The sequence below is a fragment of the Cupriavidus basilensis OR16 genome (assembly GCF_000243095.1).
In the GTDB taxonomy this organism is placed as follows: domain Bacteria; phylum Pseudomonadota; class Gammaproteobacteria; order Burkholderiales; family Burkholderiaceae; genus Cupriavidus; species Cupriavidus basilensis_D.
The window spans coordinates 1-57671 of sequence record NZ_AHJE01000035.1 but is presented as its reverse complement, the minus strand read 5'-3'; the positions used below and the strand labels follow the sequence as shown (position 1 = coordinate 57671).

Sequence of the window (57671 nt, the reverse complement as noted above, 5' to 3'; positions counted from 1 at the left end):
CTTCGGCCGTGGCCGTGCCAAAGCCAAAGAATTCGAGATAGGCGGGAATCATCTCGAACAACATGTCCGTGCCCACCTGGACCTGGCAGCCGCGCTCCAACGCCGCGCGCAGCAGGGGCGTGTACTCCGTCTTCATCACGACCTCGCCCACCCAGGCTTGCGGGTCGATGCGGCTGACATCGAAGGGCAGGGGGTCGGCCTCGTTCATGCCCAGCGGCGTGGCGTTGACCACCAACTGGTAGCCGGCGGGATCGTTCGAGCCTGTGCTTACCTGCAATTGCGGGTAGTGCGCCTGCAGCCGCGCGGCCAATGCCTGCGCCGACGCGTCGCGCGCATCGAACAGGCCTAGCCGCGTCACGCCGGCGCCGGCCAGCGACGCGGCGATGGCCGAACCCACGCGCCCTCCAACTGGCAGCCTTTGCGCTGGATGCCGCGCACGAAGCCCGCGCCATCGAACTGATCGCCGAGCAAGGTGCCGTCATCGCGCAGCAGTACCGCGTTGCAGGCGCCGGCGATGCGGGCTGTCGGGGTGAGCGCGTCCACCAGTGCCATGGTGGAGACCTTGTGCGGCATGGTGATGAGCGCGCCGCGCAGGTTGGTCAGCCGGAACAGCGCGCGAAAGCCGTCGGCGAAGTGCTCGGCTTTCAGTCCCATGGGCACCACCACGGCATTGATGCCGCGCTGTGCAAACCAGGGGTTGTAGATCATTGGCGCCTTGAAGGACTCGGTGGGGTAGCCGATGTGCGCGATGAGGGTGGTCTTGCCGTCGATCATGGTGGGGTCTGGGGTCCGTGTTGCCGTCTATCCCGCGAGGCGGAAGCGCTGTGGTTAGCGCAAGCTTAGGGGGTGACGTGATGCGAACCAAGAGATTCAAGCCGCATCATGCGCGATAATCGCACGTATATGCGCGCTTATGGTGTGAAATTCGGGTTTGCCCGTGGATGAGGCTCCTCAAGCGGGGCGCCACCGAAAATCAGGGTTTACCCTTGATTTGTGCGTTCATCGTGCGCTCGCGCACGAATAGCGTGGCAGGCCTGGGCGCTGCCATTGTTGGCACGCGGGACGCCGGCTAGGCTTCGGCTGCCGCCGTGCCCACCCCGGCACGGCGGTGCGGGGGGGGCACGGCGCCCGGGCTAGAGCGAAGCCAAGGCCCTTGCTATGATGGCTAACACCCGCAGCCACCACGGACCACATAAAAAGGAGCAGACATGAGCCGACCGGCAGACGTTTTTTCGTCGCGCACCGACGATTTCCAGCCTTGGGAGAATCCGCTGGGCATCATGGGTTATGAGTTCGTCGAATTTGCGTCCCCCGATCCCGCAGCGCTTGGGCGTACCTTCGAGCGTTTCGGCTTTCATGCCATTGCCCAGCACCGGCACAAGGACGTGAAGCTGTTCCGCCAGGGCGAGATGAATTTCATCGTCGACGCGGAGCCGGATTCCTTCGCCACCCGCTATGCCTCCGAATATGGCCTCTCGATCTGCGCGGTCGGCATCCGCGTGAACGATGCCGCAACGGCGTTCGCGCGCGCGGTCGAGGCCGGTGCGTGGCCGTTCGAGGCCGGCACGGTTGGCCCCATGGAGTTGAACATTCCGGCTATCCAGGGCATCGGCCGCTCCATCATCTACTTTATCGACCGCTGGCGCGGCAAGGAGGGGCGCCCTGGCGACGTGGGCGACATCTCCATCTACGACGTCGATTTCCGCTCGCTGGCGCATGCCGGCACGGATACTGCCGCGCCACCTTCGGGCGCCGGCCTGGCCCGCGTGGATCACGTGACGCAGGCGGTCGATCCCGGGCATCTGGAAGAATGGCTCGATTTTTATCGCAAGGTGCTGGGCTTTCGGGAAATCCATGAGGTCAATGCCGGCTGGCATGTTGCGAGCGATTCCCGCGTGCTGCTCTCGCCCTGCGGCCTGATTCGCATCCCGATCTACGAGAAAGGCACGCAACGCCACGACCAGATGGAGCACTACCTGTCAGGGCATCACGGCGAGGGCATCCAGCACATTGCGCTGGCGACCGACGACCTGGTGGCCAGCGCAGCCGCGCTGGCGCGCAACGGCGTGCGCTTCGTCGAGCCGCCCGCGGCCTACTACGACACCGTGGACGCGCGCGTGCCGGGACACGGGCTGGATCTAGCAGCCTTGCGGCGCTATGGCATCCTGGTGGACGGGGCGCTGCGCGACGACGGCACGCGCGAAGCCTTCCTGCAAGCCTTTGCCCGCCGCGAGGCCGGCGAGTTCTTCTTCGAAATCGTCCAACGCGACAACTACCATGGCTTCGGCGAGGGCAACCTGCCCGCGCTCGAGGCGGCCATGGCTTCTGCCTCTGCGCCCCAAGCCCCGGCTTGAAGACCCGGATTGCAGCCCGCCCACCTTGACGGCGTGGACCGGCTCGCGGATAGTGCGGTGCGCGGCATCCGCGTGGCCATTCCCCGCGGTTCCCGTTTCTCGCTTTGCCTCCCCATTCCTGGCCGTGCAGCCGCGGCCATTGCGCCCGCCGTCAACATGACTCTTTGCTTGCTTCGTGCCACCTGTGCGGATTCCCGACGTATTGCCAGGCGGATGCTGGCGCCGGCCCTGGCGCTTTGCCTCGGCTTGTCCGCCTGCTCGCGGCATGACGCCTCGCCCGCGCCGGCTGGCGCTTCGTCCGCGCAGGCCGCACCGGCTTCGGCAGCGGTTGCGCAGGCCGACACCCTCAAGCGCGAGGCGTTGATCCTGCTGGCCTTTCCCGCCTGGCGCGACGACGACAAAGGCCGCGTGGTGCGCGCCGCGTTGCCGGACCCGGACTACAAGGGCACGGGCGAGGCGCCGCTGGTGGAGGGCACCATCGATGTCAAGCCGATCCAGGTGATCCGGCTGGACGACACCCATGCGGTGATGCTGACCGAGGGCATGGTGGTGGATGAAGGTGGCACGCGCAACAATAGCCACGTGGCGGGTGCCTGGCTGGGCGCGTACTTCTTTACGCGCGATGCCATGGCCAGTGGCGAAAGCCCTGGCGGCTGGCAGCTCAGCCGGCGTGTCGACGGCTACGACTTCTCAGGTGGGGAAGGCTCGCTCGGCGAGTCGTCGATCGCAAAGATATCGGCCACGGACTCGACGAGGCGCTGTCAGGCAAGGCCGATGCGTTCCCTCGGCGCGGCACGGATAGCCAGGATGCCGGCGAGCAGGTCTGCTACGCGGTAGAAGGCAAGCCGGCATTCGCCCTTGGCGCGGACACGCCGGGCGACCTGACCGTGACGTTCCAGGGCCAGGAGGTCAAAGTCCCGGGCGGCGCGGGCAAGCCGCGGCGCAAATCGCTGGATGCGGTGGTGCGCTATCGCTTCCAGGACGGCAAGTACCTGGTCAGCCAGGGCGAGAACCCGGTGCCTTCGTTCTAGTTCCACTTCCCCCACGCCCGGCGCCGCTGCGGCGATGGGCTGGCTCCGGAGCGCCTGTCCAACGCACAACAGAGAGACGCAACCATGACCGACATCCACCACGCCGCTGCCCAGGGCTTCTCCAGCCAGGCCGATACCTACGCCCGCGGGCGTCCCGACTATCCGAGCGCGCTTGGCGCCTGGCTGACAACCGAGCTCGGCCTGCAGCGCGGCAATACGGTGCTGGACCTGGGCGCCGGCACCGGCAAGTTCAGCCGCCTGCTGCTGGCCACCGGCGCCAGCGTGATCGCGGTGGAACCGGTGGCGGCGATGCGGGCCCAGCTCAGCGCCGCGCTGCCCGCCGTGCAGGCGCTGGAAGGCACGGCCGAGGCCATCCCGCTGCCCGACGCCAGCGTCGACGCGGTGGTCTGCGCGCAGGCGTTCCACTGGTTTGCCAATGCCGCCGCCATGGCCGAGATCGGCCGTGTGCTGCGCCCGGGCGGCAAGCTTGGCCTGGTGTGGAACGTGCGCGACGAATCGGTCGACTGGGTGGCGCAGCTGACCGCCATCATGACCCCGTTCGAGGGCGATGCGCCGCGCTTCTACAAGGGCGACTGGAAGGCGGTCTTTCCGGGCAGCGGGTTCGGCGAGCTGGCGCTGGCCAGCCTGCCTTACGAGCACATTGGCCCCGCGCAGCAGGTGATCGTGGACCGGGTGATGTCGGTCAGCTTCATTGCCTCGCTGCCGGCCGCGGAGCAGGACGCGGTGCGCGCCCGGCTGCTTGCCGTGATCGATGGCAGCCCGGCGCTGGCCGGCAAGGCCAGCGTGGCGTTCCCTTACCGGACCGAGGCGTATAGCTGCCAGCGGCTGGCATAGCGGACAGGCTACGGCGCGGCCGCCGGGCCCGGCGCGTTCGCGCTGTAGTCGACCGGCGCGTCCGCTGGGCGGGGCGTGTCGCCCGCGCGCTCGATCCATCCGCCGCCGAGGAACTGGTAGAGATCGACCAGGTTGATCAACCGTTGCAGCCGGGCGTTGATCAGCAGCAACTGCGCACTATAGAGGTCGTTCTGCGCGGTCAGCACGCTCAGGTAGCTGTCCACCCCGTTGCGAAAGCGCAGGTCCGACAGCACCAGCCGCCGCTCCTGCGAGCCGGTGAAGCGCTCGAGCGCCTTGATCTGGTTGTCATAGGTGCCGCGCGCCGCCAGGCCATCCGACACTTCGCGAAAGGCGGTCTGGATGGCTTTCTCGTAGACGGCGATCTCGATGCGCTTTTGCACCTGGGCCAGGTCCAGCGCGGCGACATTGGCGCCGCCCTGGAAGATCGGCAGGGTGATCTGCGGCGCGAACGACCAGGCGCCGGAGCCCGGCTTGAACAAGCCGCCCAGCGTGGGCGACAGCGTGCCCGCGCTGCCGGTGAGCGTCACCCGCGGGAAAAACGCCGCGCGCGCCGCGCCGATGTTGGCGTTCGCAGCCCGCAGCGATTGCTCCGCGGCGGCGATGTCCGGGCGCCGGATCAGCAGGTCGGAGGGCAGGCCCGCTGGGATGTCGGCCAGCAAGGCCTGGCCGTTGAGCGGCAGGCCAGGCGGCAGGTCGTCCGGCAGCGGCTCGCCCACCAGCAGCACCAGCGCATTCTCGGACTGCGCACGCAACCGGCTTTCCGTTTCCAGGTTGGCGCGCGCCTGCTCGACCACACCCTCGGCCTGGCGCAAGGCCAGCTCCGAGCCCGTGCCGACGTCAAACTGCAGGCTGGTGATACGCAACGACTCCTCGGCCGTCACCAGCGTGCCGCGCGTGACGGCCAGCGCGTCGTCGTAGCTGAGCATGGTGAGGTACTGGTCCGCCACCGACGACAGCAAGGCCAGCTCCGCCGCCCTGCGGCTTTCCGCCAGCGACAGGAACTGCGCGAGGGCCTGGTCGCTCAAGCTGCGGATGCGGCCGAAGAAGTCGATTTCCCACGACACGTTGAGGCCGACCGAGTACTCGCCTGAGATGGTCTTGCCAAGGAAAGACAGGTTCTCCGGCGTGCGCGAGCGGGTCTGCGAGGCCACCCCGTTGACGACCGGGAACAGGCCGGCGCGGCTGATCTGGTACTGCGCGCGCGCCGCTTCCATGTTCAGCACCGACACGCGCAGGTCGCGGTTGTTCTTGAGCGCGAGTTCCAGCAGGCGCTGCAGGCGCGCGTCGGCAAAGAAGTCCCGCCAGCCGATCTCGGGCGCGGGCGCGCTGGCCGCGCCGCTGGCGGGCTCCGGCTGCTTGTCGTAGACGCCACCGGCCGGGAAGGCGGGGGCAACGGGCGCGGCGGGGCGCTCGTAGCGCGGCTGGAGCGTGCAGCCGGCGGCCAGCATGGCCGCGGCGGTGGCGATCAATGCGAGTCTGGGCATCTCAATGTCCTTGACCAGGCGTGCCGGTGCTACCTTCATCGCCGCCGTCCGTGGGGCCTGCCGGCGCGGGTGCGGTCTGGGGCGGACTTCCGGGCTTCTTCTTGGTCTTGCTGAACTTGCCGATCACGACGAAGAACATCGGGATCATGAAGATCGCCAGGAAGGTGGCGGTCAGCATCCCGCCGATCACCCCGGTGCCGATCGCATGCTGGCTGCCGGCGCCAGCGCCATTGCTGAGCGCCAGCGGCATCACGCCAAGGATGAAGGCCAGCGATGTCATCAGGATCGGGCGCAAGCGCAGGCGTGCCGCCTCCACCGCCGCGTCGATGGTGCTCATGCCCTGGTCGCGCAGGTCGCGCGCGAACTCCACGATCAGGATGGCGTTCTTCGCCGACAGCCCCACCGTGGTCAGCAGGCCGACCTGGAAGAAGACGTCGTTCTCCAGCCCGCGCAGGGTGGCGGCCAGCAGCGCGCCCAGAATGCCCAGCGGCACCACCATGATCACCGAGAACGGGATCGACCAGCTCTCATACAGCGCGGCCAGGCAAAGGAACACGACGAGGATCGAGATGCCGTAGAGCAGCGGCGCCTGTGAGCCGGACTGGCGCTCCTGGTATGACAAGCCGGTCCATTCGTAGCCGATGCCCTCGGGCAGCTTCGCCGCGATGGCCTCCATGGCGTTCATCGCCTGGCCGGTCGATTTGCCGGCTGCCGCCGAGCCCTGGATCTCGACCGCCGGGATGCCGTTGAAGCGCTCGAGCTTGGGGGAGCCGTAGATCCACGCCCCCGAGCCGAAGGCACCGAACGGCACCATCGTGCCAGCCGCATTGCGCACGTACCAGGTGTTCAGGTCTTCCGGGTTCATGCGGAACTTCGGTTCGCCCTGCACGTAGACCTTCTTGATCCGGTTGTCGGTATCGAGGAAGTTGTTGATGTATAGCGATGCCCAGGCGGTCGAGAAAGTCTGGTCGATGTCGGCGGCGCTAACGCCCAGCGCGTCGGCTTTTTCGCGGTCGATGTTGACCTTGAACTGCGGCGTGTCGTTCAGGCCGTTAGGGCGCACCTGCGCCAGCAGCGGGTCTTTTGCCGCCATGCCCAGCAGCATGTTGCGCGCCTGCATCAGCTTCTCATGGCTCACGCCGGCGCGGTCCTGCAGCTCGAAGTCAAAGCCCGCGGCCGTGCCGAGCTCGGGGATCGAGGGTGGGTTCAACGGGAAGATGTTGGCGTCCTTGTACCCGGCGAAGTGCCCGAAGATCCGGCCGACCAGGGCGGGCGCTTTCAGGTTCGAGGATTCCCGCTTGGTGAAGTCCTTCAGCCGCACGAACACCAGCCCCGAGTTCTGGCCGCGCCCGGCAAAGCTGAAGCCGTTGACCGTGAGCACCGCCTCCACCGAGTCTTTCTCGCTGTCCAGCAAGTAGTTCTGCACGTCCAGCAGCACCTTGGCGGTGCGCTCCTGCGTGGAGCCCACGGGCGCCTGCACCAGCACGAACATCGTGCCCTGGTCTTCTTCGGGCAGGAAGGATTTCGGCAGCCGCACGAACAGGAAGCCGACCACCAGGATCACCATCAAGTAGAGGACCAGCCAGCGCCCCGAGCGCCGGATCACGTGCACCACCCCGCCGTGGTACTTCTGCTGGCTCCTGGCGAAGGTGCGGTTGAACCAGCCAAAGAAGCCGGTCTTTTCGTCGTGATGGCCTTTCGGGATCGGCTCGAGCAGGCTGGCGCACAACGCAGGCGTCAGGATCAGGGCGACCAGCACGGACAACACCATGGCGGCCACGATGGTCAGCGAGAACTGCCGGTAGATCGCGCCCACGGAGCCGCCCGAGAACGCCACCGGCACGAACACCGCCGAGAGCACCAGCGCTACGCCCACCAGCGCGCCGGTGATCTGCTCCATGGCCTTGCGCGTGGCGTCGCGCGGCGACAAGCCTTCCTCGGCCATCACCCGCTCGACGTTTTCCACCACCACGATCGCATCGTCCACCAGCAGGCCGATGGCCAGCACCATGCCGAACATCGACAACGTGTTGATCGAGAATCCAACCACCGACATCACCGCGAACGTGCCCAGCAGCACCACCGGCACCGCGATGGTCGGAATCAGCGTGGCGCGCAGGTTTTGCAGGAACAGGTACATCACCAGGAACACCAGCACGATGCCCTCGATCAGCGTCTTGACCACCTCCTCGATCGACAGCGTGATGAACGGCGTGATGTCGTACGGATACTCCACCACCACGCCTTGCGGCGCGTAACGCTGCAGCTCGGCCATCTTGGCGCGCACGGCCTTGGCCGTGGCCAGCGCGTTGGCGCCGGTGGCCAGCTGGATGCCGAAGGCCGCGGTCGGCTGGCCGTTGTACTTGGTGTCGAAGTTGTAGTTCTCGCCGCCAAGCTCGATGCGCGCCACATCCTTCAGGCGCACCTGCGAGCCGTCGGTATTCACCTTGAGCAGGATATTGCCGAACTGCACGGGGGTTTGCAGCAGCGTGGCCTCGGTGATGGTGGCTTGCAGCATCTGGCCCGGCACCGACGGCGTGCCGCCCAGGCTGCCGCCGGCGACCTGCACGTTCTGGGCGGCGACCGCGCTCCTGATGTCGATCGGGGTCAGGCCGTAATTGTTGAGCTTGGTGGCGTCGAGCCAGATCCGCATGGCGTACTGCGAGCCGAACAGCGTCACCGTGCCGACACCGTGGAAGCTGCTGCTCGACTTGGTGACCTTGGTGCCCAGTTGCTGCACGGCCTGCGGCAGCAGCGGGTGGCCAGTTGCAGCTTGTTTTGCACCTGGACCTGCGCGATGTCCGGGTTGGTGCCGGCGGCGAAGGTCAGCGTGATGGTGGCGGTGCCGGAGTCGTCGCTGGTGGACGACAGGTACAGCAGGTGGTCCAGGCCGCTCATCTGCTGCTCGATCACCTGCGTCACGGTGTCTTCGACGGTCTTGGCGGAAGCGCCGGGATAGGTCGCGCTGATCTGCACGGCCGGCGGGGCAATCGTGGGGTACTGGGCAATGGGCAGCGTGGTGGTCGCGGCGAGGCCGGCAAGCATCAGGATGATCGCGATCACCCACGCAAAAATCGGCCGGTCGATAAAGAACTTTGCCATGAAGCTGGCTCCCGGTTATTGCGCGGCCGATGCTGCCGATACTGCGGACGGCGCCGATGCCGCTGGCGCGCCGGCGCCAGGCATGGCCTGCGCGCCGGAGGCCGGCTGCGCCGGTTGCGGGGCTTCGACCGGCTTGACCGTCATACCCGGTTTGGCTTTTTCCACGCCGTTGACGATCACGCGATCGCCCGGCTGCAGGCCGCTGTCCACCACCCAGCCGCTGCCGTAGGTGCCCGTGGCGACGATCTGTCGTTGCGCCACCTTGTTGTCCTGGCCGACGACCAGCGCCACGGCCTGTCCCTTGGCGTCATGCGTGACGCCGATCTGCGGCACGACGATGGCCTTGTCGTTGACGCCTTCGTCGATGCGCGCGCGCACGAACATCCCGGGCAGCAGCACGCGATCCTTGTTCGGGAAGATCGCGCGCACCGTCACGGATCCCGTGCTCTGGTCCACGCTCACGTCGGTGAACTGGAGCTTGCCGGGCAGCGGATAGGCCCGCCCGTCCTCCAGCAGCAGCGTGACCTTGGCGGCGTTGGCGCCCGTGGTCTGCAGGCGGCCCTCCTGGATCTGGCGGCGCAGCAGCAGTCCCTCGACACTCGATTGCGTCAAGTTGACGTAGACCGGGTCCAGTTGCTGCACCGTGGTCAGCAGCGTGGCTTGGCTGGCCTGCACATAGGCGCCCGGCGTGACCTGCGACAAGCCGCTGCGCCCGGTGATGGGGGACACGACATCGGTGTAGCCCAGGTTGATCTGCGCGGTTTCCACCCCTGCCTTGCCCGATGCTACGTCGGCCACGGCCTGGCCCAGCGCGGCCACGGCGTTGTCGTAGTCCTGCTTGCTCACGGCGTTGGCCGCCACCAGGATCTTGTAGCGCTGGACCAGCGCGCTCTGCGTGCCCACGTTGGCTTGTGCCTTCGCCAGCGTGGCCTTGGCATTGTTGAGCGCCGCAATGTAGGGCGCCGGGTCGATCTTGTAGAGGCGCTGGCCCAGCTTGACCTCATCGCCCTCGGTGAACTCGCGGCGCAGCACGATGCCGTCGACCCGCGCGCGCACCTGCGCTACCAGGAAGGCGCTGGTGCGGCCCGGCAGTTCCGAGGTCACGGGCACGGTGGCCGGCTTGACGGTGACGACGCCGACCTCCAGCGTTTTCGGCGGCGGCGCGGCGGGCTTCTGTCCGCATGCAGCAAGTATTACGGCAACCGTCGCGGCACTGATATGGCGAAAGGGAACCCGCTCGATGCGCATGAAGGGACCTCGGAATCGGTGGAAGTGGACGGGAAGCACAAACACGCGCACGCGCTGGCTACCCGGCCTGGACCGGCGCAGCCGCTACACGGCACGGCGATCCAGGCGGCGCGCAGGCAACAGTTGTGCCGGCTGGTGCCTGGCAGGCGAACAATGGCCGGCCCGGCCTTGCATGCCGGTGGGCGGTCGTCGTGGATAGGTTGATGAACAGACGCCGCGCGCAGGACGCCGGCGATGGCCGGAAGCCTCTCGCGGCGTGCGGGAGAGGCCGCGAAAGCCTGGATGCCCGACCTTGCCATGCCGGGTGGCAGGACGAAGGCGAAGAGGGTAGAGAGAGGTGATTTCCGCAAACTGAATGCGAGCCCGTATCAGTGCACTCATACCAACCATTGCGCGATCACTCCATCGTGTCATCGCACGCTGTGGCTTCTCCAGCACTGCCACAGCCGGGCGAAATGGCGCATCACATCACTCTAGATCACTTGAATGACAAAGCAAGGAGCGTCTCGACGTATCGCGCGCAGCACGGGCCAGGCCAAGATGTGGGCCATGCGGCAAGCTGCGCGGCAGCGGGGGCAAAACGCCTGCTTTGCGGAATAAAACCGGGGCGCCACGCGTTTACTCGGATGGGCAGGACCGGACGGCGGCATCGCCCGATGCCGCCGGCATGCGGCCCGCCCGCCAAGGAGACCAACATGAAGGCGCTCCGCCTGGTTTGTGCCCTGCTGCTAGCCTTGATGGCGGTGGCAGCCTGTTCCTCCGATGGCGGTGGCGACGGGGCCGGCCGCACCTCGGCCTCGCGCGATGGTGGCCGCGGCACAAATGGCACGACCGGCACGACTGGCATCGGTGGCATGGGGGGAGACGGATATTGATCCCGGCCCGGATGCGCTCGAATGCGCGCCACCTGTCCTGTCAGCAGTGAGCTTTGGCGACGACATCGCGGTCTGGCTTCCGCAGTTGCGGCGCTATGCGCGCGCGCTCACCGGCGACGCGGCGTGGGCAGATGACCTGGTGCAGGACACCGCGGAGCGCGCGATTGTCCAGGGCAAGCGGCTGCCCGCGGGCAGCCAGGCGCGGGCCTGGATGCTCACGGTGCTGCGCCATCTCTACATCGATCAGTTGCGCCGGCGCCGCGAAGTGGCGGTGGACGCGGCCGATCCACTGTGGCAGCGGCAGGCGGTCCGAGCCAGCGAGATCGACGGGCTGTTGCTGCGCGACGTGCAGCGTGCGCTGTACCGCCTGCCGGTTGAGCAGCGCGAGGTGCTGCTGCTGGTTGTGCTGGAAGGCCTGCGCTATCAGGAAGCCGCCGTGGTCTTGCAAGTGCCGCTAGGCACGGTGATGTCGCGCCTGTCCCGCGCGCGCGAGCATCTGCGCGCACTGCTGGCCGATGGTGCCGGCGGCTCCGGCGGCTCCGGCGGAACTGGTGGGGCCGGCGGCACGGGCGGCACGGATGGCACTGGCGAGCGGCACGTACCGCTAAGGGTGGTGAGAAACACGCCATGAACGACGACCGGGGTCCCGGCCCCACCTCCGATCCGAACGCAGGCGAGCCCGCCTCCGACCTGGCGCGGCTGTGCGCGCTGGTGGACGGCGAGTTGCCCGAGGCGGAAGGGGCGGCCTTGCGCGCGGCGCTTGCGCATGACGCGCGGGCGGCGGAACTGGCGGAGCACTATGTCCAGCAGAACGCTGCGCTCAAGGCCTTGTTCCCGCTGCCGGCGGACCTGCGCTACGTGCTGCTCCGGGCGCGCGTGCCGTGGTGGCGCAGTGCGCTTGCCGCCACGGCCTGGGTGATGGCTGGCCTGGCGCTTGCGTTCGGCGTGGCGTGGCTGCCCGGCGCCAGCGCGGACCCCAATGCATTCGCGCGTCGTGCCGATGCCGCCTATGTGGTGTTCGCGCCTGAAGAGCGCCATCCGGTCGAGGTGGCGGCAGCCGACCAGGCGCACCTGCGCGCGTGGTTGTCGCGCCGGCTCGCGCGTACGCTCACCATTCCATCGCTGGGCGAATACGGCTTCACATTGCTGGGCGGGCGCCTGCTGGTGGGCGAGGCCGGCCCGGCCGCCCAGTTGATGTATCAGGACGCGGCCGGCGAGCGGCTCACGCTCTACATCACGCCTGCCGCGCCTGCCCTGGCTACGCTTGGCGTGCTGCGCCAGGCGGATCGCCGCACCTTCTACTGGGTCAGCGGCGGGGCCGGCTATGCGCTCTCCGGCCAGTTGGGCGAAGCGCGGCTGCGCGCCATTGCCGGCGATGTTTGCGCCAGCCTGGGCGGCGATCCGCAGGCCTGGCAATAGGGTAAAGAGGCAATAGGGCAATGCATGGGAGCGTGGAACGGCGATGGAATAAATGGGGAGGCTGATCCGTTTACCGGATGCAGGAACGCGCGCCGCGCAAGCGCGCCAGCGGGTCCGGCAGGCAAACCGATGTGCCGCGGGACGCGGCCCGGGCACTGGCCCGGCACGTCGCAACGTCGGGCATTCGATCCCGGGATGACATCATGAGCAAGGCTCTGGGTGCCGTGGCGGCATTACTTGCCGGCCTTGGCCTGAGCGCGTCCGCGGCGGCACAGGGGGTGGCCGCTGACGCATGGAATGGCTATTCGTCGCCTTGCCAGCAGATGGCGGGGCAGGTGGAGATCGACGGCTACCTGCAGCAGGTGGTGGGGCTGGCCTGCCTGCAGCCGGACGGCTCCTGGCAGATGGTGGATGGTTCGGGCGGCGCGGTGGCGTACTCGCAGCCGGATTACTACTATGACCCTTGGTACTGGGCGCCGGTTGGCGTCGGGTTTGGCGCGAGCTTTATCTTTGTCGACCGCTTTCATCACGTGCACAACATGCGCCGCGTGTTCCTGCCGCGCCCGGGCGGGGGCTTTCATGGCGGCTTCCGTGGCGGCTCGCGCGGGTCGTTTGTTGGCGCGCCCCACGGTGGCATGCACGGCGGGTTCCAGGGTGGCGGCCATCATCATTGACGAAGAAGTGCGCCCAATGTGAATGCGCGGCAGGCGCAGCTACCGGATTGCCCGGCTGCGCGCTTCGCGCAGGCCCTGTGTAGCTTCGACGCGGTGCGCACCTGGACGTGCCGCCATTCTCGACCAGGCCGACCGGCACCGCGCAGCCAGGCGCGCTGGCTGCGCATTGCCTATGGCCTGTATCGCACTCATCCGGACCTGATTGACAAGGCTGGTACCGTTCTATACCGTGGAACTCTGTGCGGCCATGCCGCCGGCTTTCCCTGCCGAGCGGGAACCCGGCCCTGTTCCGCGCCGTGCCCGCCGTTCCTCTTTTTCGTTTCCCCCCTTTCCTGACTTTCCTGATCTTGCCTGCCCTGTTCCTTCATGCCACGTAAAGCCGCCCAAGTCTCCGAAGCCGACAAGCATGCCGCCGAAGGCGGCGCCGTAGCCGTAGACCGGGCGTTGTTCGTGCTTTCTGCGTTCCACCTGGGCGACACCACGCTGAGCCTGGTGGCGCTGGCCCAGCGCACCGGGCTCTACAAAAGCACGCTGTTGCGCCTGCTGGCATCGCTGGAGCATGCCCGGCTGATCCTGCGCCATACCGACGGCCGCTACGGGCTGGGGCCCGAAGTGGCGCGGCTGAACTCGGTCTATGCCGCCTCGTTCTCGCTGGAGCTGATCGTGATGCCGGTGCTGCGCCAACTGGTGCAGGCCACGCGCGAAAGCGCTGCCTACCACGTCGAGCAGGGCGAGCATCGCCTGTGCCTGTATCGCGTCGACTCGCCCCAGCCGGTGCGCGACCATGCCAAGGCGGGCGAGCTGCTGCCGCGCAACCGCGGCGCCGGTGGCCGCGTGTTGCGCGCATTCAGCGGGGCGCGGGGGGAGATCTACCAGAAGATCCGGGAAGAGGGCGTCGCGGCGATGGTTGGCGATCGTCTCCCGGAAATTGCCGGCGTATCGTCGCCGGTGTTCGGCCCGGACGGCGAGCTCAAGGGCGCGCTGACCCTGACCTGCCCGACGCCCCGCTTCGACGAGGCTTTTCGCCCACATGTCTTGCGGGCGGCCCGCGACCTGACCCTGGCGCTGGGGGGTACCTTCCCGTTTGCGGTCTGAGCTGCCCCAGGGTGGTGCAAGAATACCGCTCCAGGCACGGCGCTTTTTCCTTGAACCGAGGCCGGCGGGCTGTCTGCCGCTAGCGACAGCAAGGCCGATGCCCGGCTTGTCGGGGGTGGCCCTGTCGGCGTCGATGACGATATCATGCGCCTTTGCGAAGTTGACCATGCAACCGGGCCTGCACCCGAAGCCTCCCGTCAACGTCACCGGCAACACGGTATCTTCAAAGGAATTCCGTGCAGTTAGACCAGCAAACCATTGTTGTCGTCATGGTGGTGGTGTACGCCAGCACGCTGGCCATTTCGGTGGGCCTGCTCGGTGCCTTGCGGCCTAGCGCGGCCGGGCGCCTGTGGGCGCTCGGGCATCTGCTGGTGTCGGTGGCCGGGCTGGTGCTGGCGGCCAACGCGTCGGCCAGGCTGGTCTACGTCAGCGCGGGCGGGGCGGCGGCCTTGATCGCCGGCAGGCTGCTGATCTACCGCGGCGTGCGGGTGTACTACGGCATGGTGCCGTGGGATCGCACGCTCGCTGTGGGCGTAACGGCGGCCGGGCTGGCGCTGGCTGGCGCCGCCGGCATGGCTGGCGGCCAGGCGCGCATGCATGTGATCGGCTACGGCAGCCTGGCCCTGGCGGCCCTGCTGACGGTCGGCACCGTGCTGCATGCCCACGATGGCCGGCGCAGCGTGGGCACGCCGCTGGTGGTGATTGCCAGCCTCATTCACCTGGTGACTCAGCTGGCCGGCTTTGCCGCCGGGCTGTCCGGCACGGTGTCTTCGGGGCCCTTTTATGCCAGCAGTGCCAACGGGATCCTGCTGCTGGCGCCGCTGGTGGGCACCTTGCTGGGCTTGTTCGGGTTTGCCGTCATGGCGATGGAACAGGTCATCGCCACCAATGAAATCGGCGCGCGGCTCGATGCGTTGACGCGCCTGCTCAACCGGGGCGCGCTTGACAAGGCGGCCACCAGCCTGGTGGCTGCCTGGGAGCGCCACGGCCAGCCCTTGTCGTGCCTGGTGATCGATATCGACCACTTCAAGCAGGTCAACGACCGGCATGGCCACCATGCCGGCGACACGGTGCTCAAGCTGATCGCCGAAGCCATCGACAACTCGCGGCGTGCCTCGGATGTGGCCGGCCGCTACGGCGGCGAGGAATTCTGCATCCTCTGCCCGCATACCGACGAGGGCCAGGCCACTGCCCTGGCCAACCGGATCCTGAAGAAAGTGCGCGGCATTGCGCTGCCCGGCGACTCGGCGGCGTTTGCCAGCGTCAGCATCGGCGTGGCCGAACTGCGGGGCGGGGCGGCTGGGGTCGAAGGCCTATGGCGCGCGCTGTTCGCGGCGGCCGACCGGGCGCTCTATGCGGCCAAGGAGTTTGGCCGGGACCGCTATGCGCTGGCGTCCTGGATGGCGCCATCCACGCGCCCGGTGCCTGGCGACGTGGGCGATTCCGCGCACGTGCCGAGCCGCTAGGGTTTTTCCGGGGTCAGTCCTGCGCTGGCGGCACGTCCCGGGGCGGGTGGCCGTCGTAAGTCCAGATGTACTGGCGCGGGATCGGGCCTTTGTTGCGGCCGCCTTGCTGCGTTTGCTCCCAGGCATGCGCCAGGATCCCTACCGAGCGCGACAGGCAGAACAGCCCGCGCGCCAGCGGCGCCGGGAAGCCCAGCTCCGCATAGATCACGGCCGTGGCGCCGTCGATATTCATGGGAATCGGCTTGCTGCGGCCAGCGCCCAGTTCGGCTTCCACCGCGCGTGCAATGGCGGCAAAGCGGCCCGAGACCACGCCATCGGCGGCGGCCTGGTCCACCAGCGCCAGCAGGCGCGGGGCGCGCGGGTCCAGCGGATGGAAGCGGTGGCCGAATCCGGACACGAACTTGCCGTGATTGTCGCGGTAATCCGCCAGGGCGCCCTTGACCGCGGCTTCCTGGGTTTCGCCGCCGTCGATGCGGCGTGCCACATCCTGGTACAGGTCCACCGCCTGCTCGCCGGCGCCGCCGTGCACGTCGCCCAGCACGTTGACGGCGGACGCCATCGCATTGTTCAGGCCCACGCCGCAGGTGGCGGCCATGCGGGCGATGGCAATGCTGGGCGCTTGCGGGCCGTGGTCCACCGCCGACATCAGCGCGGCATCCAGCAGCTCGCCTTGCCCGCGCGCCGGCAGCTCGCCACGCAGCATCAGCCAGATCATCTGGGCGAACGACACCTGGCCGATCAGCTGCTCGATGGGATAGCCGCGGTAGCGGATCTCGCCGGGCTGCATGTCGATGATCTCGGTGCGCCACCAGTCCTGGGACAGGCGCTGGCCTTCGTTGACGTCAAGGGTGCCGGTGTTTGGCTTGGTGGGTTCGCTCATACCGCACGCTCCTTTTGCAGGGTTTCGATATCCGCCTCGCCGTAGCCAAGCTGGGCGAGGATCTCACGGGTGTGCTGGCCGAGTTCCGGCGGCGGCGCGTCGACCGAAGGGGCCTCGCCATTGAGCTTGAAGCCCGTGCGCACCAGCCGGATGTCGCGGCCCACGCCGGGCACGTCGGCAAACTCGCCGATCATGCCGCGCCCGCTCACCTGCGGGTGGTCCAGCGTTTGCGGCACGCTGTAGACCGGGCCGGCCGGCACGCCCGCCTCGTTGAACAGTTTCCACCACGCGTCGGCAGACTTCTTTGCCAGCTCCGCTTCCAGCTCGCGCGTCAGCTCGGCGCGGTTGGCCAAGCGTGCCTGGCGCTGCGCGAAGCGTGCATCGGTGGCAAGCTCCGGGCGGCCGACCACGCGGCAGACCGCTTCGAACTGCTCCTGCTTGTTGGCGGCGATATTGATCAGGCCCTCGCCGGTGTGGAACGCGCCGGACGGGCTGGCCGTCATGTTCTCGTTGCCCATCGGCGCCGGCGTCTTGCCCGCGATCAGGTAGTTGGACACCACCCAGCCCATGGTGGCCAGGGTGGCTTCCAGCATCGATACGTCGATAAAGTAACCCTCGGTGCGCTGGTGATCCGCCAGCGCGGCGGCCACGGCGAAGGCCGCGGTGATGCCGCCGATGGTGTCGGAGACCGGGTAGCCCACGCGGTAAGGCGCGGTCTGCGGGTCGCCGGTGATGCTCATCACCCCGGACATTCCCTGGATGATCTGGTCGTACGCCGGCAGGTCCGACAGCGGGCCGTCCTGCCCGAAGCCGGAAATGGCGCAATAGATCAGCTTGGGATGGATCTGCTTGAGCGCCTCGAAGCCCAGCCCCAGGCGGTCCATCACGCCGGGGCGGAAGTTTTCCACCAGTACGTCGGCGCTTTGCACCAGCTTGCGGAAGACTTCCTTGCCGCTCGCGTGCTTGAGGTTGATGGTGATGGAGCGTTTCCCGGGGTTCTGCGCCAGGAAGGACACGCCCATGAGCCGGCTGTTGAGCTCGGCGTCGGCGCCCAACTGGCGGGCCAGGTCGCCGGTGCCGGGGGTTTCCACCTTGATGACCTCGGCGCCCATATGGGCGAGCTGGTGGCAGCAGAAGGGCCCGGCCAGCACGTTGGTGAGGTCGAGGACGCGGATATGGCGTAGCGGTTTTTGCATGGCGGAGCTTTGAGGTGTCGGTGCTGCGGCGGGCGGCGAAAGCGTTACTCTACCTTGGCGCCAGACTGGCGCACGAGGGTGCCCCAGCGGGTGTTTTCAGCCTTGATGAACGCGGCCAGGTCTTGCGGGGAGCCGCCACGCGGCTCGCTGCCTTCCTCGCGCATCTTGGCGACGGTATCGGGCTGGGCGATGGCCTTGTTGATTTCCTCGTTGACGCGCTTGACGACCTCCGCCGGCGTGCCGGCCGGCGCCACCAGCGCCTTCCAGTCCTCCGCCTGGAAGCCGGCATAGCCACCTTCGATCACGGTGGGCACGTCAGCCAGCAGCGGCAGGCGCTTGGCCGAGGTCACGCCGAGTGCGCGCAGCTTGCCGGCCTTGATCATCGGCAGCGCGATCGGCGGCGTGGCGAAGTAGAAGTCGGTCTGGCCGCCCAGCAGGTCGGTCAGCGCCGGCGAGGCGCCCTTGTACGGCACGTGGAGCATCTTGATGCCCGTGCGGCGCGCGAACATCTCGCCCGTCAGGTGGCCCACGGTGCCCGTGCCGGCCGACGCCATCGAGAGCTGCCTGGCCTTGCCGGCGGCGACCAGGTCGGCCAGGTTCTTGAACGGCGCATCCTTGCGCACGATCAGCACCAGCGGCTGCGCGGAAACCAGCGCTACCGGGGTGAAGTCCTTGACCGCGTCGTAGGGCATCCTGGGGTACAGCGTGGGATTGATCGCCAGGTTGGCGGTCTGGCCCATGCCCAGGGTGTAGCCATCCGGGCGGGCCTTGGCCACCGCGTCCATGCCGATATTGCCGCCCGCGCCGGCGCGGTTTTCCACCACCACGTTCCAGTGGGTGGTCATGCCCACCTTGTTGAACACCAGGCGCGCCATGACGTCGGTGCCGCCGGCCGGGGGAAAGGGCACCACCAGGCGCACCGGCTGGCTCGGGTAGGTATCCGCGGCAGCGGGGATGGCGCCTGCGGCGAGCAGGGCGGGGACTGCGAGTAGCAGCAGGGTGCGGATGGGGGAAGGGAAGCGTTTCATCGTGTCTCCGGATTTGGGTGGTGCATGGCACCGACGGATGGTTCTTTTGTTCTGTAGAATAGAACGTTGATCTTACTTAGGGAATTTAGGTGGGAGGATAGGAGGGGGGAGGGGGGATGTCAAGGGGTGGGGGGGGGGGAGGGCTTTTTGGGGGGCGGCGTTGGCTTTTGCATCCAAGAGCCATACGACATCCCCCTCGTATGGCCCTTGGGTGCAAAAACCAACACCGCTCAAAGAAACTGCAACCAACCCCGCAGGGGGATGTCGTATGGCCCTTGGGTGCAAAGGCCAACGCCGCTCAAAGAAACAGCAGCCAACCCCGCACGGCAACGTCGTATGGCCCTTGGCTACAAAAACCAACGCCGCAGCAAAAACGACCATAAACGCCAGCCAGCCAGCCAGCCAGCCGGCCGGCCAGCCAGCCAGCCGGCCAGCCGGCCAACCAACCCATCCCAAAATCAATCCGTCGTACTAGGACTCCAAAACGCCTGATGAATATGCTCCGACTCCGCCAACTCCCCCATCAACCGATCCAAAACATCCCCATCAACGGAGGTCGACGTAAGCACAGCTTCAATCTCCACATCACTATCCCCAAATGCATGCACCTCAAGATCCCGCGTCGGATAATTCCCCCCTTCCAGCGTCTTCTCAAGCAACCGCAAAGCGTGCTTCTGCGCGGACCGCGGTGCAATGACATAAACCGTATTGGTCACCTCCACCGCAGTCGTATCCATCGGCTGCTGGTTGATACGATTCACCACCGGCCGCAGCAACGTATTGGCCGCGAGCACAAACAGGCAACCCAACGTAGCCTCAAGAATCAGGTCCGCCCCCGCGCTGGCGCCGATCGCCGCCGATCCCCATAACGTGGCAGCGGTATTCAACCCCCGCACATTGCCTTCCTCCCGCATGATCACGCCGGCGCCGAGAAAGCCGATGCCCGAGACCACGTAGGCGACCACGCGCACCGCGCCGTCATGCCCGGCCATGCGGTTGGCCATGTCGACGAAGATGGCGGCGCCTACCGCCACCAGCACATTGGTGCGCAGGCCGGCCGTGCGCTGGCGGATCTGCCGCTCGTAGCCGATCACCGCGCCGAGCACGAAGGCGGTGGTCAGGCTGACGGTGGTGTCGAGCAGCGAGTCAAGATTGATGTTCTGAAAGGCTTGGAGGGACATGATGGATTCCCGGACTTGAAGATTATTGTTATGGAACTGCTTGCGTCTTTCTACGCCGGCCAGGTGTCACGCCGATGTCATCGGCGGCGCCCCGCGCGCGCATCGCGCAAGGCGCCGCCCAGGGCTTATTGCCAGCCAAAGCGCCGGATATAGAACCGCTTGACCGCCGTCACCAGCAGGGCGTAGCCCAGCACGATGCCGATCATCCAGGGGAAATAGCCCGGCGGTAATGCTTCCAGCTTGAAATACGCCGCCAGCGGGCCCATCGGCAGCCAGATGCCGACGGCCATGATGGCCACGGTGGCGAACGTCAGCGGCCACGCCGCGCGGCTCTGGATGAACGGCAGCTTGGGCGTGCGGATCATGTGCACGATCAGGGTTTGCGTGAGCAGCCCGACCACGAACCAGCCGGACTGGAACAGCGCCTGCCCCTGCACGCTGTTGGCGGCGAACACGTACCACATCACCACATAGGTCGTGATGTCGAAGATCGAGCTGATCGGGCCGAACACCACCATGAAGCGGCCAATGTCGCCCGGGTTCCAGCGCAGCGGCCGCGCCACCAGTTCCTTGTCCACGCGATCGAACGGAATCGCGATCTGCGAGACGTCGTACAGCAGGTTCTGCACCAGCAGCTGCAGCGGCAGCATCGGCAGGAAGGGCAGGAAGGCGCTGGCCACCAGCACCGAGAACACGTTACCGAAATTGGAGCTGGCCGTCATGCGGATGTACTTCAGCATATTGCAGAAGGTGCGCCGGCCTTCGATCACGCCTTCCTCCAGCACCATCAGGCTCTTTTCCAGCAGGATGATGTCGGCGGCCTCCTTGGCGATATCCACCGCGCTGTCCACCGAGATGCCGATATCGGCCGCGCGCAGCGCGGGCGCATCGTTGATGCCGTCGCCCATGAAGCCGACCACATGGTCGTTGGCGCGCAGCGCCAGCACCAGTTGCTCCTTGTGCAGCGGGGAGAGCCGCGCGAACACGTTGTGCGCCTCCACCGCGCGGGCCAGCGCGGGCGCGTCCATCTTCTCGATGTCCGGCCCCAGCAGCACGCGCGTGACGGGCAGGCCGACCTCGCGGCAGATCTTGGCGGTGACCAGTTCGTTGTCGCCGGTCAGCACTTTCACCGTGACGCCGTGTTCGGCCAGCGCCTTCAGCGCGGGCAGCGTCGAGTCCTTGGGGGGATCGAGAAACGCGATGTACCCGACCAGCGTCAGCTCGCATTCATCGGCCACGCCGTACTGCGCTTGCGTGGTGGGCGTTTCCTTCATCGCCACCGCCACCACGCGCAAGCCTTCCTCGTTGAGGTCGTGCGTCACCTGGCGCACGCGCGCCAGCATCTCGGTGTCCAGGGCTTGCGCTACGCCATCTATCTGCACGCGCGTGCAGATGCCCAGCATTTCCTCCACCGCGCCCTTGCAGATCAGCTCGTTGTGATCTTCGCGCTCGGCCACCACGACTGACATGCGGCGCCGCTCGAAATCGAACGGGATCTCATCGACCTTGCGGTAATGCTGCGTCACATTCAGCTCGCTTTGCAGTTCCACGTGATCGAGCACCGCGCGGTCGAGCAGGTTCTTCAGCCCGGTCTGGTAGTAGCTGTTCAGGTAAGCGTGCTTGAGCACGTCGGTGCTGACGCGGCCAAGCACATCGGTGTGGCGCTCCAGCACGATCTTGTCCTGCGTCAGCGTGCCCGTCTTGTCCGTGCACAGCACATCCATGGCGCCGAAATTCTGGATGGCGTCGAGCCGTTTCACGATGACCTTGCGGCGCGACAGCATCACCGCCCCCTTGGCCAGCGTGGAGGTCACGATCATCGGCAGCATCTCGGGCGTGAGCCCTACCGCGACGGACAAGGCAAAGAGGAACGCCTGCGTCCAGTCGCCTTTGGTAAATCCGTTGACCAGCAGCACCAGCGGCGCCATCACCAGCGCGAAGCGGATCAGCAGCCAGCTCACCTGGTTCACGCCGGACTGGAAGGCCGTGGCCGAGCGGTCGGTGCTGGTGACGCGCGCGGCCAGCGTGCCGAAGTAGGTCTGGTTGCCGGTGGCGAGCACCACGGCGGTGGCGGCGCCCGAGACTACATTGGTGCCCATGAAGGCGATGTTGGAGAGTTCCAGCGGGCTGTCGTGGCGATCGCGCAGCTCGGCGAATTTCTCCACGGGCAGCGATTCTCCCGTCATGGCCGCCTGGCTGATGAACAGGTCCTTGGCGGCGATGATGCGGCAGTCTGCCGGAATCATGTCGCCGGCCGAGAGCGCGACCAGGTCGCCCGGCACCAGTCTGCGGATAGGCACTTCGATCTTGTGCGGCGGGCGCGAATGCACGTGCACGTTGAAGTACGCCGCGCTGACGGCGGCAACCCCGGCCGCAAGATCCCGCCGGATCACCGTGGCGGTGGTGCTGACCATGGCCTTGAGGCTTTCCGCGGCCTGGTTGGAGCGCCGCTCCTGCACGAAGCGCAGGAGCGTGGACAACGTCACCATGGTGCCGATGACGATCGTTGCCTTCATGTCCTCGGTGAAGTAGGAAATCGCCGCCAGAAGTGTCAGCAGCAGATTGAATGGGTTGCTGTACGAATGCCACAGGTGCAGCCACGCCGGCAGCGGCTTCTCATGGTCGACTTCGTTCGGGCCGAACTGCCTGAGCTTTTCGTCCATCTCGGCGCTGGTCAGCCCGTCCTCGTGGGAGTGCATGCGTACCAGCACGGCCGGCACGTCTTCTCGCGCGGCGCGCTTCAGCGATTGTGCCAACTGCTCTGGCACGGTACGCGATGGCCCCGGCTTGCCCAGCGACTCGAACAGCGCCAGCCGGCGAAAGTGGTGGGTCACCCGGCGCGTGCGCAGGAAGGCGACGAAGAGCGTTTTCATCAGGTTCATCGGTGCTGTTTCCCAAGTGTCCCGGCGTGCCGGGCGGCGATGCTGGAGTGAGGCGACGAGCGGCAAAAGGCAGGCGCGTTGCGCCGCCTTCGCCGGATGCGGTGAGCGTGGAAAGGGGCGTGCGTCAGCCCGGCCGGGGCCGGTGCGCATGGCCATGACGCGCTGCGCCATGGCGGGCGGGCGGCACGGCCAGCATGAGCAGGAGGACGGCGGCGCGGCATGGCCGGCCGGCGTGCCAGCGCAGGATCTGCAGCGCCAGCAAGGCGTGTTGTGCGATGAAGAGGGACGGCATGAGGCCTCCATGCGCTAACGCTCGACGGCGCGCGCAGGCAGGGGCGGATAACGCATCGCGAAAACGCGGGCGAGCGCATTCGCGCGGCGGGATAGCCGCAGGCATTGGCAACGAACTGGGCCGTAAGGCCAACTAGAACAACTGTCCATGGAGGTGACTCCGAAGCGATAACGGGGCGAAGGGTAACAAAGGCAGCGCGCGCTTGGCAACCCCTTTTTTCCCGGTGTTCTCCGCGCAATAGGAATGGTCCTAAACTTTGCGCTTTTCGTGCCGTAAGGCAATGGGTACTGCGCCGCTCCGGCGAGACGATCCGCGCGCCATCGATGCGTCGTCCAGGCGCAGGTGTAGTAGCGCCTCGCACCAACCTTTGTCAAAATAGGGGGCTGACATTTTCCCGGCGTTGGGCAAAGCACCGCCAGACGTTCAGACGTTCAGTTCAGACGTTCGCGCATGGTTCCGGCACCTCAGGAAACCACCACGTCAGGCCGCGGCATGCTGCTGTGGCCTGCCAGCATCGGGCCCCTTCCGTTCCCTGTGTTCCCAACCTGCCAGAAGCCTATGACCACTGTGCTCCCGAGTGAAACGCAGGACGCGATGCGCAAGCTGATCCTGCTGATTTCCCTGCACGACCAGGATGCCGCGGACAAGTACTGGACATCGTTCCAGCATGCGCTTGCGCGCACCGAAACCGGCTGCGACGGCCATATGCTGCTATGGCCGCTGACCGAAGCGATCGGCGATGCCGCAGGCTTCTACGTGGAATGGAAAGACGCGGCCGCCTTGGTGCGCGGCGTGCAAGCCCTGTGCGACCGGGCCGGCCTGCGCGTGGACTGGGGCGTGCCCGAGCCGCTCGCGGCGGGTTTTCTCGCGCGCCACGATGTGCCCCGCCTGATGGCGATCGCGCAGGTTTCGTTGCAAGCGGCCGGCTATACGCTGTGGTGCTGGGATACGCAGGCGGACGCCTATGCGGGATGGATGGTCCGCAGCGCAGACGAGCCGGTGCTGGCCGAGCTTGCCAGGCATCTCCACCTGATGATCGATCCCGCCGACGAAACCTACTGAGCCGGCCCGGCCACGCGTTCACATTTGTTGACAATTGCGCCGGGTGACTGCAATAGCCTGGCCGCGTCCAATGCTGGCCCGGCAGCATGCCTGTGCGCCTCGCGCTTGCTTTTCTCATCCGCCAATCTTCTCGCTGCATGGGCTCGACTACGCTCGACACCCATGAGACGCGCCGGCACAGTTGTTTGCATTTGCAAAATGGGGAGCCGCTAACCTGTGCGCCGGGGTGTCCTAAACGGCATCCCGTACCCGCTGGCAGCGGTGCCCCCTGCTGCCATTTTGCCAACCAGGCCATGTCTCATGGCCTGGTTTTTTTCGATGAGCAGGCTCCGCCACGCCAGCGGAAAAGCGCGCCAGCACGGTGTGGCACAATGCCACCTTGCTTTTTGCCGGGGCCACGGTGAGCGCGGCGGCGCTTCGCGCACATGGCTACGGCACGCCCCCACTTCCTTAGCCTGAGACTCATTCCGGACTGCCCGCGCAGTGTGCCACACAGCGCACTATGTGCCGAACCGGACGCTTTGCATGCGCTTTTCCCATCTTGTTCATCTCGCCGCCGGCGTCCTGGCGTGCAGCCTGAGTCTTGCCTGTGCGGCCACGCCGGTAGCCGCTTCCGGCATGCCGGCGAGCACGCTGCCCGAGATCCGGCTGGCTGCCCTGCGTGCGCAGCGGCCACTCCCGCCCATCCGCTTCCTGCTCACCTTCGACGATGGCCCTGATGCCGGCGAGGATGGCAGCACGCCGCTGATCCTGCGCCAGCTTGCCGACAATCCGGTGACGCCGGGCATCAAGGCGCTCTTCTTCGTGCAGACCGCCCACCCGAGGCGTGGCGGCGGCGAAGCCGGCAAAGCGCAGATGCACGCCACCTGCCTCGCCGGCCATCGGCTTGCGGTGCACAGCGGGCTGCCGATCGGGCATCTCTCGCATACGCGCATGTCGCCCGAAGAGCTGGAGGCGTCGCTGCTGTCCGGCGAGGCCGATATCATCGCGCAATGCCGCGGCGCGGCCCAACTGGTGCGCCCGCCCAACTGGGCGTACAACGATGCGGTGCTGGCGGTCTACCACAAGCTCGGCCTGGGCATGCTGATGTCGGACGTGAACGCGCGCGATGGCAAGATCTACGGCTGGCATATCAGCCTGCGCCGCCGCTCCCATATCAACAGTGAACTGGCGCAGGTAAAGGTAGCCATTGCCGAGCAGCGGCTGCCAATCAGCGGTGGCGTGGTACCGATCGTGGTGAGCTTTCACGACACCAACGACTACACGGCCTCGCACATGACCGAGTATCTCCAGATCCTGGTGGAGGAAGCGAGGGAGAACGGCCTGGTACTAGCCGATCCGCCGTTCTACACCGACGCCCGCGTGGCGGAACGCGCGGCGCGGCTACGCGCGCAGTCGGGCATCTATGCGCGCGATAGCTGGCCCTGATGCCTTGGCGGCAAGCCAGCCGCGTGCGAATCCCGGCCTGGGATAAGGCGCGTTGGCGACGTACAATGCTGCGCCGGGGCCTGTTGCCGCCCGCCGGTCCGCCTAACCCAACTGCCGCCAATCATGATGGAAAGCGTCGTCACCGAGATTTTCTACCGCCTTTCCACGGCATTTTTCTGGCCGGTCGCGCTGGCGCTGCTGGTGCTATTTGTGCTCTCGCTAGCCGATCTCGGCGGGCTGATCGTGCAGTCGCGCCGCCGTGCCGTGGCGCCGCGCAGCGATCTGCCGGCGCTGGCCAACGCGCTCGCCGCCAGCCTGGCGGATGGCACGCGCGCGCATCTTGACGCCGCATCGCTGTCAAATTCACTGTCGCCCTCGCTGGCTCGCTTCTGGGGCATGCTGGAAGAACGGCTCGCCCGGCTCGATTCGTACGAACACCTTGACCTGTGGCTGGACGAAACGCTGCAGCGCGAGGAAATGCGCGTGGCCAACCGGCTCGACCTCGCCGGCGACATGGCCGGCATGGTCAACCACCTGGTGATCGGCTTTGGCGCGGTCGTCTGCGGCCTGGTGCTGGGCGGCATCGCCTACGTGCTGACGCTCACGCGCGAGCGGTGGGCGCGGACCGATCTCAAGGAAATGGAAAACCTGTGCGAGCTGGTGCTGCGGGCCATGCCCGGGCAGGCGGCGCCGGCCGCGCACGCTCACGCTGCCATTCACCTGGCCGGGACCCGCGGCTGATGGATGCGGGCCAGGGGCACCAGTTCAGGCGGCGGCGCTTTGTGCGCCGCCGCTGCGCGCAGGGCGAGCTTGCCTCGGTGCATCGGGAAGACCCGCTGGCCGGCGTGGCCAACCTGTTCGATGCTTCCATCGTTTTTGCCGTGGGCCTGATGGTGGCGCTTACGCAAGCGTTCAGCCTGACCCAGCTGCTTAATCCCGACTCGCAGTTCACCATGGTCCAGCGCGATCCCCGCACGGGCGAGCTGCAATTGCTGGAGAAAAACCGCAAGGAGGTCAAGGTCAGGAAATTGTCCCAGCAGCAAAAGACGGGCGAGGGCACCCGGCTGGGCGTGGCTTACCAGTTGCCGGATGGCAGTGTGGTGTATGTGCCGGAAGGCGTGGCGCCCGGCGCGGCCTCGGCCCCGGGCGCGCGTTGATGGCGTCGTCGCAGCGGATTTCGCTGTGGCAGCGCTGGCTGCTGATGATTGTCGGGCTGCTGTGCGGGTGCCTTGCCGGCCCAGGCCATGCCGGCGCTGCCGGGGCCGGACAGACGGCTGCGGTGCGCGTGCTGCTGGTCACTACCAATACGCACCTGCTGCCCGCCGCCGAGGCGCGCCTGCGCGAGCTGGCCGGGCCGGGCCGGGTGGTGCTGGATGCCGTGACGGCCGTGCCCGACGAGGCGCAAGTCGCCGCCGCCGATGTCATCTACGCGTACTTCGCGCCTACGGCCGTGCTTCGGCAGATGGCGCCGGCGGTGCGCCAGGCGCGCCAGCGTGGCGCGCTGGTGCTGGCCGCGCCGGCAGCGTCCGCCGAGGCCGCCTGGGGCTTTGGCCTGGATGCCGCGCGCAACCAGGCCGCCGAGGCTTACTGGAGCGCCGGCGGCGCAGACAACCTCGCGGGCTGGCTGGCCTGGCTGGTGGCCGCCGTGCGCGGCGATCAGGCCATCGCCGTGCCGCCGCCGCGCCCGCTGCCCGCGGCGGGCATCTATCACCCGCGTGCGGCGCAAGCGTTTGCCACGCTCAAGGACTATCTCGCCTGGTATCGGGCTGGCGCCAGCGGCGTGCCGGCCGACGCGCCGCTGGTCGGCATTGCCTTCTACGCCAGCCACTATCGCCAGCAGGATCTCGCCCATATCGATGCGCTGGTCGCGGCGCTGGAGCGGCAGGGCATCGGGGCCGTGCCGGTGTTCGGCTGGCCGCTGTCCGGGCTGGACCCGATGCTCACGGTCGACGGCCAAAGTCCCCTGCGGGCGTTGCTGGCGCTGAACCTCACCATCAGCCGCGCCGAGGACAAGGCCTGGCTGGAGCGCCACGGCCTGCATGCCGTCAACCTGATCGCCACGCGCGACAGCCAGGCGGGCTGGCGGGCGGATGTCCGCGGCATCGGCGTGTCCGCGGCATCGGCGGCGAGCGCCTGCCGCTGCTGCTTAACACGCCCGAGCGGGCCGGCGCCTCGGAGCCGATCCTGTTCGCCACGCTCGAGGATGAGCACGGCGCCAAGACCAGCCGGGCCGTGCCGGAACGAGCGGACGCGGCGGTGGCCCGCGTGCGGCGCTGGATCGCCTTGCAGGACCAGCCCGCGGCGGACAAGCACATCGCCATCCTCTACTACAACAACCCGCCGGGCCGCGGCAATATCGGCGCCAGCTACCTGGCCACGCTGCCGTCGCTGGTGCAGATCATGGCGCGCCTGCGCGAGGCGGGATACCGCACGGGCACCGCGCTGCCGGACACCGCCGAGCTGACCGCGCTGCTGGAGCAAAATGGCCGCAATATGGAGGAATGGTCGCCCGGCGAGCTGGCCGGGATGGTGTCGCGCGGCCGCGTCACGCTGCTACCGATGGCGCAATACAAGCGCTGGTTCGATGCCCTGCCGGCGGCGTTTCGCCAGTCGGTGCTGGCCGCCTGGGGCCCGCCCGAGCGCAATCCGCTGATGCGGGTGGGCGCTCCACCTTTGCGCGCGCCATGGACAGCTCGCACGACACCGTGACCCCGCCGCCGCATTCCTATATTGCCGCTTACCTGTGGTACCGCCATGCCTTTGGCGCGGACGCGATGGTCCACGTGGGCCGCCACGGCACGCTGGAATGGCTGCCGGGCAAGCAGGTGGGGCAGAGCGGCGACGACAGCGCCGAGGTACTGCTGGGCGACCTGCCCAACGCTTACTACTACATCCAGGACGGCGGCGGCGAGGCCATCCAGGCCAAGCGCCGCAGCGCCGCCGTGCTGGTCAGCCACCTGACCCCGCTGATCGCCCGCGCCGGCTGGCCGGACAAACTGGCCAAGCTCGACGAGGCGATCGAGCAGCAGGAGGCCGCCGCCGAAAGCTCCCCCGCGCTGGCGGAGCAATACCGCCTGCAGGCGCTGGCGCAGATCCGCGCCCTTGGGCTGGACCGCCAGCTCGGGCTGGATCCCGGCGCGCCGTGGGAGCAGGTCGAAGCGGTGATCCACCGCTTCTTGCACAAGGTGGAAGCCGAACCGGTGCCGCTGGGCATTCACACGCTGGGCGAGCTGCCGCCACTGGATGCGCAGCGCCAGGCGCTGGCAACGGTGCTGGAAAGCGCATTCGACGCGAGCCAGGCGCGGCTGATCGGCAAGGACGCGCTCTCGCGCTGGGCCGGCGCATTGGCCGAAGGCCGCGAGATGGCCAGCGCCGCGGATACGCCCTTGCCGCCGGCGCTGGCCGAGAAGGTGAAGGCCGCTGCGTCCAATGCACGGGCATGGCTGGCCAATCTGCGCGAATCGCCGCGCCGCGAGCTGGACGGGCTGGTGACCGTGTTGTCTGGCCGCTACCTGCCGACCGCGCCGCTGGGGGATCCCGTGCGCACGCCACAGGGCCTGCCCACCGGGCGCAACCTGCACGCCTTCGACGGCGCGCTGATCCCCACGCCGGCCGCCTGGCAGCTTGGCAAGCAACTGGCCGCGCAGACGCTCGCGCGCTATCGCGAGGAAACCGGCAAGACGCCCGAGCAAGTGTCGATGGTGCTGTGGTACGGCGAGACCGAGCGCCACCAGGGCGCGATGGAGAGCGAGGCGCTCTACCTGATGGGCGTGGAGCCGGTCTGGAACGCGCGCGGCGTGGTGGAGGACGTGCGCTTGATTGCCGATGCCGCGCTCGGCCGGCCGCGCGTCAATGTGCTGTTTACCATCTCCGGCATCTACCGTGACGGCTTCGGCGACAAGGTGGCGCTGCTGGACAAGGCCGCGCGCCTGGCCGCCGCCGCCGGCGACAACGCCATCAGCCGCCACGACCGCGAGGCGCAGGCTACACTGCTGGCGGCCGGCGTGGAGCCCCAACTGGCCGCGCGCCTGGCCCGCGCCCGCGTGTTCGCCGCCAAGCCCGGCAACTACAGCATCGGCGTGCAGCAGATGGTGGAGCAGAGCAAGGACGTGCCGCAGGCTGGCGAGCAGCCGGACGCGCTGGCGCGGCAGTACTTGCGCTACATGAATTTTGCGTTCTCCAGCGAAGGCTGGGGCGAGACCGCGCCGCAGGCGCTGGCCAGCCACCTCAAATCCAACCAGGCCGTGCTGTTCTCGCGCGCCAGCACGCTCTACGGGGCGCTCGACAACGACGATACCTACCAATACGCCGGCGGCCTCAACATGGCGACGCGCGTGGTCAGTGGGCAGGCGCCGCGTTTCTGGCTGCACAACCTGCGCCGCGCCGGCGAAGAGCAGACCGTGGACGCCCGCACCTGGCTGGCCACCGAGCTCAACGCGCGCAACTGGAACCCGCGCTGGATCGAAGGCATGCAGCGCTCGGGCTATGCCGGCGCGCGCGAGATGTTCAAGGAGATCGAGCATCTCTACGGCTTCCAGGCCACCAGCCCGGAGCAGATGAGCGGCAGTTTCTGGCAGAACACGTATGACGTCTACGTGGCCGACAAGAATGGCCTGGACATGGATCGCTTCTTTGCGCAAAACAACCCGCATGCGCGGCAGGGCATCCTGGCGCGGCTGCTGGAAGTGGACCGGCAGGGGAGCTACCGCTTCACGCCTGCCGAGCGCGCCGATATGGCGCGGCGCTATGTGGAGTCAGTCAATCGCGATGGCTTGTCCTGTTCGGCCAATAGCTGTGGCAATCCCGTGCTGATGCAGTACATCGCCGGGCTCGGGCAGCGAGCCCGGCTGCCCACGGATGCGCTGCGCGAATTCTCCGAGCGGCTGGCGACGGCCATGCCGGGGCGCGAGCCAGCCGCTGTATCTGGCCGGGCCGCCGTGGCCGACTTGCCCCGCGCGAGCGCGCCGGCGCCGGCGGCCCGAGCGCCGGCGCCGCAGCCAGCACCGGCGCCGCGTCCCGCCAGCGAACGCGTGACCGGCCAATTGCTCGAAAGCCGCGTGATCAAGCTCGCCGCACCGGCGCCGCTGACCGGCCTGGCACCGCGCGAGGCGCTCTGGACCGCTGCGCTGATGCTGTTGCTGGTCGGCGCCGGTGCGGGGGGCGAGTGGTGGCGCGGCCGTGGCAGGCGGCGTCCAGCGTCACGCTGACGCGGCTCGGGTGGACAGCACCGTACGATCTCTTTATGCTGATCTCCTCGTCGCGGCCAGGCCCGTCGCTGCTTGCCACACGTACCGATACATTGCGGCGCATGTCGGCATGTACTGTTATTTACCGATGCTTGCCGGCAGTGATCGGCTGCACGGAACGTAACTTGCCAAGGGCCTGCCAACCCGCGCTGCGCACGCCCCGATTCAACCACCAGCGCCAACGCTGAATGCCCCTATCCACCATGCAGATCCGTAAAATCCCCGCCACCATCGTCACCGGCTTCCTTGGCAGCGGCAAGACCACCTTGCTGCGCCATATCCTCGAGAATGCCAACGGACGGCGCATCGCGGTGATCGTCAACGAATTCGGCGAGCTGGGCATCGATGGCGAGATCCTCAAGGGCTGCGGCATCGGCTGCGACGAAACCGGCCAGAGCAATGGCCAGCTCTATGAGCTGGCCAACGGCTGCCTGTGCTGCACGGTGCAGGAAGAATTCTTCCCGGTGATGGAACAATTGCTGGAGCGCCGCGGCGATATCGACCACGTGCTGATCGAGACGTCCGGCCTGGCGCTGCCCAAGCCGTTGGTGCAGGCCTTCAACTGGCCCAGCATCAAGAACGCCTTTACCGTGGACGCGGTTGTTACCGTGGTGGACGGCGCGGCAGCCGCGGCTGGCCAGTTCGCCGCCGACCCGGACGCCGTGGACGCGCAGCGCAAGGCCGATCCCAACCTCGATCACGAATCCCCGCTGCATGAACTGTTCGAAGACCAGCTCGGCGCGGCCGACCTCGTCATCCTCAACAAGACCGACCTGATCGACGCGGCGCAGCGTGCCGAGGTGGAAGCGCTGATCCGCCCGGAGATTCCCGCCCAAGTGAAGATCGTCGGCGCGCAGGGCGGCAAGCTGGATATCGCGCTGCTGCTGGGCCTGAACCGCGCTTCGGAAGACACCATCCACTTGCGCCCGGATCACCACGGCTCGGCGGACGATCCCGATCATGCCGACCACCATCACGACGCGTTCGATTCCGTGGTGGTGACCCTGGGCGAGGTGGACCGCGACCCACTGATCGACGGCCTGCGCCAACTGGTGGAGCGCCACACCATCTACCGTATCAAGGGCTTTGCCAGTTTGCCGGCCAAGCCCATGCGCCTGGTGCTGCACGGCGTGGGACAGCGCTTTGACAGCTACTTCGATCGCCGCTGGCGGCAGGGCGAGGCGCAATCCACGCGCATTGTGCTGATCGGCCAGGATCTCGACCAGCCTACGCTGCAAGCCGCCCTGGAGGCCGCGTTGAACGCCGCCGCCGTGCGCACGGCTTAAGGCCCAGCCCAGGTACCCGATGCACCTGCTTTCCACCCGCCCGGGCGGCTTCGTCGACGACAACGCCGGCGTGGTGCGCATTGAACAAAGCCCGGCGCAAATCGTGGTGCTCAGCGCGGCGGATACCACGCTGTCCTTACTGGCCGGGGCCTTCCCGCGCCTGGGAGAGGATTTCCCCACGGTGCGGCTGGCCAACCAGATGTACCTGCGCCAGCCGGCTTCGCTCGACATGTATGTGGAAGACGTGTTGCAGCACGCGCGCGTGGTGGTGGTCGACCATCTTGGCGGCGACAGCGACTGGCCCTATGGCCTGGAGCGGCTGAGCGAACTGGCGCGCTCGCGCAACCAGCTGCTGGTGATGTTCTCCGGCGACCTGGCCGAGGACGCTAACCTGCGCGCGCGCGGCAACGCGCCGCAAGCGCTGGCCAGCAACCTGTGGCGCTACCTGCGCGAGGGCGGTGCGGACAACGCCGAGCAGTTCTTCCGCTGCCTGGCGCATCACGCCTTCGGCTGGGGCGAGCCCGCGCTGCAGCCACGCGTGCTGCCGCTGCAGCCACGCGTGCTGCCGCAGGCGGCGATCTATCATCCGGCACACGGCGTGGCGACGGCGGCGGACTGGCAGCGGGAGTGGGCGCAGGATGGCCATGCCGACGCGCCGGTCGTGGCCCTGGTGTTCTACCGCGCCCACCTGCAGGCTGGCAACACTGCCGTGTTCGATGCCCTCATCGCGGCCTTGCGCGCAGAGGGCATGAACCCGCTGCCGCTGGCGGTCAATTCGCTCAAGGACACCCTGTGCCGCGAGGTGCTGCAGCACTTGTGCGCGGGGCACGGCGCGGCGTTGGTGCTGAACACCACGGCGTTCGCCGTCTCGTCGCTGGACGCGCCTGAAACCCTGGCGCTCGCCGGCGACGCGCCGGTGCTGCAGGTGATCCTGAGCGGCGGCAACCGCGAAGACTGGCTGCAGGACAGCCAGGGCCTGGGCCCGCGCGATGTGGCCATGCATATCGCCATGCCCGAGGTGGACGGCCGCATCATCACGCGCGCAGTCAGCTTCAAGGGGCTGGCCTATCGCTGTCCCTATACCGAGGTCGACGTGGTGCGCTACCAGCCCGATGCGGAGCGCATCGCCTTCGTGGCCGAGCTGAGCCGCCGCTGGTGCCGCCTGCGCCAGCTGGACAACACCGACAAGCGCGTGGCGCTGGTGCTGGCCAACTATCCGGCCAATGAAGGGCGCATCGGCAACGGCGTGGGGCTGGATACGCCGGCCTCGGTGGTTGGCATCCTTCGCATGCTGCGCGAGCAGGGCTACCACTGCGAGGGCCTGCCCGCCGATGGCGACGACCTGATGCGCGGGCTTACCCAGGGCATCACCAACGACCTTGCGCAACGCGACCTGCGGCCGGCTTTCCAGAGCCTGCCAATGGCCGACTACCTGGCTCACCTGAGCCGCCTGCCGGCGGGCAACCAGCGCGCCATTGCGCAGCGCTGGGGCAGCCCGGACCAGGACCCGATGGTGCGCCAGGGCCGCTTCATGATCGCCGGCGTGCGCAGCGGCCACTTCTTCGTCGGGCTGCAGCCAGCCCGCGCGTACGCGCGGGCCGCAGACGAGGGCACCCAGAGCTACGCCAGCTACCACGACGCCGACCTGGTGCCGCCGCATGGCTATCTCGCCTTCTACTTCTGGCTGCGCCACAGCTTCGGCGCCGACGCCATCGTCCACGTGGGCAAGCACGGCAACCTGGAGTGGCTGCCCGGCAAGAGCGTGGCGCTGGCCGATACCTGCTGGCCCGATGCCATCCTCGGGCCGCTGCCGCATCTCTACCCGTTTATCGTCAATGACCCGGGCGAGGGCGCGCAGGCCAAGCGGCGCGCGCAGGCCGTGATCATCGATCACCTGATGCCGCCGCTCACGCGCGCCGAGAGCTATGGCCCGCTGCAGGACCTGGAGCGGCAGGTCGACGAATACTACGAGGCGCTGGCGGTGGACCCGCGCCGCGCGCGGATCTTGCGCAAGGAGATCCTGAAGCGGATCGTGGACCAGCAGCTGCATCGCGAGCTGGGGCTGGAAGCGCCAGCCGACATCGGCGGCGAAGATGCGCTGCTCAATCGTACCGACGCTTACCTGTGCGAGCTGAAGGAATCGCAGATCCGCGATGGCCTGCATGTGTTCGGCGTATCGCCGGCGGGCCGCCAGCGGCGCGATACGCTGCTGGCGCTCGGGCGCTTCCCGGTGGGCGACGGCAAGGGCGCGCAAGCCAGCTTGCTGGCGGCGTTGGCCGCCGACCTGGCATTGGGCGATGGCTTCGATCCGCTCGATGCCGACTGGTCCGCGCCATGGGAAGGGCCGCGTCCGGCGCAAATGGCGGCGCTCGACGCAGGGCCGTGGCGCCATCACGGCGATACGCGCGAGCGGCTGGAGATGCTGGCCACGGAATGGCTTGAAGCGGCAGGCTTCGACGGCGACATGGCGCGTTCCCTGCCGCGGACCGCTGCCGTGCTGGCACGCCTGCAGCGGGACGTGATGCCGCGCCTGGATGCCTGCGGCCCACAGGAAATGCTGCAACTGTCGCGCGGCCTGGCTGGGCGCTTCGTCCCACCCGGCCCCAGCGGCGCGCCCTCGCGCGGACGGCCCGACGTACTGCCTACCGGGCGCAATTTCTACTCGGTCGATACGCGCGCGGTGCCCACCCGCACGGCCTGGACGCTGGGCCTGAAGTCCGCCAACCAGCTGATCGAGCGGCACTTGCAGGAGCACGGCGAATATCCGCGGTCGATCGGCCTGTCCGTATGGGGCACCGCCACCATGCGCAGCGGCGGCGACGACATCGCGCAAGCGTTCGCCCTGCTGGGCGTGCGGCCGAAGTGGGCGCCCGGCAGCTACCGCGTGACCGATTTCGAGATCCTGCCGATGGCGATCTTCGACCGTCCGCGCGTTGACGTGACCTTGCGCGTGTCGGGGTTCTTCCGCGATGCCTTTGCCAACGTCATGCGCCTGTTCGATGCCGCCGTGCAGGCGGTGGCCGAACTGGACGAGCCGGCCGAACTCAACCCCGTGCGTGCGCGCGTGCAAAGCGAGTGCGCACGGCTGGAAGCGCAGGGCGTGCCCGCACACGACGCGCGCCGCCGCGCCGGCTGGCGCGTGTTCGGCGCGCGCCCGGGCGGCTACGGCACCGGCCTGCAGGACCTGATCGACAGCCGCGATTGGCAGGACGACAAGGACCTGGCGCAGGCCTACCTGCATGCCGGCGGCTACGCCTATGGGCAAGGCACGGATGGCGTCGAGGCGCGCGCCAGTTTTGCCGAACGCTTGTCGAGCCTCGATGCGGTGGTGCAGAACCAGGACAACCGCGAGCACGACCTGCTCGACGCCAACGACTACTACCAGTTCCAGGGCGGCATGGTGGCGGCCGCGCGCGAGTTCGGCGGCGCCCAGCCGGCGATCTACCATGGCGATCATAGCAACCCGGCGACACCGCGCATCCGCACCCTGCAGGAAGAAATCAGCCGCGTGATCCGTGCGCGCGTGGTCAATCCCAAGTGGATCGACGGCGTCAAGCGGCACGGCTACAAAGGGGCGTTCGAGATGGCCGCCACGGTGGACTACCTGTTCGGCTTCGATGCCACCACCCGCGTGGTGGGCGATCACCAGTACGCGCTGGTGACCGATGCCTATGTGAACGATGCCGACACCCGCGCCTTCCTGCGCCAGCACAATCCGCGCGCGCTGCATGCCATCTGCGAGCGCCTGCTGGAAGCGGCGCAGCGCGGCCTGTGGCAGGAGCCGGGCGAGCGCCGTGCCCAACTCGAACAACACCTGCTCGACAGCGAGCAGGCGCTTGAAGGAATTTCCTCATGAACGCGACCACCCGGCTCGCCCGCGTGCCATTTCCCTTCAGCGCCCTGGTCGGCCAGCAGCGCCTGCAGCAAGCGCTGCTGCTCGCCGCGGTGGATCCCGGCATCGGCGGCGTGCTGGTTGGCGGCCCGCGCGGCACGGCCAAGTCGACCGCCGCGCGCGCGCTGGCCGAACTGCTGCCCGAAGGCCAGTTTGTGACGCTGCCGCTGGGCGCCAGCGAGGAACAACTGATCGGCACGCTCGACCTCGGCCATGTGCTGAAAGAGGGCGAGGTGCGCTTCGCGCCCGGCCTGTTGGCGCGCGCGCATCAGGGCGTGCTTTACGTGGATGAAGTCAACCTGCTGCCGGACCACCTCGTCGACCAGTTGCTGGACGTAGCCGCCAGCGGCGTCAACGTGGTGGAGCGCGACGGCGTGTCGCACCAGCACGAGGCGAGCTTCGTGCTGATTGGCACCATGAACCCGGAAGAGGGCGAGTTGCGCCCGCAACTGCTGGACCGTTTCGGCTTGTCGCTGGCGCTGGAGAACTGCGCCGATACCGCGCAGCGCCAGGCCATCGTCAAGGCGCGGCTCGCCTTCGACACCGATCCGGCGGCCCTGCGCGCCCGCTTTGCCACTGAGCAGGAAACGCTCACGCGGCAGGTGCGCCTGGCGCGCGCCGCGCTGTCCGCGTTGTCGTTCAGCGATGCCGTGCACGAGCGTGTCAGCCACCTGTGCCTGGCCGCCGCCGTCGACGGCGTGCGCGCCGACCTGGTGATGCTGCGCGCGGCACGCGCGCTGGCGGCCCTGCAATGCGACGCGGCGGTGGTGCCCGCGCATGTGGATGCCGTGGCGGAACTGGTGCTGCACCATCGGCGCCAGGCGGCGCCCGATGCCGACAGGCATGGCGATGCCAGCGATGCCGGCGAATCCGGCCGTGCCAGCGATGGCAGGGGCGATAGGGCCGACACCGGCGCGGCGGACGCCGGCAACCCCTGGGGAGCGCTGCCGCCGCCATCGGCGGGCAGCGCGACAGGCATCGCCGCCGTCAAATCCGTGAGGCCGCTACCCGCAAAAAAAGCCTGAGCCACCGGCAGGCCGCCGCCGATTCCGGGCAAGGCGGCAACCGGTGGCAAGCACCCCGCATCGCCTCTCCCCGAGGCCGCCCGGCAGGCTTGCGCATTCACTGGCCACGCACGCTCGCGGCCAAACGCACCGAGCCGATCCTGCTACCCGGAGACGCACTATGCACGACATCCACGAAGTGGCTACTTTGACTTCCAAAGGGCAACTCACCCTCCCCAAGCCCATCCGACAGGTACTGGGCGTGGACGCAGGCGGAAAAGTGGCGTTCGATCTACGTGACGGAGAGATCGTCGTCACGCGGGCCGATGCGGAACACGGTGATCCGGCGATCGGTGCTTTTCTGCGCCTCCTGGAAGCCGATATCCGTGCGGGGAGACACCTGCAGACGCTGCCGGAGGATCTGGCTCACGCCATGCTGGCGAACGCCGGGCATGGGGAGAGGCTCGATCAGGACATTGACGGCGACGTGGAACTCTGATGCAACGCCATGGCTGGACGTTACTGTTTCATGAGGGGGTGATTGAACAACTGCGGAAGTTGCACGGGGCAGCGCAGCGCGCGCGACAGAATGACCCAGTGGGATGCGATCGCAATGCCAACGTCAAACTGTTCCGCGCCTTGAGCCAGTTGATATTGGACGTTGTGCCCGGAGACCCTTCACGGGAAGAGTTCCGGCAAGGCAATACCCTTGGCGAGGCATACCGGCACTGGCGGCGGGCGAAGGTCGGGCGCCGGTTCCGTCTGTTCTTCCGCTACGATTCTCGCTCGAAGGTGATCGTGTTCGCCTGGGTGAACGATGAGCAGACTCTGCGTTCTGCGGGCAGCAAGTCAGATCCCTACGCGGTATTCGAAAAAATGCTCGGGCGGGGAAATCCGCCGGATGATTGGGCCGTCCTGGTTGCGGCGAGTCGTGCGGAGTGGACTGTGGCCGAGAAATGACCAGGGATGTCGAGACTGCCAATGCGCTGGCCGATGCCACGCGCGACGTTGGCGGTCTCGTGTTCGCGTTGCAGCGGCTAAGCTGCGACGCCCGCCTCACCCCATCCGCACCTCGATCTCATCGTAACGCCGGACCCGGTACACCACCATCGAGATCAGCCAGCTCAGCACGAACACGCCGATGATCACATAGCCGAGCATGCCGAAATGCGCATTCAGCTCGCCGATCACATCCCACAGCCCCCCTTCCAGCCCGAGCTTGTCGGCAATCAGCCCGAGCGCTTCGATGCCGCCGATGACCACCGCGACCACCACCGAGACCAGCGTGATGGTCATGTTGTAGTAGAGCTTGCGGATCGGCTTGGTGAAGGCCCAGCCGTAGGCGCCCAGCATCAGGATGCCGTCGGTGGTGTCCACCAGCGACATGCCGGCGGTGAACAGGGCCGGGAACACCATGATGGTCCAGAACGGCACGCCCTTGGCGGCTTCGGCGGCGGACAGGCCGAACAGCGCCACCTCGGTGGCGGTGTCGAAGCCGAGGCCAAACAGCAGTCCCATCGGGAACAGGTGCCAGCTGCGGCTGGCCAGCCGGAACAGCGGGCGGAATAGCCGCGAGAGCACGCCGCGGTTGTTCAGCAGCAGGTCCAGGTCCTGCTCCTTGAGCGCTTCGCCGCGCTTGACCGCGCGAAAGGCGCGCCACACGGAGATCAGGATCAGCAGGTTGAAGAAGGCCAGCAGGAACAGGAACAGCGCCGAGACGCTGGTGCCGATCATGCCGCCCACGGCTTTCATGTCTGCAAAGCGCGTTTGCAGCGCGGCGGCGGCAACCGCGATGCCGATCGACATCAGCGTGACAACGGTGGAGTGGCCAAGCGAGAAGAAGAAGCCGACCGTCACCGGGCGCTTGCCTTCCTGCATCAGCTTGCGCGTGACGTTGTCGATGGCGGCGATATGGTCGGCGTCCACGGCGTGGCGCAGGCCGAGCGTGTAGGCCAGCACCGCGGACGCCAGCAGCATGGGGTGGTCGCGCAACGCTACCAGTGCCCACAGCCAGGCCCCCACATTGGCGGCGACCAGGAAGGCGTAGAGCGCAGCGACCTTGCGGCGCACGTCGGCGTCCTGGTCGTTGAAGATGCTGGCTAGAAAGCGGAACATGGGCGGTCCGTGAAAAATCGGGGATTCTAAGTGGATGGATGGATGCCAGGCCGGGACTCATGCCCGGCGCCGGCGTCCGCGAAACAACCTGCGCCAGCCAATCACCACGCCACTGACCGAGACTACCAGCCCGGCAAGCGAAAGCAACCAGACCGTCGCGTCCCAGGCCGGGCGATGGCGCACTAGCCAGCCAAAGTCCCAGCTGTGGGCGGCATGGAACAGCCATCGGTAGGCGCGCAGGCTGCGGTCGCCGCGGCCCAGCAGGTTGCCCGTGTCCGGGTCGATGTACGCCCACGTGGCGGCGGCGTCGTCAAAGCGCACGCGCAGCACCGGCAGCTTGCGCGGCTGGTGATGGCTGTACCAGTAGGCGTCATCCTCGTGCAGCAGGTCGCTGCCGGCGACGGTGGCACCCGGCATCAGCCGCGCGGCTGCCTGCGCCAGGGTCTCGGCCGGGAGCGCCAGCGGCGCGCCGGTGTCGGCGCGATAGGCTTGCGTCGTGACCGCGGTCGCCACCAGCATGACCGGCACGCCGGCCTGCCAGGCCAGCCTGATCTCCCGTGGGGGCGCCGCGGTGCCGGGCAGCAGGCGCGCCAGCGCCGCGCCATCGCCGGCGGGAAAGCGCGGCAGGGTTGCTCCGGCGTAGCGTTCCAGCGCTGGCTGCGCAAACGCGCGCCCGGGAAACCACTGGTTGGGATTGACCGACAGCCAGCCGCTGGCCAGCCACGCCAGCAGGAACAGCGAGGCGGCCAGCCCGGCGATATGGTGCCACGCCATCCAGCCGTGATAGGGCGAGGTGCCGCGGGCGCTGCCATGCGCAAACCGGCGGCGCACGCGCAGCCGCAGCCAGCCGATCCAGATGCCGCTGACGGCCACGGCGATGCACACGCCGGACGTCCACAGCACTACCTGTCGCCATAGCGGCGGGTCGGCCCGCACCGGCGTGAAATACAGCCAGTGCGGCACTGAACCCAGCCAGTTCCAGAGGCGCTCGGCCCGATTCGTGTCGCGCATCACCTCGCCGGTCCGGGCCGACACATACAGCTCCGTTCCAGCGGCGTCGTCCAGCGCGATGCGATGCAGCGGGCGCCATGGATTGAGCCCGTTGGGCACGGTCCACTGGTCGCGCTCGGCGGTTTCCACCCAGCGCGCCCCGGCTGCGCCGGAAAAGCGCTGCGCGATGGCTTGCGCGGCAACCGCGTCCACCTGCTCGATGCGCGCGGCGTCGCGGGCGGAGACGGTATGCGGCTTGCCGCTCCAGTCGATCATCCGGTAGACCGGGTGCGTGCCCATCATCTCCAGGCGCAGGCTGCGCGGAAAGCGGGCGAGGCCCGCGCTGGCCATGGCCGCATCCGGTGTGATTTGCACCCCAGGCAAGTCCAGCGGCGAAAGCCCGGCGTGGCGTTCTGTGTCGGTCAGCGCGGGAAAGGCCACGTACATCATGACCAGCCCCGAAAGAAACCACATGGCGATCAGCAGGCTGCCAGCGATGCCGGCCCAGCGGTGCACCAGGTAGAGCCAGCGGCGCGTGAAGCGCCAGCAGGTGTTTGCCATGGCCGGCTTAGAAGTAGAAGTTGGCTGACAGCTCGGCGGCGCGCGGCCGGCCCAGCAGCCACTGGCTGCCGCTGTTGCCGGAGGACTCGGCGTAGTCGCGGTTGAACAGGTTGTATACGCGCAGCGTCAGCGCCGTCTTGCGCGATACGCGCCATTGGAGTGAGGCATCCACCACCGTGTACGACGGCATGGTGGCGGTATTGGCGTTGTTGGTGTAGCGCTTGCCCACATAGCGCAGGCCGCCGCCCAGCTGCCACTGCGGTGCGAAGGCCCATGTCAGCCACAGGTTGGCCGCTTGCTGCGGCACGCTGGTCGGCACGTTGCCATTGCGCGAGACCAGCGCGCCGTTCACGCTTTCCGCGAAGTCGTCGTAGCGGGCGCGCAGCACCGTGCCGTTGGCGTCCACGCGCAGGCCGCGCATCAGCTCCACGCTGACCGAGGCTTCCAGCCCGCGCGAGGACTGCTCGCCTACCTGCACCGAGAGCGCCGGGTTGCCGGCATCGCGCGTGAGGAGGTTCTTCTTGACGATCTGGTAGGCGGCAAAGGTCCACTCGCCGCGCTGGTTCCAGAACGACTGCTTGACCCCGGCTTCGATCTGCCTGCCGGTAGCGAGCTTGAAGTCCTTTTGCGCATCCGAGGTGGTGATCAGTGCGCCAAGGGGGTCGGTGGCCGTAGCGTACTGCGCGTAGACGGAAAAGGCGGGTGTGAATTCGTAGACCGTGCCCGCGCGCCAGGTGACGTTGTTGAAGCTGCGGGTCCAGTCGTCGCCGGAGACCAGGTTGCCGCGCTCCAGTTCGGCATGGTCGAGCCGCACGCCGCCGATCACCGACCATTGCCGGGTCAGCTTGAGGCGGTCTTCGCCAAACAGCGCGTACTGCGTGGTGTGGGTACGCAAGCGCGGCGACGTGACGACGCCCGGCGGGCTGAAGAACTGGCCCGGGTCGAACTGATAGGCGTTCACGGTGGACGCGCCGCCGTAGGGCGAGTTGTTGCTGTGGGTGAAGTTGATCCGGTTGACGTCGAAACCCACCATGGCCGTATTGGCCAAGCCGAACAGCTGGCCGTCGAGCTTGAGGTCGGCGCGGTCGCCCACCTGTTCCTGGTCGTGCAGGATCTCCAGGTAGTCGGTGCGGCGCACCTGGCCGGTCGCGGGCAGGAAGGCATAGGACTCGGCATCGCGCCAGTGGCGCTGGCTGGTGAGGTAATAGAACTGGTTGCGCACCGTGACGCGCTCGTTGGGCTGCCACTGCGCCGCGAGCCGGGTCCAGCGGTCGCGGTAGGTAATCTCGGCATCGCCCACGTTGTAGTTCTTCTTGCGCAGCGAAGTGTCCAGGCTGCCGTTGACCAGCGGCGTGCCCAGGTATTGCATCGGGTGCTGGTCGGCGTCGTCGTAGGACAGCGTCAGGTTGAACTCGGGCGATACGTCCAGCCGCACCGCGGCTGACACCGCCAGGCTGTTCGAGTCGCCCCGGTCCACCCAGCCGCCGGAGCGGCCGTAGTTGGCGTTCAAGCGGTAGGAGAGGGCCTCGTTGAGCGCGCCGCCACTGTCGAAGGCGGCACGCGCCGTTTTCTGGGTGCCGCCGGTGAGCTGCAGCTCGTTGGCGATCGGCGCGCGCACCGGCTTCTTGGGAATCACGTTGACCACGCCGCCGATCGCGCCCTCGCCAACCATGACCGAGCCCGCGCCGCGCAGCACTTCGATGCGGTCAACCGACCAGGTATCGAAGGGGAAGGTGACGGTGCCCGAGGCCACGTAAAGGCGCGTGCCATCGTACAGCTGCATCACCGAGCCTTGTCCTGCGAAGCCCCGTGCCGCGAGCGCGGTCCCGCCGTTGCCGGGCGCGCCATTGGAGGTGATGCCGGTGGCGCGGGTCACGGCCTCGCGCACCGACAAATCGCCGCGTTCGCGAATGGTGTCGCCGGACAGCACTTCCACGCTGGCCGGGGTCTCCAGTGGCGTCAGGCCCAAGCGGCTGCCGGTGCTGGTGGGCTCGGACAGCGCCAGCCCGGGCGGCTGCGAGGCGCTGCTGACTACCACCGGCGGCAGCACGGCGGCGTCCTTGCCGGACAGCTGCGATCGCATTCGCTCTGACGGTTGCGCGTCGTCCGCTGCCCAGGCGGCATCCGCGCCGAGGCCGGCAAACGCCCCCAGCGAAAGCGCGAGCGCGCACTGGTGCGCTAGCTTGCGCGGCTTGGGAACGTGGCGGTGCGTGCCATGCGATAGCGGACTGACGGCCGCCGGCGAGGCGGTGCGGGTACTGTGAGGGCGCGCGGACATGGGCTTTCCATCGTTGGCCGCGAGCGACCCCGCCCGGCGGCAATAAACGAACCAGCCACGGACGAGCGCGGTGACGGCCAGGCACGCGGCCAGCCGTCTCACGCCTGGCCGCCCGTCCGCAGCCTCGATGATCGTTCGAAGGCCGGTATCCGGGCTCGCAGGGGGACGCTTGCCGCAGGGGGCGCGCGTCCGGGGTGCCGCCTTCCCGCGCGATGATGCGCAGTGGCTGCCGCAGCTTGTTGGGGCGCGGCGTGACACCTTTGTACCTGCTGACCGTTGCGGGGGCAGCACAGGATTTGCCGCGGCCTGGCCGGCGGCGCACCTGTTTCCCGTTTAACCCCCGCCGTGCGCTGCACGCCGGGGGCACCTTTGAACCCTTAGCAGTCCAATTGCAAGTCAATTGCAATTACTGAGTGGAATGCGAGGCGCATTGTAGCCGTATTTCGCGTGTTTCCGGTGGCCGATGGCAGGCGTTTTTTTGCACCGCGCTGGTGCGCGAGCGTTCCGGCGCGGCGCAGCCTGCCGCCATTTTGGTGTTTTGGGTGGCATGTTTCGCGCTTCATGGCGCTTTCGATCCGATTTGTTCCGCCTGCCGCTAAAGAAGGCGAGCCGCGTTCCGATATCCGAGGATGCCGCATGCCTCCTGCATTACCGGCCATTGTCCCGAATAGCGAACGCCATGAATCGTCTGACCCTGCGAAAAAAGCTCTGGATTCCCCTTGTGATGGCCTGGCTCGGCTTGCTGCTGCTGACCGTGATGCACGCCTTCCAGACCCGCCAGATGCAAATGGCCGATCGCCGCGGCGAGCTGGCTAACATCGTCGACATGTCGCTCTCCCTGGTGAGCGACTATGCCGAGCTGGCGCGCCAAGGCAAGATGTCCGAGGCCGATGCCAAGGCCCAGGCCATGGCTCGCGTCGCCGCGCAGCGTTATGGCAAGGATGGCTACATCACCATCGTCGGCGCGGATTCCGTGCTGCTGATGCATCCCATCAACGCCAAGCTCAATGGCAAGAACATGCTCGGCTTCAAGGATGCCAAGGGCAACGCCTTGTATGCCGATATCGCGGCCCGCGGCGCGTCGGCCGCAGGCGTCGGCCACCTGGACTACTGGTGGCCCAAGCCGGGCAGCGACCAGCCGAGTCCCAAGCTCGGCTACGTGGCGCGCTTCAAGCCGTGGGGCTGGGACCTGGTCGCTGGCACGTACATGGATGACGTGGAGGCGCAGTTCCGCTCCTCGCTGTATCAATCGCTGGGGCTGCTGGTGCTGCTGGGCATCGTGATTTCCGCGGTCGCCACGCTGCTGATCCGCAGCATCCAGAGCTCGGTGGGCGGCGAACCCGCTACCGCCGCGGCGCTTGCCCTGCGCATCGCCAGCGGTGACCTCACGGCGCGCGTCGAGACCCACCCGGACGATCGCGCCAGCCTGATGTACGCGATCGGCCATATGCGCGACCAGCTCGCCGGCACGGTGGCCGGCATCCAGCAATCGGCCGATTCCATCACCTCGGCGGCGCAGGAGATTGCCTCGGGCAATACCGACCTGTCGAGCCGCACCGAGCAACAGGCAGCATCGCTGCAGCAGACCGCCGCCAGCATGGAGCAGATCACTGCGACCGTGCGCCAGAACGCCGACAACGCCAAGGAGGCTAGCCAATACGTGGCCGATGCCTCCCAGATTGCGCAGCAGGGCGGCAGCGTGGTCAGCCAGGTGGTGGACAAGATGCGCGGCATCACCGCCAGCTCGCGCAAGATCAATGACATCATCGGGGTAATCGACGGCATCGCTTTCCAGACCAATATCCTGGCGCTGAACGCGGCGGTGGAAGCCGCGCGCGCCGGCGAGCAAGGCCGCGGGTTTGCGGTGGTGGCGGGCGAGGTGCGCAACCTGGCGCAGCGCAGCGCGGGCGCGGCCAAGGAAATCAAGACGCTGATCGTCGAGTCGGTGGGCCAGGTCGATAGCGGCTCGGCACTGGTGGAGCAGGCCGGGCAGACCATGGCGGAGATCGTCAACGCGGTCGGCCGCGTGACGGCCATCATGGATGGCATCGCCTCGGCCACCGCCGAGCAGCGCACCGGCATCGAGGAGGTCAATCGCGCGGTCGCGCAGATGGACCAGATGACGCAGCAGAATGCGGCGCTGGTGGAGCAGGCGAGCGCGGCCGCCACGTCCCTGGAAGACCAGGCCGGCGCGCTGCACCATGCCGTGTCGGCCTTCCGCCTGTCGCCCGCCTGAGGGCTAGCCTGGCGCTAACCCAGCGCTGAACCCATTTGCCCTACAGCAGCGATTTGCCCTGCGCGAGGATCTTGTCGCAGACCTGCTTGGTGACCTGTTCCTTGAGGCCGCCGCCGCTCAGGTCGAACTGCTTGCCATCGCTGCTGCTCAGGATGCCCTTGGCGCCGCTGGTGTAGCCGGCATCCGACGTGGGCGAGTCGCCGCCGACCTTGCCCAGCAGTTTGTCCTTGACCGAGGCGGCGCCGCTGGCGCCGCCAAGGTAGTTGTTCTTCACGCAATACTCCAGGATCCCGGCGACATTGCCGGTACTGCCCGAACTCAGCGATTGCAGCGAGGGCATTCCACCCATCCCGCCCAAACTGCTGCCCAGGCTGCCCAGGCCGCCGGACGAACTCTCGGTGCCGCTCTGCGTGGCGCCTTTGAGCAGGTCCCCGAGCTGCGCATGCGCCGCTGCCACCGGTAGCAGCGCGGCGATCAGGATCTTCACGGCGGTGGTGCGATAGGGGCTGGCGTTCATGCGGCATCCTTCTGGCTGGGTGGAAACAGTCTTCACTATAGTGCTTGCCGCAACGGCCGGCCCCCTTCGTTGCAGTGACTCTCCCTTCTCTCGGCGCTAGCCGATTTGCATGACGCGCGCATTAAGCGCGGCTTCGCGTATGCGATTTTGTATTCTGTAGTTCGGAATGTCGTCTCGATGATACGAATTTTCCCCGTTGAGTATATCGATTTACCCAAAGACTGAATTTGTCGGCTTTACGCCATATACCTGTCATGAACACTGCTCAATATCTGCGCCCACAAGAACCTTGCCAGCGCGCCCGGACGAAGGACGCGCGGACAAACCGGGTCAATACAAAACAGTGTCATCAGGGAAATCGAATCCAATGCGCCACACCAAATCCATCCTCGGCCTAGCGGCCTCCTTGTGCATCGCCGGCGGCTTCTACGGCTGCAACGGCAATGGCGAACAGTCCGCCAACACCGCGCCGGCCGCGCCCAGCGCACCGAGCACGCCCGTCACGCCGCCGCCGGTTGCCGAAGTCACCGGCAAGTGGACCACCGGCGATCTGCACGTCCACACGATCGAATCGAACGACGCGCAGAGCCCGCTCACCACGGTGCTCGACCAGGCCTTCACCGCTAACAATCTCGACTGGATGGCCTTGTCGAACCACCTGCGCGTGTCGGATCGCGATCATACGGGCACGGCCATCCCGGGCGGATCGGTCCCGTTCTCGAAGGGCCTGGCCAACTACGAAGTTCCGGCCGTCAAGCAACTGCAGGCCGATGGCCGCTACCCCGGCAAGCTGATCTTCTCGACTTTCGAGTGGGACATGCCCACTCATGACCACGTCAACGTGGGCATCTTCAGCGGTTCGCCCGCGCTCGCCACGGCGGTCAAGGGCGCTAACGAATTCGAGTACTTCTTCACCAGCCGCCCGGACACCATGTTCGATGCGGCGGACGTGGCGGCCTGGAACGCCAAGGCGCCGCGCACCTTCTCCACCCACGCCGATGCGGTCCAGGCGTTCACCTGGCTCAAGACCAACTTCCCCGACACCAGCTACGCGCTGATCAACCATCCCTCGCGCAATCCGGGCAAATACACGGCCGCCGACTACCGAGAATTCAATGACCTCGCGCCGAACATCGCATTCGCGGTGGAGGGCATGGTCGGCTGCCGGTGGCCTGTTCAGCAGCGGCTATTTCCCCGGCGAGTACGCCCGGAACTATGTCTGGCTGGAGGGCAGCGGCATCAAGGCGGTGGTGGATGGACTGCGTGCCGGCAAGGCGTTCTCGGTGTTCGGCGACCTCATCAACGCGCTGGACTTCAACGTGGCCGCGAGTGGCGCCAAGCGCGAGATGGGCGGTGAGCTCAAGGCCCGTGCCGGTGACAGCGTGACCGTGACCATCCGCTTCAAGACCCCGGATCGCAACAATTTCGAGTACCCGCTGGACAGCGGCGCCAACGTCAACGTCAAGCCCACGGTGGACCACGTCGACCTGATCGCCGGCGATGTCACGCCGCGTGCCTTGCCGGGCACGCCGGGCTACAGCAAGGACACCAACGACTCCACCAAGGTCATCGCCACGTTCACCAAGGCCGACTGGAAGCTGGACAAGGATGGCTACAACACGGTGACCTACACCTTCAATGCGGCCAGGAGCCAGTACTTCCGGCTGCGCGGCACCAATCTCGGCATGAATGTGCCGGGCGAGACCGCCAACGGCAACCCGCTGCCCGACCTGAAGACGGACCTGACGGAAAATACGCCGCGCTTTAACGCCATCAACGCGCGCAACTACAACGACCTGTGGTTCTATTCGAACCCCGTGTTCGTGACCGTCGCTTCCGGCACCTGAGGCAAGGGGGGGCGCGCCCGCCGGGCCGCACCCCAAGGCGCTATTGCGCTACAGCGCTTGCCGCTCCAGCACCTCCCAGAGCTCCAGCAGGGTAGGGTTGCTGGCATGGGCGGCGCGATAGGCGCAGATATCGAATGCCGAATACCACGCGGCGTCTCCTGCCGGCACCAGCGCACCTGCCGCGAGCGCATCGGCCGCGGTGTTGCGCGGCAGCCAGGCCACGCCGTGGCCGTCGATGGCCATCCTCATCAGCAGGATAGCCATATCGGCCTCGTAGCAACGCTCCAGCGGCCGGCGCGGCTGCGCGTCTTCGAGGATCACCTCGACGATGCGGCCCAGCGTGGTGCCGGCGGTGTAGGCCAGGTAGGGAATCGGCTTGGCGGCGCTGCCGCTCAGCGAGAACAGCGGGGCGCCACGCGCATTGGGCGCGCACAGCGGCATCAGCACGTCGTGCCCCACGGTGAGGTTGCGGAACTTGTCCGGGTCCAGCGATACCGGCACGCGCGCATGGTTGTAGCCCAGCATCAGGTCGCAGTTGCCTTCCGACAGCGCCACCACGGCCTCGAGCACGTTGGCGGCCACCACCCGGGCATTGAACTGGCCGTAGCATTTCTGGCACGCCTTGAGCCAGCCCGGCAGGAAGGTCAGCGACAAGGTATGCCCGGCGGCAATCTGGATGGCCTTGCCAGGCATGCGGCTCTCCTGGCGCAGCGTGGCGCGCGCCTCCAGCAGCAGCGTGAGCGCTTCGCGCCCGCTGGTGCAGAAGCGCTTGCCGGCCGGGGTCAGGTCCATGGGGAAGGTGTTGCGGTCGACCAGCACCGCGCCGGCCCAGTCCTCCAGGGAGCGGATGCGGCGCGATAGCGCCGACTGCGTGATGTGGCGCAGCTCGGCGGCGCGCGAGAAGCTGCGCGTCTTTTCCAGGACCAGCAGGTCGTCGATCCATTTCAACTGCATGGGAGGTGCCTTCGGAAACGTCGGAAAGGGGAAGGTGAGGGAGCGCCTGGACCCGGCGAGGCCGGGCAAGGGCGCCGGGCCTCGCCGCAATCGGTATTCCATTTTCGCATAGCTCTATGGCCGATCCGCATTCCGGTGGGGGCCGGGCGAGCCTAGAATCTGCGCTTCCCGTCAGTCATAAACCGTCCCAAGGCAAAGCCAGATCCAGCATGACAGGGGCGCGCCAACAAGCCGGCAGCCAAAGCGGCGGCGCCCCGGCATGTTCCGACTCTGCCTCGGCAGTTAACGTCAGGGGCATGCCGCCCAAGGTGCGCAAGCAACGCTGCGCAATAGCCGCCACGCAAGAACACTGCACGAACGCATCCGGGCCGCGCTGCCGTGCAAGCCGCTCGCCGGATTCCCCAACCATCAGAGCCTCGCAAAGCCATGACCAATTTCTGGAATTTCCCCTATCCCTCGCAACGCGTGCCCGTGCTGGCCGACAACGTGGTGGCGACCTCGCAGCCGCTGGCGGCGGCGGCAGGCCTGCGCATGCTGGCCCGTGGCGGCAATGCCGTGGACGCGGCGCTGGCTACCGCGATCGCGCTGACCGTGGTCGAGCCGTGCATGAACGGGATCGGCGGCGATGCCTTTGCGCTGATCTGGGATGGCAAGGAACTGCATGGCCTGAATGCCAGCGGGCGGGCGCCGGCGGCGTGGACGCCCGAGTATTTCTCGCGCTATGACAGCATGCCGGTCAACGGCTGGGACACCGTGACCGTGCCTGGCGCCGTCTCCGGCTGGCGCGCCACGTGGGAAAGATTCGGCAGCCTGCCGTTCGCCGAACTCTTCGAGCCCGCGCTGGAATACGCGCGCAACGGGTTCCTGGTCTCGCACACCGTGCACCGCCAGTGGCAGGCACAGGTGCCGGTGCTGATCGACAAGCCAGGCTTTGCGCAGGCTTTCGCGCCAAACGGGCGCGCGCCGCTGCCGGGCGAGCGCTTTAGCTGCGCGGGCCAGGCGCAGACGCTGGCACGCATCGCCGAGACCAAGGGCGACGACTTCTATCACGGCGAGCTGGCCGGGCGCATTGCCGCACATGCACGCGCTACCGGCGGCCTGATCACCGAGGCCGACCTGGCCGCCCATCGCGCGGACTGGGTCCAGCCGATCAGCATGTCCTATCGCGACCTGGAGCTGTTCGAGATCGGCCCGAACGGGCAGGGCATCGGCGCGCTGATGGCGCTCGGCATGCTGGCGCATTTCGATGTCGCGGCGATGGGCGTGGACTCCGCCGCCGCCATCCATGTGCAGGTGGAAGCCATGAAGCTGGCGTTTGCCGACCTGCACGAATACGTGGGCGACCACACGGCCATGACCGAAGTGCAGGCCGCCCACTTGCTCGATCGCGGCTACCTGGCCAGCCGCGCCAAGGCCATCGACCCGGAGCGCGCGGCGGCCGCCGGCCCGGGCAAGCCCCACAGCGGTGGCACCGTGTACCTGACCACGGCGGACAAGAGCGGCATGATGGTGTCGTACATCCAGTCCAACTTCAAAGGCTTCGGCTCCGGCGTGGTCGTGCCCGGCACCGGCATTGCGTTGCATAACCGCGGCTGGGGCTTCAACCTCAAGCCGGGCCACCCCAACCAGGTGAGCCCGGGCAAGCGGCCGTTCCACACCATCATCCCGGGCTTCCTGATGCGCAAGGGCGCGCCGCTGGCCAGCTTCGGCGTGATGGGCGGCTCGATGCAGGCGCAGGGCCACCTGCAGATGGCCAGCCGGCTGGCGGATTTTGGCCAGAACCCGCAGGCCGCGTGCGATGCGCCGCGCTGGCGCGTGCTGGACGACAACGCCACCATCGCCGTGGAATGGAATTGCCCGGCCGCCACCGTGGAAGGCTTGCGCGCGCGCGGCCACAAGGTGGACGTGGCGCCGCAGGGCAACCTGGAATTCGGTGGCGCGCAAATCGCCATGCGCCTGGAGGACGGCTACGCGGCGGCTTCGGACCATCGCAAGGACGGTTATCCGCTGGGGTTCTGAGCAGGCCCCAAAAAACGCTCCGGTGCGTGGTGCAGGGCACATCAAACGGCCGTACCACGGGCCTACACTGGCGCCATCCCTTCGAGGAAGGCCGCCATGAACAAGCTCAGGTCCAGCCGTCTGCTCGATCGCATCTCGCCGCCTGTGCTGGCCGACCTGCGCCGCATGCGTAACGCCGCCGAGGCCGAGCAGGCCCTGGCCGCGCAGGCTTCGGCAGCTGGCGCGGGTGCCCGCGAATGCGGTAACAACCTGCTAAACGACGCCAATTACGTCGAAATAGCGCGTTATGATCCAAGGCGCGGAAAATTCGTGATGGAGCGCCGCCCCGCCAGCCAGCGCATCAAATAGGCACGCGCCTGCCATGGCAAACGCGCTGCCGGGCCCGTCAGGCCAGCGCGGCGCCCCGCTGCGGCGGCAGTGCGCTGCACGGCACGCCCCCCCACCAACACCCTCCGGCGGCTGGCGGCAGCGCCCATGGCCGGACGCAGCGCCCATGGCCGGACTTGGTATAATCGCCCACTACCCCAAACATGCCGCCTGGCGCTGCGTGCCGGGCCGCGGCGACAAGCCAGGCCTAGGCAGCAAAGCAGCCCGGTGGTCCAACGCGTGACGAGGAGTTACGTGGCCGGAACAGAAATCGCAGTGCAAACCGTCACGCAAGCGGGCCATGCCGTATCGTCCGGCAGCTCATTCCATACCGCACTCAAGATCCTTCCCGCCGCGCAGCGCGAGGCGATGTTCGAGATCTATGGCTTTTGCCGTGCAGTGGACGATATTGCCGATGGCGACGGCCCGCGCGCCACGCGCCTTGCCGGGCTTGACGCCTGGCGCGCCGATCTTGCCGCGTGCTATGCGGGTACGCCGCCGGCACCATTGCGGGGGCTGACTGCCCAGATCCAGCGCTTCGGCCTGCTGCAGGAGGATTTCCTCGCAGTCGTCGATGGCATGGCCATGGACGTGCACGCCGATATCCGTGCGCCGGACCACGCCACGCTGGATCTCTATTGCGACCGCGTGGCCAGTGCGGTGGGGCGCCTTGCCGTGCGGGTGTTCGGCATGGAGCGTGACGCCGGCGTAGCGCTGGCGCATCACCTCGGCCGCGCGTTGCAACTGACCAATATCCTGCGCGATATCGACGAGGATGCGGCGCTGGGCCGGGTGTACCTGCCGGCCGAAGCGCTGCTTGGCGCGGGCGTGCCGATCGGCGCGCCGCATGCCATCGTCGGGCATCCCGCCGTTGGCCAAGCGTGCCTGGAAGTCGCGCAGCAGGCGCAGGCCTACTATGACCAGGCTTTCGCCATCATGAACGCGGCGCCGCGTCGCACGGTCCGTTCGCCGCGCATCATGGGCGAGGTCTACCACGTGATCCTGCAGGGTTTGCTGGCACGCGGCTGGGCCGCTCCGCGTGCGCGGGTGCGCGTGCCGCGGCCGCGATTGTTATGGATCTTGCTGCGGCATGGCCTCGTCTGAGGGGATCCCGCCGATTGACTGCCGGATAAGGCCGCTGACGGCCCCGTGCGGCATTGCCGTAATTGCGTTGTTGAAAAGAGGACATCGAAACCGATGAGCCAAGTTGCACTATCCCCCAGTTCGAACGAGCCCGCGCAAGATGAGCTGGAGGGCACGCTTGACCGCGCGCTTGACGCCTTGCTGGCGACCCAGCGGCCAGATGGCCACTGGGTGTTCGAGCTGGAGGCCGACGCCACGATTCCGGCGGAATATGTACTGCTGGTGCACTACCTGGGCGAGACCCCGGATACCGTGCTGGAAGCCCGTATCGCGCGTTACCTGCGCCGCATCCAGAACGCCGATGGCGGCTGGCCGCTGTTCCATCAGGGCCGCTCGGACATCAGCGCCAGCGTGAAGGCGTATTTCGCGCTCAAGATGATTGGCGACGACACCGAGTCGGAGCCTATGCGCCGTGCCCGCGCCGCCATCCACGGGATGGGCGGCGCCGAAGCCAGCAATGTCTTCACGCGTACGCTGCTCGCGCTATATGGCGTGATGCCGTGGCAGGCGGTGCCGATGATGCCGGTGGAGATCATGCTGCTGCCGCTCTGGTTCCCGTTCCACCTGTCCAAGGTTGCCTACTGGGCCCGCACGGTGATCGTGCCGCTGCTGGTGCTCAACAGCCTGCGTCCCCAGGCCAGGAACCCGCGTGGCGTAGGCATCGACGAATTGTTTATCCGTCCTTGCCAGGCGGCCCGGCTGGCACCGCGCGCGCCGCATCAGAAGCGCGTTTGGTTTGGCTTGTTCCGTGCGCTGGACGCGGGCCTGCGCGTGGCGGAGCCGCTGTTCCCCCGCAGCCTGCGCGCGCGCGCCATCGCCCGCGCCCAGAAGTTCGTGCGCGAACGCCTGAACGGCGAGGATGGCCTGGGTGCGATCTTCCCGGCCATGGCGAACGCCGTGATGATGTTCGACGTGCTCGGCGTGCCGCGCACCGACCCCGACGTGGTGGTGGCCCGCGCCTCGATCGAGAAGCTGCTGGTGGTGCATGGCGACGAAGCCTACTGCCAGCCATGCCTGTCACCGGTGTGGGACACCTCGCTGGCCAGCCACGCCTTGCTGGAAGTGGGCGGCCCGCGCGCCGAGGCTGCCGTCGAGCGCGGCTTGCAATGGCTACGCCCGCTGCAGGTGCTGGACGTGCGCGGCGACTGGATCGTGCGGCGACCCGACGTACGCCCTGGCGGCTGGGCTTTCCAGTACGCCAACCCGCATTACCCGGACGTGGACGACACCGCCGTGGTGGCGATGGCCATGGACCGCGCGGCGCGCACCGGCGCGGCCGCGCCGGCCGTGGCGCCGGCCAGCCATCGTTCGCGCTACGAGGAGGCTGTCAGCCGTGCGCGCGAGTGGGTGGCGGGCATGCAGAGCGGCAACGGCGGCTGGGGCGCCTTCGAGCCCGAGAACACGCATGAGTACCTGAACAATATCCCGTTCGCGGACCACGGTGCCTTGCTCGATCCGCCCACCGCCGATGTCTCGGCACGCTGCCTGTCGATGCTGGCGCAACTGGGCGAAACCGCGGCAAGCAGCGAAACCTTCCGCCGCGCCCAGCGTTACCTGCTCGACGAGCAGATGGCAGACGGCAGCTGGTATGGCCGCTGGGGCACGAACTATGTCTACGGCACGTGGAGCGCGCTGTGCGCGCTCAATGCCGCCGGCATGGCGCCCGAAGCGCCTGAAATGCGCCGTGCCGCCGACTGGCTGATCTCGATCCAGAACGCCGATGGCGGCTGGGGCGAGGACGGCAGCAGCTACCGCCTCGACTACCAGGGCTATGAGACCGCGCCGAGCGTGCCGTCGCAGACCGCATGGGCGGTGCTGGGCCTGATGGCCGCGGGCCAGGTCGATCATCCGGCTGTGGCGCGTGGCGTGGATTACCTCATGCGCATGCAGCAGGCCGATGGCCTGTGGAGCGAGGCGCGCTTCACCGCGGTGGGCTTCCCCCGCGTGTTCTACCTGCGCTATCACGGCTACGCGCGTTTCTTCCCGCTATGGGCGCTGGCGCGCTACCGCAACCTGCGCCGCGACGGCACGCGGGCAGTGGCGTGGGGGATGTGACCGCGCCAGGCTTGCCGGCGCAACCGCCAACCTTGGCGCAACGCCATGCCGGTCCCACGCTGGTGGTGACCGGCATGCGCTTCGAGGCCGGCATTGCCGCCGGCCCGGGCGTTGAAACCCTGCACGGCCTGCGCGCTGAAGCCTTGGCGCAAGGCTTGCGGCAACGCCTGGCGCGCCCGTGCGCCGGCGTGATCAGCTTCGGCGTGGCCGGCGGGCTGGATCCCGCGCTATTGCCTGGCCGGGTGGTCATCGCTAGCGCTATCCATGACGGAAGTTTATTGCGGCCCGTTGACGCAAGCTGGTCGCGCGCGCTTTCCCTTGCCTTGCCGCAGGCCATCTCGGGTGCCCTTGCCGGTGCGGATCAGGCCGTGACTTCGGTGAGCGCCAAGAGCGCACTCCACGCGGCCACCGGTGCGCTGGCGGTCGACATGGAGTCGCATATCGCGGCGCGTATCGCCGAGGAATTCGGGCTGCCGTTTGCTGCCTGCCGGGTGGTGATAGATCCCGCGCAGCGGGAAGTCCCGCCCGCCGCCGTGGCGGGGATGGGCGCCGATGGCAGCACCGATATCTGGGCGTTGCTCAAGGCGCTGCTGGCGGGGCCGGGACAGGTGCCGGACCTGATCCGCCTGGGCAGGGATGCCCGGCTGGCGAGGCTTGCGCTGCAAGCCGCCCGGGGCCGGGTGGGGATGGGGTTTGGCCTAGGCCGAAGCTGAGGCCTGGGCCGGTCGCAAGCCTGTCTGGTGCTGCACCCGGAAACATCCCGCCGCAGCACGGCATCAGGATGACGCCAGGCTCAGGGCTTCTTCGCTTCGCCTTCCGGCATTTTGTCATCCGCGCCTGCCGGCGCGGGGGTGGCTGTTGGCGCACCCGGCGCAGGCGCCGCGCCATCCGTGGGCCCATCGTTATCCTCATAATCCGGCAGTTTCCCGCCGCCGCCCTGGATCAGGTACTGCCTGCGCTGGCGGTACGCATCCCGCACAAAGCTGTACTTGTCCAGCGCCGCCAGCGACAGCAGATCGGTCGCGCCAAGCGCATTGGTCCGTGCGTCCAGGAAGCCCAGGCCCCACAGGCCCCACTTCACGCCTTCATCGTTTACCCACGTGGTCGGGGACAGCTGGAAATTCACATACAGCCCAACCCCGTCGCGAATCGAACTGGGGCCGAACAGCGGCAGGACCAGGTACGGGCCGGCCGGCACGCCCCACACGCCGAGCGTCAGCCCGAAGTCCTGGGAGTGCTTGCTGATGCCGGCGGGCGTGGCGATATCGATCAGGCCACCGATGCCCAGCACGGAGTTGACCGCCACCCGCATGAAGCTCTCCGCCGCATCCACACCCTTGCCTTGCAGCAGGTTGTTGACCGTATTACCGACGTCGGCGAGGTTCGAATAGAAATTGGTGACCGCGGTGCGCACCGGTTGCGGCGTGACAGCGCGGTAACCCTTGGCCAGCGGCGTAGCCACGTACTCGTCGGCCTTGTCGTTGACCTTGAAGACCACGCGGTTGAGCGGCTCCAGGGGGTCGTCAGGGCTGGCTTGCGGGCCGCTGGCGCAGGCTGTGACCAACAGCGAGAACGAGAGCGCCGGCAGGAGGCGAGGGAGGCGAGAGTCGGGGCGAGTCATTTTTTTTAGGGGGCGAGACATCAATGGGCCGGACCGGTGGCGGGGGCAGACCGCTCGCGCGGCCGTCCCATCAGGATTGGCTGGAAGAATACAGCGCCGACCAGCGTGCATGCTAGCGCGAGTGCCAGCAATTTGCCCATGCTGGCCGTGCCCGGATGCTGGGACAGCCACAGGCTGCCGAAGGCGGCGGCGGTGGTGGCGGCGCTGAACAGCACCGCGTGCGTCAGCGGGGATTGCAGCAGTTGGGTCTTGCCCTCGCGCCAGGCAATCACATAGTAGATCTTGAAGGCCACGCCGATGCCAAACAGCAGCGGCAAGGCGATCACATTAGCAAAATTGAGCGGGATGCCGAACACCACGCACAACTCCAGCGTCACCAGCGCGGACACCAGCAACGGCACCAGCGTGCGCAACACATCGCCGACGCGGCGCAGCGTGATCCACAGCAGCAGCGTGATCGACAGCACGGCCCAGACGCCGGCCTGGGCAAAGGCCGTCATGATGGTGTCGGCGGAGCCGCGGATCGAGATCGGGCCGCCAACCGCGGTGGGCTCGACGCGCTGCACGGCATCGATAAAGCGCGTGAGCGCGGCGTCGCGCGCATCGCTGGTGCTGGTGGCGTCGCCCGGCTTGGCCGCTGCGGGGAGCTTGGGGCTCACGCTGACGAGCGCCTGGCCATCCGGGGCGACCCAGTCGCGCACCAGCGCCGGCGGCAGCGTTTCGCGGCTGATCGGCTGCGGGGATAGCGCGCGCTGCAGGCGCGCCAGCGCCAGGCGCAGCGGCTGGGCGATGGCTTGCTCGGCGCGCTCGCGGGTGGCGGCATCCGCGGCCGCAAGCTTGCGCAGCGAGGCCGCCAGGTGCGCCGCCTCGGCGGCGCCCGGGCCGGGGTGCTCGTCAGCGGCCAGCGCGAGCTGGCGTGCCGCGTTCTTGAGCGAATTGACCAGCCTGGTGTCGTTGGCAGGCGTGGCCGTTGCCTGCGTCAGCACCGGCATCAGGCTGGCGGAGGTAGCGGCAATCAAGGCAAGCCGCGCTGGCTGGTCGTCGGGGATGAAGGTCTGCAGCGTGACTGCGCGCGCCACTTCAGGCAGCGCTGCCAGGCGGGCGGCGGCGGCCTGCGCGGCCGCCAGCGAGGGCGCGAGCACGCTGACGTTATCGGTGCCAGCCTGGGGCGCATCCTTGAGCGAAAGCAGGGTGGCCATCGACTCGGAATGCGGGTCCTTGAGGTGCAGCGGGTCGAAATCGAAGCGCAGGTGCATCAGCAGCGGCGACCCCGCCAGGATCAGGGCGCCGGTTGCCAGCAGCACGGGCTTGCGATAGCGCTCGAAGAACGCGTCGGCGGGCGCCAGCCATTTGAAGCCAGGCACTTCGACCCGTCCCGCTTCATCCTTCGGGCGGAATACGGTGATCAGCGCGGGCAACAGCGTGATGGTGGTGAGGAACGCCACCAGCATGCCCACGCCGGCGATCTGGCCCAGCTCGGCCACGCCGCGGTAGTTGGTCGGCAGGAAGCAGAAGAAGGCGGCCGCCGTGGCGGCGGCAGCCAGCGCCAGCGGCACGCCGACCGCCCGTGCCGTGCTGGCCAGTGCATCCGCGATCAGCGTGTGCACGTGGCGCTCGGCGCGGTAGCGCACGCCAAACTGGATGCCGAAATCCACGCCCAGGCCGACAAACAGCACGGCAAAGGCCACGGAGATCATGTTGAGCGCGCCCACCATGGCCAGCCCGAGGGCCGCGGTGATGGCCAGGCCGACCGCCAGGCTGGCCAGCACGGCCAGGATCAGCCGCTTGGAGCGCAGCGCCAGCCACAGGATCAGGATCACCACCAGCACCGTCAGCGCGCCATTGAAGGCGGCGCCTTCCTTGACCGAGGCGAATTCGTCGTCGGCCAGCGCCTGCGAGCCGGTCAGGCGTACCCGGGCGCCGTAGCGCTGTGCCAGGCCCAGCTTGGTTGCCGTGGCACGGATGGCA

Annotated in this window: 44 protein-coding genes, 3 pseudogenes and 1 riboswitch (1 of these 48 running past the window's edge); of the genes and pseudogenes, 31 read left to right on the top strand and 16 right to left on the bottom strand. The window is 67.7% G+C overall.

What is annotated here, in order from left to right:
- Window positions 1-774, bottom strand: a pseudogene (locus OR16_RS13475) (shikimate dehydrogenase family protein); it reaches 32 nt to the left of the window's first position.
- A 434-nt stretch (window positions 775-1208) separates the two neighbouring features.
- Here OR16_RS13475 and OR16_RS13470 point away from each other — a divergent pair.
- The 4 genes from OR16_RS13470 to OR16_RS13460 all read left to right on the top strand — a co-directional run bounded on the left by OR16_RS13470 (window position 1209) and on the right by OR16_RS13460 (window position 4240).
- Window positions 1209-2354 carry a 4-hydroxyphenylpyruvate dioxygenase family protein gene (locus OR16_RS13470; RefSeq protein ID WP_006158508.1) on the top strand — a complete coding sequence of 382 codons (1146 nt, stop codon included), beginning with the start codon at window positions 1209-1211 and terminating at the stop codon, window positions 2352-2354.
- A 213-nt stretch (window positions 2355-2567) separates the two neighbouring features.
- Window positions 2568-3191, top strand: a complete 624-nt coding sequence (locus OR16_RS13465; RefSeq protein WP_006158507.1) for a hypothetical protein — start codon at window positions 2568-2570, stop codon at window positions 3189-3191.
- Window positions 3192-3241: 50 nt separating this feature from the next.
- Entirely contained in the window at window positions 3242-3385 is a 144-nt protein-coding gene (locus OR16_RS44055) for a hypothetical protein (RefSeq protein WP_158001353.1), read from the top strand.
- 84 nt (window positions 3386-3469) lie between these two features.
- Window positions 3470-4240, top strand: coding sequence for a class I SAM-dependent methyltransferase (locus OR16_RS13460; RefSeq protein WP_006158506.1), 771 nt, complete (start codon window positions 3470-3472; stop codon window positions 4238-4240).
- A gap of 8 nt (window positions 4241-4248) precedes the next feature.
- Here OR16_RS13460 and OR16_RS13455 read toward each other — a convergent pair whose 3' ends face one another.
- The 3 genes and pseudogenes from OR16_RS13455 to OR16_RS13445 all read right to left on the bottom strand — a co-directional run bounded on the left by OR16_RS13455 (window position 4249) and on the right by OR16_RS13445 (window position 10095).
- Complete coding sequence (locus tag OR16_RS13455; RefSeq protein WP_043419649.1) at window positions 4249-5745, bottom strand: efflux transporter outer membrane subunit; 1497 nt, start codon at window positions 5743-5745, stop codon at window positions 4249-4251.
- Between the two features lies 1 nt (window position 5746).
- A pseudogene (locus OR16_RS13450) lies at window positions 5747-8847 on the bottom strand (efflux RND transporter permease subunit).
- Window positions 8848-8862: 15 nt separating this feature from the next.
- Entirely contained in the window at window positions 8863-10095 is a 1233-nt protein-coding gene (locus tag OR16_RS13445; RefSeq protein WP_006158504.1) for an efflux RND transporter periplasmic adaptor subunit, read from the bottom strand.
- 695 nt (window positions 10096-10790) lie between these two features.
- On the opposite strand from OR16_RS13445, the gene OR16_RS13440 reads away from it, so the two are divergent.
- The 6 genes from OR16_RS13440 to OR16_RS13415 all read left to right on the top strand — a co-directional run bounded on the left by OR16_RS13440 (window position 10791) and on the right by OR16_RS13415 (window position 15624).
- Window positions 10791-10970, top strand: a complete 180-nt coding sequence (locus OR16_RS13440; protein WP_141639868.1) for a hypothetical protein — start codon at window positions 10791-10793, stop codon at window positions 10968-10970.
- A gap of 46 nt (window positions 10971-11016) precedes the next feature.
- Window positions 11017-11601, top strand: a complete 585-nt coding sequence (locus OR16_RS13435) for a sigma-70 family RNA polymerase sigma factor (RefSeq protein WP_006158502.1) — start codon at window positions 11017-11019, stop codon at window positions 11599-11601.
- Window positions 11598-12389: an anti-sigma factor family protein gene (locus OR16_RS13430; RefSeq protein WP_006158501.1), complete on the top strand. Its 792-nt coding sequence runs from the start codon at window positions 11598-11600 to the stop codon at window positions 12387-12389. Before OR16_RS13435 ends, OR16_RS13430 begins: the two co-directional genes overlap by 4 nt.
- 203 nt (window positions 12390-12592) lie before the next feature.
- Window positions 12593-13063, top strand: a complete 471-nt coding sequence (locus OR16_RS13425) for a hypothetical protein (RefSeq protein ID WP_043419646.1) — start codon at window positions 12593-12595, stop codon at window positions 13061-13063.
- A 366-nt stretch (window positions 13064-13429) separates the two neighbouring features.
- Entirely contained in the window at window positions 13430-14158 is a 729-nt protein-coding gene (locus tag OR16_RS13420) for an IclR family transcriptional regulator (protein ID WP_006158499.1), read from the top strand.
- A 236-nt stretch (window positions 14159-14394) separates the two neighbouring features.
- Window positions 14395-15624, top strand: coding sequence for a GGDEF domain-containing protein (locus tag OR16_RS13415; RefSeq protein ID WP_043419627.1), 1230 nt, complete (start codon window positions 14395-14397; stop codon window positions 15622-15624).
- Window positions 15625-15637: 13 nt separating this feature from the next.
- Here OR16_RS13415 and OR16_RS13410 read toward each other — a convergent pair whose 3' ends face one another.
- The 5 genes from OR16_RS13410 to mgtA form a co-directional block, all read right to left on the bottom strand.
- Window positions 15638-16504 carry a citryl-CoA lyase gene (locus OR16_RS13410; protein WP_006158497.1) on the bottom strand — a complete coding sequence of 289 codons (867 nt, stop codon included), beginning with the start codon at window positions 16502-16504 and terminating at the stop codon, window positions 15638-15640.
- Entirely contained in the window at window positions 16501-17700 is a 1200-nt protein-coding gene (locus OR16_RS13405) for a CaiB/BaiF CoA transferase family protein (protein WP_006158496.1), read from the bottom strand. Before OR16_RS13405 ends, OR16_RS13410 begins: the two co-directional genes overlap by 4 nt.
- Window positions 17701-17744: 44 nt before the next feature.
- On the bottom strand, window positions 17745-18728 hold the full coding sequence (locus tag OR16_RS13400; RefSeq protein WP_006158495.1) for a Bug family tripartite tricarboxylate transporter substrate binding protein: 984 nt from the start codon (window positions 18726-18728) through the stop codon (window positions 17745-17747).
- A gap of 458 nt (window positions 18729-19186) precedes the next feature.
- On the bottom strand, window positions 19187-19909 hold the full coding sequence (locus tag OR16_RS13395) for an MgtC/SapB family protein (protein WP_006158494.1): 723 nt from the start codon (window positions 19907-19909) through the stop codon (window positions 19187-19189).
- A 125-nt stretch (window positions 19910-20034) separates the two neighbouring features.
- Window positions 20035-22791 carry a magnesium-translocating P-type ATPase gene (gene mgtA / locus OR16_RS13390; protein WP_006158493.1) on the bottom strand — a complete coding sequence of 919 codons (2757 nt, stop codon included), beginning with the start codon at window positions 22789-22791 and terminating at the stop codon, window positions 20035-20037.
- A 154-nt stretch (window positions 22792-22945) separates the two neighbouring features.
- Between mgtA and OR16_RS44050 the strand changes: the two genes are divergently transcribed.
- From OR16_RS44050 to OR16_RS13330, 13 genes and pseudogenes are all read left to right on the top strand, one after another.
- Entirely contained in the window at window positions 22946-23101 is a 156-nt protein-coding gene (locus OR16_RS44050) for a hypothetical protein (RefSeq protein WP_158001352.1), read from the top strand.
- Between the two features lie 540 nt (window positions 23102-23641).
- Entirely contained in the window at window positions 23642-24145 is a 504-nt protein-coding gene (locus OR16_RS13385; protein ID WP_043419644.1) for a DUF6630 family protein, read from the top strand.
- A gap of 525 nt (window positions 24146-24670) precedes the next feature.
- Complete coding sequence (locus OR16_RS13380; protein ID WP_006158491.1) at window positions 24671-25573, top strand: polysaccharide deacetylase family protein; 903 nt, start codon at window positions 24671-24673, stop codon at window positions 25571-25573.
- Window positions 25574-25696: 123 nt separating this feature from the next.
- Window positions 25697-26314 carry a hypothetical protein gene (locus OR16_RS13375; RefSeq protein ID WP_006158490.1) on the top strand — a complete coding sequence of 206 codons (618 nt, stop codon included), beginning with the start codon at window positions 25697-25699 and terminating at the stop codon, window positions 26312-26314.
- Window positions 26314-26730 (top strand): DUF2149 domain-containing protein, encoded by a 417-nt coding sequence (locus OR16_RS13370; protein ID WP_006158489.1) that lies wholly within the window; start codon window positions 26314-26316, stop codon window positions 26728-26730. Before OR16_RS13375 ends, OR16_RS13370 begins: the two co-directional genes overlap by 1 nt.
- Window positions 26730-27674: pseudogene (locus OR16_RS45715) on the top strand (cobaltochelatase subunit CobN); the annotation flags it as partial. The gene OR16_RS13370 and the pseudogene OR16_RS45715, both read left to right, overlap by 1 nt.
- Window positions 27590-28282, top strand: coding sequence for a cobaltochelatase subunit CobN (locus tag OR16_RS47265; protein WP_081488772.1), 693 nt, complete (start codon window positions 27590-27592; stop codon window positions 28280-28282). The pseudogene OR16_RS45715 and the gene OR16_RS47265, both read left to right, overlap by 85 nt.
- Window positions 28258-30780, top strand: a complete 2523-nt coding sequence (locus OR16_RS13355; RefSeq protein ID WP_006158486.1) for a cobaltochelatase subunit CobN — start codon at window positions 28258-28260, stop codon at window positions 30778-30780. Before OR16_RS47265 ends, OR16_RS13355 begins: the two co-directional genes overlap by 25 nt.
- Window positions 30781-31022: 242 nt before the next feature.
- Window positions 31023-32105 carry a cobalamin biosynthesis protein CobW gene (gene cobW, locus OR16_RS13350; protein WP_043419639.1) on the top strand — a complete coding sequence of 361 codons (1083 nt, stop codon included), beginning with the start codon at window positions 31023-31025 and terminating at the stop codon, window positions 32103-32105.
- Window positions 32106-32124: 19 nt separating this feature from the next.
- Window positions 32125-35961 carry a cobaltochelatase subunit CobN gene (gene cobN / locus OR16_RS13345; protein WP_006158484.1) on the top strand — a complete coding sequence of 1279 codons (3837 nt, stop codon included), beginning with the start codon at window positions 32125-32127 and terminating at the stop codon, window positions 35959-35961.
- On the top strand, window positions 35958-37022 hold the full coding sequence (locus tag OR16_RS13340; protein WP_006158483.1) for an ATP-binding protein: 1065 nt from the start codon (window positions 35958-35960) through the stop codon (window positions 37020-37022). Before cobN ends, OR16_RS13340 begins: the two co-directional genes overlap by 4 nt.
- A gap of 160 nt (window positions 37023-37182) precedes the next feature.
- Window positions 37183-37500: a type II toxin-antitoxin system PrlF family antitoxin gene (locus tag OR16_RS13335; RefSeq protein ID WP_006158482.1), complete on the top strand. Its 318-nt coding sequence runs from the start codon at window positions 37183-37185 to the stop codon at window positions 37498-37500.
- Window positions 37500-37961 carry a type II toxin-antitoxin system YhaV family toxin gene (locus OR16_RS13330; protein WP_006158481.1) on the top strand — a complete coding sequence of 154 codons (462 nt, stop codon included), beginning with the start codon at window positions 37500-37502 and terminating at the stop codon, window positions 37959-37961. Before OR16_RS13335 ends, OR16_RS13330 begins: the two co-directional genes overlap by 1 nt.
- A gap of 96 nt (window positions 37962-38057) precedes the next feature.
- On the opposite strand, the gene OR16_RS13325 is transcribed toward OR16_RS13330, so the two are convergent.
- Genes OR16_RS13325 through OR16_RS13315 form a run of 3 tightly spaced genes read right to left on the bottom strand, consistent with a single transcriptional unit; the run spans window position 38058 to window position 42945 of the window.
- Window positions 38058-39116, bottom strand: coding sequence for a HoxN/HupN/NixA family nickel/cobalt transporter (locus tag OR16_RS13325; protein ID WP_006158480.1), 1059 nt, complete (start codon window positions 39114-39116; stop codon window positions 38058-38060).
- 57 nt (window positions 39117-39173) lie between these two features.
- Window positions 39174-40667 carry a PepSY-associated TM helix domain-containing protein gene (locus OR16_RS13320; RefSeq protein ID WP_006158479.1) on the bottom strand — a complete coding sequence of 498 codons (1494 nt, stop codon included), beginning with the start codon at window positions 40665-40667 and terminating at the stop codon, window positions 39174-39176.
- A 7-nt stretch (window positions 40668-40674) separates the two neighbouring features.
- Complete coding sequence (locus tag OR16_RS13315; protein ID WP_006158478.1) at window positions 40675-42945, bottom strand: TonB-dependent receptor; 2271 nt, start codon at window positions 42943-42945, stop codon at window positions 40675-40677.
- A gap of 123 nt (window positions 42946-43068) precedes the next feature.
- A riboswitch (cobalamin riboswitch) is annotated at window positions 43069-43331 on the bottom strand.
- Window positions 43332-43624: 293 nt separating this feature from the next.
- Here OR16_RS13315 and OR16_RS13310 point away from each other — a divergent pair.
- Window positions 43625-45181: a methyl-accepting chemotaxis protein gene (locus OR16_RS13310; protein WP_006158477.1), complete on the top strand. Its 1557-nt coding sequence runs from the start codon at window positions 43625-43627 to the stop codon at window positions 45179-45181.
- A gap of 40 nt (window positions 45182-45221) precedes the next feature.
- On the opposite strand, the gene OR16_RS13305 is transcribed toward OR16_RS13310, so the two are convergent.
- Entirely contained in the window at window positions 45222-45698 is a 477-nt protein-coding gene (locus OR16_RS13305) for a DUF2501 domain-containing protein (protein ID WP_006158476.1), read from the bottom strand.
- Window positions 45699-46065: 367 nt separating this feature from the next.
- Between OR16_RS13305 and OR16_RS45710 the strand changes: the two genes are divergently transcribed.
- Entirely contained in the window at window positions 46066-47055 is a 990-nt protein-coding gene (locus OR16_RS45710) for a hypothetical protein (RefSeq protein ID WP_237717052.1), read from the top strand.
- Window positions 46982-47545: a hypothetical protein gene (locus OR16_RS45705; RefSeq protein WP_237717051.1), complete on the top strand. Its 564-nt coding sequence runs from the start codon at window positions 46982-46984 to the stop codon at window positions 47543-47545. The genes OR16_RS45710 and OR16_RS45705 overlap by 74 nt, the downstream gene beginning before the upstream one ends.
- Window positions 47546-47593: 48 nt before the next feature.
- Here the strand turns inward: OR16_RS45705 and OR16_RS13295 are convergent, their stop codons facing one another.
- Window positions 47594-48499 carry a LysR substrate-binding domain-containing protein gene (locus tag OR16_RS13295; RefSeq protein ID WP_006158475.1) on the bottom strand — a complete coding sequence of 302 codons (906 nt, stop codon included), beginning with the start codon at window positions 48497-48499 and terminating at the stop codon, window positions 47594-47596.
- A gap of 426 nt (window positions 48500-48925) precedes the next feature.
- On the opposite strand from OR16_RS13295, the gene OR16_RS13290 reads away from it, so the two are divergent.
- The 5 genes from OR16_RS13290 (at window position 48926) to OR16_RS13270 (ending at window position 54795) form a co-directional block, all read left to right on the top strand.
- Complete coding sequence (locus OR16_RS13290; RefSeq protein ID WP_006158474.1) at window positions 48926-50518, top strand: gamma-glutamyltransferase family protein; 1593 nt, start codon at window positions 48926-48928, stop codon at window positions 50516-50518.
- A gap of 96 nt (window positions 50519-50614) precedes the next feature.
- Window positions 50615-50866, top strand: coding sequence for a hypothetical protein (locus OR16_RS13285; protein ID WP_006158473.1), 252 nt, complete (start codon window positions 50615-50617; stop codon window positions 50864-50866).
- A 273-nt stretch (window positions 50867-51139) separates the two neighbouring features.
- Complete coding sequence (gene hpnD / locus OR16_RS13280; RefSeq protein ID WP_043419622.1) at window positions 51140-51988, top strand: presqualene diphosphate synthase HpnD; 849 nt, start codon at window positions 51140-51142, stop codon at window positions 51986-51988.
- 93 nt (window positions 51989-52081) lie between these two features.
- On the top strand, window positions 52082-54082 hold the full coding sequence (gene shc, locus OR16_RS13275) for a squalene--hopene cyclase (protein WP_006158471.1): 2001 nt from the start codon (window positions 52082-52084) through the stop codon (window positions 54080-54082).
- The gene (locus OR16_RS13270; protein WP_006158470.1) at window positions 54016-54795 is read left to right on the top strand and encodes a phosphorylase; all 780 of its coding nucleotides are present in this window, start codon (window positions 54016-54018) and stop codon (window positions 54793-54795) included. Before shc ends, OR16_RS13270 begins: the two co-directional genes overlap by 67 nt.
- An 80-nt stretch (window positions 54796-54875) precedes the next feature.
- Here the strand turns inward: OR16_RS13270 and OR16_RS13265 are convergent, their stop codons facing one another.
- Together OR16_RS13265 and OR16_RS13260 are read right to left on the bottom strand one after the other, a co-directional pair.
- The gene (locus OR16_RS13265) at window positions 54876-55703 is read right to left on the bottom strand and encodes an MlaA family lipoprotein (RefSeq protein WP_050982964.1); all 828 of its coding nucleotides are present in this window, start codon (window positions 55701-55703) and stop codon (window positions 54876-54878) included.
- A 20-nt stretch (window positions 55704-55723) separates the two neighbouring features.
- On the bottom strand, window positions 55724-57671 hold a 1948-nt coding region (locus OR16_RS13260), incomplete at its 5' end, for an MMPL family transporter (RefSeq protein WP_006158468.1).

What these genes read in the sequence shown, in the direction of transcription:
- OR16_RS13470 (WP_006158508.1), top strand. Translation starts at nt 1,209, where the DNA reads ATGAGCCGACCGGCAGACGTTTTTTCGTCGCGCACCGACGATTTCCAG.
- OR16_RS13465 (WP_006158507.1), top strand. Translation starts at nt 2,568, where the DNA reads ATGCTGGCGCCGGCCCTGGCGCTTTGCCTCGGCTTGTCCGCCTGCTCG.
- OR16_RS13460 (WP_006158506.1), top strand. Translation starts at nt 3,470, where the DNA reads ATGACCGACATCCACCACGCCGCTGCCCAGGGCTTCTCCAGCCAGGCC.
- OR16_RS13455 (WP_043419649.1), bottom strand. Translation starts at nt 5,745, where the DNA reads ATGCCCAGACTCGCATTGATCGCCACCGCCGCGGCCATGCTGGCCGCC.
- OR16_RS13445 (WP_006158504.1), bottom strand. Translation starts at nt 10,095, where the DNA reads ATGCGCATCGAGCGGGTTCCCTTTCGCCATATCAGTGCCGCGACGGTT.
- OR16_RS13440 (WP_141639868.1), top strand. Translation starts at nt 10,791, where the DNA reads ATGAAGGCGCTCCGCCTGGTTTGTGCCCTGCTGCTAGCCTTGATGGCG.
- OR16_RS13430 (WP_006158501.1), top strand. Translation starts at nt 11,598, where the DNA reads ATGAACGACGACCGGGGTCCCGGCCCCACCTCCGATCCGAACGCAGGC.
- OR16_RS13425 (WP_043419646.1), top strand. Translation starts at nt 12,593, where the DNA reads ATGAGCAAGGCTCTGGGTGCCGTGGCGGCATTACTTGCCGGCCTTGGC.
- OR16_RS13420 (WP_006158499.1), top strand. Translation starts at nt 13,430, where the DNA reads ATGCCACGTAAAGCCGCCCAAGTCTCCGAAGCCGACAAGCATGCCGCC.
- OR16_RS13410 (WP_006158497.1), bottom strand. Translation starts at nt 16,504, where the DNA reads ATGAGCGAACCCACCAAGCCAAACACCGGCACCCTTGACGTCAACGAA.
- OR16_RS13405 (WP_006158496.1), bottom strand. Translation starts at nt 17,700, where the DNA reads ATGCAAAAACCGCTACGCCATATCCGCGTCCTCGACCTCACCAACGTG.
- OR16_RS13400 (WP_006158495.1), bottom strand. Translation starts at nt 18,728, where the DNA reads ATGAAACGCTTCCCTTCCCCCATCCGCACCCTGCTGCTACTCGCAGTC.
- OR16_RS13395 (WP_006158494.1), bottom strand. Translation starts at nt 19,909, where the DNA reads ATGTCCCTCCAAGCCTTTCAGAACATCAATCTTGACTCGCTGCTCGAC.
- mgtA (WP_006158493.1), bottom strand. Translation starts at nt 22,791, where the DNA reads ATGAACCTGATGAAAACGCTCTTCGTCGCCTTCCTGCGCACGCGCCGG.
- OR16_RS44050 (WP_158001352.1), top strand. Translation starts at nt 22,946, where the DNA reads ATGACGCGCTGCGCCATGGCGGGCGGGCGGCACGGCCAGCATGAGCAG.
- OR16_RS13385 (WP_043419644.1), top strand. Translation starts at nt 23,642, where the DNA reads ATGACCACTGTGCTCCCGAGTGAAACGCAGGACGCGATGCGCAAGCTG.
- OR16_RS13380 (WP_006158491.1), top strand. Translation starts at nt 24,671, where the DNA reads ATGCGCTTTTCCCATCTTGTTCATCTCGCCGCCGGCGTCCTGGCGTGC.
- OR16_RS13375 (WP_006158490.1), top strand. Translation starts at nt 25,697, where the DNA reads ATGATGGAAAGCGTCGTCACCGAGATTTTCTACCGCCTTTCCACGGCA.
- OR16_RS13370 (WP_006158489.1), top strand. Translation starts at nt 26,314, where the DNA reads ATGGATGCGGGCCAGGGGCACCAGTTCAGGCGGCGGCGCTTTGTGCGC.
- OR16_RS13355 (WP_006158486.1), top strand. Translation starts at nt 28,258, where the DNA reads ATGGACAGCTCGCACGACACCGTGACCCCGCCGCCGCATTCCTATATT.
- cobW (WP_043419639.1), top strand. Translation starts at nt 31,023, where the DNA reads ATGCAGATCCGTAAAATCCCCGCCACCATCGTCACCGGCTTCCTTGGC.
- cobN (WP_006158484.1), top strand. Translation starts at nt 32,125, where the DNA reads ATGCACCTGCTTTCCACCCGCCCGGGCGGCTTCGTCGACGACAACGCC.
- OR16_RS13340 (WP_006158483.1), top strand. Translation starts at nt 35,958, where the DNA reads ATGAACGCGACCACCCGGCTCGCCCGCGTGCCATTTCCCTTCAGCGCC.
- OR16_RS13335 (WP_006158482.1), top strand. Translation starts at nt 37,183, where the DNA reads ATGCACGACATCCACGAAGTGGCTACTTTGACTTCCAAAGGGCAACTC.
- OR16_RS13330 (WP_006158481.1), top strand. Translation starts at nt 37,500, where the DNA reads ATGCAACGCCATGGCTGGACGTTACTGTTTCATGAGGGGGTGATTGAA.
- OR16_RS13325 (WP_006158480.1), bottom strand. Translation starts at nt 39,116, where the DNA reads ATGTTCCGCTTTCTAGCCAGCATCTTCAACGACCAGGACGCCGACGTG.
- OR16_RS13320 (WP_006158479.1), bottom strand. Translation starts at nt 40,667, where the DNA reads ATGGCAAACACCTGCTGGCGCTTCACGCGCCGCTGGCTCTACCTGGTG.
- OR16_RS13315 (WP_006158478.1), bottom strand. Translation starts at nt 42,945, where the DNA reads ATGTCCGCGCGCCCTCACAGTACCCGCACCGCCTCGCCGGCGGCCGTC.
- OR16_RS13310 (WP_006158477.1), top strand. Translation starts at nt 43,625, where the DNA reads ATGAATCGTCTGACCCTGCGAAAAAAGCTCTGGATTCCCCTTGTGATG.
- OR16_RS13305 (WP_006158476.1), bottom strand. Translation starts at nt 45,698, where the DNA reads ATGAACGCCAGCCCCTATCGCACCACCGCCGTGAAGATCCTGATCGCC.
- OR16_RS45710 (WP_237717052.1), top strand. Translation starts at nt 46,066, where the DNA reads ATGCGCCACACCAAATCCATCCTCGGCCTAGCGGCCTCCTTGTGCATC.
- OR16_RS13295 (WP_006158475.1), bottom strand. Translation starts at nt 48,499, where the DNA reads ATGCAGTTGAAATGGATCGACGACCTGCTGGTCCTGGAAAAGACGCGC.
- OR16_RS13290 (WP_006158474.1), top strand. Translation starts at nt 48,926, where the DNA reads ATGACCAATTTCTGGAATTTCCCCTATCCCTCGCAACGCGTGCCCGTG.
- OR16_RS13285 (WP_006158473.1), top strand. Translation starts at nt 50,615, where the DNA reads ATGAACAAGCTCAGGTCCAGCCGTCTGCTCGATCGCATCTCGCCGCCT.
- shc (WP_006158471.1), top strand. Translation starts at nt 52,082, where the DNA reads ATGAGCCAAGTTGCACTATCCCCCAGTTCGAACGAGCCCGCGCAAGAT.
- OR16_RS13270 (WP_006158470.1), top strand. Translation starts at nt 54,016, where the DNA reads ATGGGCGCTGGCGCGCTACCGCAACCTGCGCCGCGACGGCACGCGGGC.
- OR16_RS13265 (WP_050982964.1), bottom strand. Translation starts at nt 55,703, where the DNA reads ATGACTCGCCCCGACTCTCGCCTCCCTCGCCTCCTGCCGGCGCTCTCG.